Source organism: Lujinxingia vulgaris (assembly GCF_007997005.1).
Lineage (GTDB): Bacteria > Myxococcota_A > Bradymonadia > Bradymonadales > Bradymonadaceae > Lujinxingia.
Map to the genome: position 1 here is coordinate 1 of NZ_VOSL01000053.1, position 57,671 is coordinate 57,671.

27 protein-coding genes, 1 pseudogene and 1 CRISPR repeat array (1 of these 29 running past the window's edge) are annotated in these 57,671 nt (G+C 64.7%); of the genes and pseudogenes, 19 read left to right on the forward strand and 9 right to left on the reverse strand.

Features of this window, described 5'->3' with window-relative positions; all coding sequences use genetic code 11:
- The 4 genes and pseudogenes from FRC96_RS22135 to FRC96_RS12110 all read right to left on the reverse strand — a co-directional run.
- Positions 1–3,963 (reverse strand): annotated as a pseudogene (locus tag FRC96_RS22135) (carboxypeptidase regulatory-like domain-containing protein); the annotation flags it as partial.
- 281 nt (positions 3,964–4,244) lie between these two features.
- On the reverse strand, positions 4,245–5,984 hold the full coding sequence (locus tag FRC96_RS12100; protein ID WP_146974746.1) for a carboxypeptidase-like regulatory domain-containing protein: 1,740 nt from the start codon (positions 5,982–5,984) through the stop codon (positions 4,245–4,247).
- A gap of 206 nt (positions 5,985–6,190) precedes the next feature.
- Positions 6,191–6,676, reverse strand: coding sequence for a peptide-methionine (R)-S-oxide reductase MsrB (gene msrB / locus FRC96_RS12105; protein ID WP_434006978.1), 486 nt, complete (start codon positions 6,674–6,676; stop codon positions 6,191–6,193).
- Between the two features lie 390 nt (positions 6,677–7,066).
- Positions 7,067–8,494: a hypothetical protein gene (locus tag FRC96_RS12110; protein WP_146974747.1), complete on the reverse strand. Its 1,428-nt coding sequence runs from the start codon at positions 8,492–8,494 to the stop codon at positions 7,067–7,069.
- 423 nt (positions 8,495–8,917) lie between these two features.
- Here FRC96_RS12110 and FRC96_RS12115 point away from each other — a divergent pair, with 423 nt between their 5' ends.
- The 5 genes from FRC96_RS12115 (at position 8,918) to FRC96_RS12135 (ending at position 15,523) form a co-directional block, all read left to right on the forward strand.
- Complete coding sequence (locus FRC96_RS12115) at positions 8,918–10,129, forward strand: hypothetical protein (RefSeq protein ID WP_146974748.1); 1,212 nt, start codon at positions 8,918–8,920, stop codon at positions 10,127–10,129.
- A 6-nt stretch (positions 10,130–10,135) separates the two neighbouring features.
- Complete coding sequence (locus tag FRC96_RS12120; protein ID WP_146974749.1) at positions 10,136–11,722, forward strand: hypothetical protein; 1,587 nt, start codon at positions 10,136–10,138, stop codon at positions 11,720–11,722.
- A gap of 160 nt (positions 11,723–11,882) precedes the next feature.
- Positions 11,883–12,875 carry a homoserine kinase gene (locus FRC96_RS12125; protein ID WP_146974750.1) on the forward strand — a complete coding sequence of 331 codons (993 nt, stop codon included), beginning with the start codon at positions 11,883–11,885 and terminating at the stop codon, positions 12,873–12,875.
- 75 nt (positions 12,876–12,950) lie between these two features.
- Complete coding sequence (locus FRC96_RS12130; protein WP_146974751.1) at positions 12,951–14,780, forward strand: ABC transporter ATP-binding protein; 1,830 nt, start codon at positions 12,951–12,953, stop codon at positions 14,778–14,780.
- 164 nt (positions 14,781–14,944) lie between these two features.
- A complete protein-coding gene (locus FRC96_RS12135; protein ID WP_146974752.1) occupies positions 14,945–15,523 on the forward strand; it encodes a hypothetical protein in 579 nt (192 codons plus the stop codon).
- A 43-nt stretch (positions 15,524–15,566) separates the two neighbouring features.
- On the opposite strand, the gene FRC96_RS12140 is transcribed toward FRC96_RS12135, so the two are convergent.
- Positions 15,567–16,544, reverse strand: a complete 978-nt coding sequence (locus FRC96_RS12140; protein WP_146974753.1) for a hypothetical protein — start codon at positions 16,542–16,544, stop codon at positions 15,567–15,569.
- A gap of 352 nt (positions 16,545–16,896) precedes the next feature.
- Entirely contained in the window at positions 16,897–17,817 is a 921-nt protein-coding gene (locus tag FRC96_RS12145; protein ID WP_146974754.1) for a hypothetical protein, read from the reverse strand.
- A gap of 246 nt (positions 17,818–18,063) precedes the next feature.
- Here FRC96_RS12145 and FRC96_RS12150 point away from each other — a divergent pair, with 246 nt between their 5' ends.
- From FRC96_RS12150 to cas2, 9 genes are all read left to right on the forward strand, one after another.
- Entirely contained in the window at positions 18,064–19,845 is a 1,782-nt protein-coding gene (locus FRC96_RS12150; RefSeq protein WP_146974755.1) for a DNRLRE domain-containing protein, read from the forward strand.
- A 391-nt stretch (positions 19,846–20,236) separates the two neighbouring features.
- Positions 20,237–22,522, forward strand: a complete 2,286-nt coding sequence (locus FRC96_RS22140) for a hypothetical protein (RefSeq protein WP_230470186.1) — start codon at positions 20,237–20,239, stop codon at positions 22,520–22,522.
- 130 nt (positions 22,523–22,652) lie between these two features.
- Positions 22,653–24,272, forward strand: coding sequence for a serine hydrolase domain-containing protein (locus tag FRC96_RS12160; RefSeq protein WP_146974756.1), 1,620 nt, complete (start codon positions 22,653–22,655; stop codon positions 24,270–24,272).
- A 226-nt stretch (positions 24,273–24,498) separates the two neighbouring features.
- Complete coding sequence (gene cas3g / locus FRC96_RS12165) at positions 24,499–26,895, forward strand: type I-G CRISPR-associated helicase/endonuclease Cas3g (RefSeq protein WP_146974757.1); 2,397 nt, start codon at positions 24,499–24,501, stop codon at positions 26,893–26,895.
- Positions 26,892–29,051 (forward strand): type I-G CRISPR-associated protein Cas8g1/Csx17, encoded by a 2,160-nt coding sequence (gene cas8g1, locus FRC96_RS12170; protein WP_146974758.1) that lies wholly within the window; start codon positions 26,892–26,894, stop codon positions 29,049–29,051. The genes cas3g and cas8g1 overlap by 4 nt, the downstream gene beginning before the upstream one ends.
- A 73-nt stretch (positions 29,052–29,124) precedes the next feature.
- Positions 29,125–30,072: a type I-G CRISPR-associated RAMP protein Csb1/Cas7g gene (gene cas7g / locus FRC96_RS12175; protein ID WP_146974759.1), complete on the forward strand. Its 948-nt coding sequence runs from the start codon at positions 29,125–29,127 to the stop codon at positions 30,070–30,072.
- An 8-nt stretch (positions 30,073–30,080) separates the two neighbouring features.
- Positions 30,081–31,724, forward strand: a complete 1,644-nt coding sequence (gene csb2, locus FRC96_RS12180) for a type I-G CRISPR-associated protein Csb2 (RefSeq protein WP_230470187.1) — start codon at positions 30,081–30,083, stop codon at positions 31,722–31,724.
- A gap of 137 nt (positions 31,725–31,861) precedes the next feature.
- A complete protein-coding gene (gene cas4g/cas1g / locus FRC96_RS12185; protein ID WP_146974761.1) occupies positions 31,862–33,556 on the forward strand; it encodes a CRISPR-associated endonuclease Cas4g/Cas1g in 1,695 nt (564 codons plus the stop codon).
- Between the two features lie 48 nt (positions 33,557–33,604).
- Positions 33,605–33,907, forward strand: coding sequence for a CRISPR-associated endonuclease Cas2 (gene cas2, locus FRC96_RS12190; protein WP_146974762.1), 303 nt, complete (start codon positions 33,605–33,607; stop codon positions 33,905–33,907).
- 64 nt (positions 33,908–33,971) lie between these two features.
- Here the strand turns inward: cas2 and FRC96_RS12195 are convergent, their stop codons facing one another.
- Complete coding sequence (locus FRC96_RS12195; RefSeq protein WP_146974763.1) at positions 33,972–34,883, reverse strand: hypothetical protein; 912 nt, start codon at positions 34,881–34,883, stop codon at positions 33,972–33,974.
- A gap of 1,584 nt (positions 34,884–36,467) precedes the next feature.
- Positions 36,468–46,134: a CRISPR direct-repeat array (repeat unit 36 nt; unit sequence CCTTCCGCCTCCTTCGGGAGGCGGCCCCGTTGAAGC).
- 332 nt (positions 46,135–46,466) lie between these two features.
- On the opposite strand from FRC96_RS12195, the gene cmr1 reads away from it, so the two are divergent.
- Genes cmr1 through FRC96_RS12220 form a run of 5 tightly spaced genes read left to right on the forward strand, consistent with a single transcriptional unit; the run spans position 46,467 to position 52,662 of the window.
- Positions 46,467–47,498: a type III-B CRISPR module RAMP protein Cmr1 gene (gene cmr1, locus FRC96_RS12200; RefSeq protein WP_146974764.1), complete on the forward strand. Its 1,032-nt coding sequence runs from the start codon at positions 46,467–46,469 to the stop codon at positions 47,496–47,498.
- On the forward strand, positions 47,498–48,388 hold the full coding sequence (locus FRC96_RS12205) for an RAMP superfamily CRISPR-associated protein (RefSeq protein WP_146974765.1): 891 nt from the start codon (positions 47,498–47,500) through the stop codon (positions 48,386–48,388). Before cmr1 ends, FRC96_RS12205 begins: the two co-directional genes overlap by 1 nt.
- Positions 48,385–51,378 carry a CRISPR-associated protein Csx11 gene (locus tag FRC96_RS12210; RefSeq protein WP_146974766.1) on the forward strand — a complete coding sequence of 998 codons (2,994 nt, stop codon included), beginning with the start codon at positions 48,385–48,387 and terminating at the stop codon, positions 51,376–51,378. The genes FRC96_RS12205 and FRC96_RS12210 overlap by 4 nt, the downstream gene beginning before the upstream one ends.
- Positions 51,371–52,303 (forward strand): RAMP superfamily CRISPR-associated protein, encoded by a 933-nt coding sequence (locus FRC96_RS12215; protein ID WP_146974767.1) that lies wholly within the window; start codon positions 51,371–51,373, stop codon positions 52,301–52,303. The genes FRC96_RS12210 and FRC96_RS12215 overlap by 8 nt, the downstream gene beginning before the upstream one ends.
- On the forward strand, positions 52,303–52,662 hold the full coding sequence (locus FRC96_RS12220; RefSeq protein ID WP_146974768.1) for a hypothetical protein: 360 nt from the start codon (positions 52,303–52,305) through the stop codon (positions 52,660–52,662). Before FRC96_RS12215 ends, FRC96_RS12220 begins: the two co-directional genes overlap by 1 nt.
- A gap of 903 nt (positions 52,663–53,565) precedes the next feature.
- Here FRC96_RS12220 and FRC96_RS12225 read toward each other — a convergent pair.
- Positions 53,566–54,123, reverse strand: coding sequence for a hypothetical protein (locus tag FRC96_RS12225; RefSeq protein WP_146974769.1), 558 nt, complete (start codon positions 54,121–54,123; stop codon positions 53,566–53,568).
- Positions 54,124–54,341: 218 nt separating this feature from the next.
- Positions 54,342–57,671, reverse strand: partial view of a hypothetical protein gene (locus FRC96_RS12230; protein ID WP_146974770.1) — the 3' portion only. Its footprint extends 1,311 nt past the window's final position; the window shows 3,330 of its 4,641 coding nt (coding positions 1,312–4,641); the start codon falls outside the window, past its right edge — the gene reads right to left on this strand; it ends in the stop codon at positions 54,342–54,344.

A 57,671-nucleotide genomic window follows, 5' to 3' on the forward strand; every position in this document is an offset into this window, starting at 1 on the left:
GCCTCCGCCGCCGGAGTAGCCCCCGCCGCCGGCGCCGCCGCAACCGCCGGCACCGCCGCCTCCGCCGAAGCCGCCGAAGCCGTTTGTGGGCTGATAACAGCCGCGGCCGCCGATGGCGCCGCTCACAAAGCTTCCGCCGCCCTGGGTGCGGTTGGCGTCGAGCTCAAAGGGCAGGTAGGTCACGCCGGCCGAAGCGTTGACGCTGGACTCGCAGCCGCCGTAGTAGTTGCGGGTGCCGCTCTGACCGTGGGAGTAGAAGCCCCCGCCGGCGCCGCCGGGGTAGCTGTTGGTGGTGGCTGCTCCGCCGTTTCCGTCGGTGCCGCCGGCCGGTCCGCCGCCGTTGCCGGCGCTGCCCTCCGGGGTGGTCTGGCCGCCGATGCCCAGCGCGTTGCCCCCGGTATACACGCTACAACCTCCCGGGCTTCCGCCGCCGCCGGCGACGAGCAGCGGCTCGTCGTTGAGCACGACGAAGGTGCCGCCGCCTCCGCCCCATTCGTAACCCGAGGCGTTGATGCCGCCCATCTGGCCGACGGCAATAACGAGCTCCTCGCCGGCCTCCAGCTCGAACTCAGCCTGGATGCGGGCGCCGCGGCTCTGGTGGTCGTCGCGGGCGCCGCCGCTGGCCGCGCCCAGCGCTTCGATGCGGTAGATGCCGGAGGTGGGGACGCTCCAGCGCTGCATGCCGGCTGTGACCGAGACGCTGCGCGGGGCGTAGAGGTCGGCGTCGGCGTAGGTGGTGTCGCAGTCGGCCTGCTCGGGGCCGAAGCGACCGGAGGTGTCGCAGGTGTCGAAGACCAGCGGCAGGGGCTCGAAGATGGTGAGGTTCCAGGAGGCGCTGGTCGCGGCCAGGCTCAGCTGGCAGCTGACGCTGCCGACCGGGCCGCCGGGGTAATGAAGTTGAAGCGACTGCCCGGCTTCAACCGGAGCGCCGGAGGTGGCCGCGGCTCCGTCGATACGCAGCGCGCAGGGGCCGCTGACCGTGGCGAGGACCTGGCCCTCAAAGCCGGCGGCGACCACGGCGTCGGAGGTGATCTCGGCGTCCACCGGCGTGCCGCTGTCCGCGAAGCTGAAGGGGGCGGGCTGGCCGCCCTCGCGCACCTGGATGGCCACAGAGCCCGTGCTCAGCGCGCCCTGACCGTCGCTGACCTCATAGCTGATCGTGGCGGTGTAGGCTTCGCCGATGTTGAGCGCGCTTAAGGTGGCCGCGTCGCCGGAGGGGCTCAGTGAGGCGGCGGGGTGATCGACCGACCAGGCCACCGAGGTCGCGTCGCCGTCGGCGTCTTCGATGCTCAGCTGAACTTCGGCAAGCTCTCCGGGGAGGATGGAGGCCGGGGCGCGCACCTGCACGATCTGCGGGGCGCGGTTGGGGTAGGTCGAGACGCGCAGGCTCACCGAGGTGGTCGCGCCGTGAAGATCTTCGAGGCGCGCGGTGATGAGGCTGGAGGCGCCGCGCACCGACGAGGTTTGCACGCTACCCTGACCCGGCGCGGTGGTGCCGACCAGGAAGTTGGGATCGCTGCTCTCCCAGAGGACCATGAAGTCGTCGCCATCCGGGTCTTCGGCGTCAATGGTCAGCGCGATCGACTCACCGGCCTGCGCGATGATGCGGTCGGCGTAGAAGGCGTTGACCTGCGGGGCGCGGTTGGAGCGGGTGCCGATGGTGGCGCTGGCCGAGCTTTGTGCCTGCCCGTCGGAGACGGTGACGGTGAGCTGCTCAAAGACGTCGTACTGATCGGGGGTCTGCACGCGTACGGTGGCGGCGTCCTGACCTTCCACGATGGTCCAGCCTTCGGGGATGCTCCAGCTGTAGGTGAGCGCGTCGGCGTCGGCGTCGGTGGCGACCACCGAGGCCTCCACAACCTCGCCAGGGGCGACGAGCGAGGTGGCGACGACGAGCTCGGCGATGGCCGGGGCCTGGTTGCGAAGGGTGTGCACGCCGATAGCGTAGGAAGCCTCACCGCCGGCGCTGTCGCTGACGGTGACCACGACCTGGCCGGATTCGCCGGAGGTGGCCGGGGCCTGGAGGTGCGGCGCGTGGGCCGGGTGGCCGTCGCTCAGGAGCGTCCAGCCCGCGGGCACCGTCCAGGCGTAGCTCAGCTCCAGGCCGTGGGGGTGGGAGGCGTCGACCGAAAGTTCGATCTCCCCGCCGCGCACCACCTGGTCGGGTTGGGCCGAGGCCAGCGCGATGCTCGGGCCGGGGTTGGCCATGGTCGAGACGATGATCTCGGCGCGGGCGCTCTTGCCGGCCTCATTGCTCACGTCGACGCGGAAGGTCGCCGACTGCTGGTAGCCAGCCGGCGCGGTGATGGTGGGGCGGCGCAGGCTGGCGTCATCGATCTGCCAGCCCGCCGGGCCGCTCCAGGCGTAGCTTAAGTCGCCGCCTTCCGGGTCGCTGGCCAGCACGGCGAGTCGAGTGGTGGAGGCGGGGACGAGGCTGGCGAGGTCGGCGTTGATGGAGGTGATGATCGGAGCTCCCAGGGTGCGGGTCTGCACGGTGGTCTGGGCGCTGGTGCTGGCGCCGGCACCGTCGGTGACGGTGAGGGTGAGCGCGCCGCTGACGCCTTCGGTCTGCGGGGCACGCAGCAGAGGTTGGCCCACCGGACGGCTGGTCGTGATGACCTCCCAGCCCTGCGGGGCCTCCCAGGTGTAGGTGAGCGCGGCGGCGTCTTCGAAGCGGTGCGAGGCGCTGGCCTCAACCTCCAGAAGTTCGCCGGGCTCGGCCACCGGCGGGGTGACGATGAGCGAGGTGATGCGGGGGCCGAGGTTCTCCTCGGTGCTCACCACGATCTCGGCGCGGTCTTCGACGCCGTAGCGGTCGCTCACAATCAGCTCAATGCGCGCCGAGGCGCCGTAGGTCTGCGGGGCCACAACGTCGATGGAGGGACCGACGATGGTGTCGCTCGACCAGCCTTCGGGGAGCAGCCACTCGTAGAGGAGGTCTTGATCCCAGCCATCGGCGTCGACCGCGCTGGCGACGAGCTCCAGGGTGGCGCCGGGGGCGACGCGGGCCGGAAGCGCAACCAGGCTGCGCACGCGCGGGCCGTTGTTGGCGGCGGTGCTCAGGTTAAGCTCTTGCGTGGCCTCGGCGCCAAAAGGATCGCGGACCACCGCCACAATCGCCGCGCTGACCGAGGGCTGGTCCGGGGCGCTGACCTCGGCCACAAAAGGATCGTCTTCGTCGACGCTCAACGCCCAACCTTCCGGGGCGCTGAAGGTCACGGTGAGCGCGTCGCCGTCGGCGTCTTCGGCCGCCACGCGCACCACCGACACACCGCCGGGGGAGAGCGAGGCCGGATCGGCCGACATGCTCAAAATGCTCGGGGCGGCGTTGTTGCGTGTGCTCAAACTCAACGTCGCGCTCGACTCGCCACCACGCCCGTCGCTGACCACGACGCTCACCTCTCCGCTCACGCCGAAGCCCTCGGGGGCCACCACGTTGACCGAGGCGCCGGGGGAATCGCCGGCTTCTACCACAAAGCCCTCGCTGGCCTCCCAGGCGTAGCTGAGCGCGTCGCCGTTGGCGTCGATGGCGTCGACCTCCACCTCGACCGACTCACCCGGGAGGAGCACCTCGCGCTCCGCGCTGAGCGCACGGATCTCGGGGGCGGCGTTGACGCGCGAGAGGGTCAGGTTGAGCTCGACCTCTTCGTCTTCGAGGACCTCGACCTCACCCTGCTGCGGCTCATAGCCCTCCAGCGACGCCACGACCAGGCGGCTGCCGGTGGCCACGGTGAAGCTGAAGCGGCCGTCGGCTTCGGTGAGCACGTGCGCCGCGCCTACCTCCACGCGTACCCCGGAGGCGTCCGCGCTGTCTTCCAGCGTGACCTGCCCCACGATCGTGCCCACCGGAGGCGACTGCAGCTCGCCGGGGGTGTCATCCGGGGCTCCGCACCCCAGGCCAAGGCCGGTGACGAGCAGGCTCGCAACCGGCCACAGGGTCCAATGCAGGCGTACGACGTGCATGATGACGCTCCTTATCGCAGAAGGAACGCCGGGCCAGGAGGTGACCGGACGTTCGGGTGGGGTGGCAGAGGTGTTGAGGGATGGAACTTGTGCAACATAACTTTACATTTGTGATTTTGCAAATCTGGTCAAGAGGGCGGCGACCATCACACCTGAAATTCGATCGCGCCAGGGGGGCTGAGGTGATGGACATGAAAAAGCCCGCAGCGCATGGAGTGCGCTGCGGGCTTCGATCTCGTCACGCGCAGATGGCGTGGGAGAGGGGGGCGATGCAAAATTAGTTAGAGATTCGGGATGCGCACGCGCGCCTCCCCGCGGGTGGTTTTGCCCACGGAGTTGGTGACCTCCACGGTCAGCACCACAACGTCTCCGGGGTTGCCGCCGAGGATCTCGGTGGTGCGGGAGGTTGGCGAGAGGATGACGACGCTCTCGCTGGTGGTGGTCCAGACGTAGCTCAGGTCGCCACCCTCCGGGTCGCGGGCCGAGACGGAGACCAGCGCGCTGTCGCCAAACTCCGCAGGAGAGATGGCCGTGATGCTGTTGATGATGGGCGCAGCATAGGTGCGGGTCTGCACCACGAGCGCCGCTTCAGCGGTGACGCCGGCCGAGTCGCTGACGGTCAGGCGCACGGTGCCCACGGCGCCTTCCTGGTCCGGGGAGCGCAGCGCGGGCGCATTCACCGGGCGGTTTTCGGTGATGACGCTGAAGCCGCCGGTGGCCTCCCAGCTGTAGGTGAGCTCTTCCTCAAAGGGGTGCGAGGCGATGGCCTCCAGAAACACCAGCTCATCGGGGTTCGCTACCGGACGGGTGGTGATGAGGCTGGAGATGGTGGGGCCCTGGTTGGTCAGGGTGCTGACCACGAGCTCGGTCTGGTCGGTGGCGCCAAAGTCGTCGCTGACGATCAGCGTGATGCGCCCGGAGACGCCGTAGGCGTCGGGGGCGGTCAGGGTGGTCTGGGCGCCGACGACGCTGGAGACCTCCCAGCCTTCGGGAACCAGCCACTCGTAGAGCAGCGCGTCGCCCTCGGCGTCGACGGCCTCGGCCTGAAGATCGATCTCCGCGCCGGGAAGCACCTCGGCGGGAAGGGCGGTGGCCGATCGGATGCGCGGGGCCTGGTTCTGGGCGGTGCTCACGCTGAGCTGCGCGCTGGCCTGGGCGCCCTGCGCGTCGCTGACCACGACCGAGAAGCTGCCAACTTCGCCCGGAGCATCAGGGGCGGTGGCCACCACGCTGGCCTGGTCGGTGGCGTCGAGCTCCCAACCTTCGGGGGCGCTCCAGGCGTAGGTGAGCGCGCCGCCTTCGGCGTCGGTGGCGTCGACGCTCAAGCCCACCTGAGCGCCGCGCGCCACCACCGCGGCGTCAGCGACGATCGAGGTGATCTGCGGAGCGGCGTTGCCGACGGTGCTCACGCTCAGGCGCTCTTCGGCCTGACGATCGTCGCTGTCGGTGACGGTGACCACGACCTCGCCAGCGGCGCCGGCCTCCTCGGGGGCGGTCAGCGTGGCCGAGAAGGGGTCGTCGCTATCGGCCTCCACCTCAAAGCCGCCGGTGGCGCTCCAGCTGACCTCAAGCGTCCCACCTTCCGGGTCGATGGCCTCCACGCGCACGCCGGTCTGCTCACCGGGAGCAAGCGCGCTCACATCGGCGCTCAGGCTGACGATCTGCGGGCCGGCCGAGCGGGGCTCCAGCACCAGCTGCACGGCGTTGTCCTGCCCGGCGATCACGGTGATAAAGGCCTCGGCCGGGCGGTAGCCCTCCAGGCTCGCGCTCACCAGAACGGCGCCGGCGCTCACGTCTTCAAAACGAAACGAGCCGTCGTCGGCGGTGGTCGTCGAGCGGGCGCCCGTCTCCACGAGCACACCCTCGGCGTCTTCGCCGTCGCTTAAGGAGACCATCCCCACGATGGCGCCCTCTGTGGCTTGAGGCTCGTTGACCTCGGCGTCGGAACCGCAGGCGACAAGGCCCAGGGCGAAGACGCCCGCGGCCAGGGTGCGCAGACCAGTAGTCGCGTGATGAAACATGATGTACTCCACCGTTTTGTCAGGGGATTTCGGCAGGCGCGGGAGGAGCGCCCAGACGGGATCACCTTGGAGAAAGGGGTGGAGAATGTCAATTCAGCTGTAAAATTACGGGCTTGGCGTATTCAAACCCCGCTCCCCCGCGCCGACACCATCCCCGCGCCGCCGCGCGGTGACACGCGATCCGGGCCGCGGCGAGTTGCGGGGCGCTAGCGCGTCGCCGGTGCGTCTTCGGCGGGCATATCGTCGGAGGGAGGCGTCTCGACCGGCGCCTCATCGGCCGGCGTAAAGCCCATCGACACCGAGTTGATGCAGTAGCGCAGCCCGGTGGGCGCCGGCCCATCCGGAAAAATATGCCCCAGGTGCCCGCCGCAGCGGCTGCAATGCACCTCCACCCGGCGCATCCCGTGGCTGGTGTCCATCTTCGTGCCCACCGCCTCCTCCGAGATCGGCGCATAGAAGCTCGGCCAGCCCGTACGCGAGTCGTACTTATGCTCCGAGGAGAAGACCGCCTGGCCGCAGCCCGCACACACAAAGGTCCCTTCTTCTTTAACGTGCAGCAGCTCCCCGCTGCCGGCCCGCTCGGTGCCCTCCTCGCGCAGCACCCGGTACTGGGCCGGGGTCAGGCGCTCGCGCCACTCCTCCTCGCTGAGCTGCACCTCGGGCTCGGCCTCCCGGATCGGGATCTCCTCCAGCGTTGGCCGCTCAAAAGACTCCTCGGCCACCTGCGCGCTCTGCGCCTGACCGACCACATAACGCGGCCGCAGCTGCGTCTCCGTCGAGGAGTTCGCGCTGCAGCTCGAGCCGCTCAGAAGTCCAGGCGCCATCAGGCTGAGCGCCCCCACGAGCATCGGGCGTTTGAGAAAGCGAAGAGGGGAGGTCCGGTCGGTTCGAGACGTCACAGCGATCCTGGGGCAAAGTTCAACCAGCGCACGCACCCATCGTAACACAGGAGCACGCCGGGGTATTGCCACATCGTGTGAAGCGAGCGCTCAGGCCACCCTCGCTGTGGCCTGCCCGCGCGTCGGTCGCGGCCCCTCTTCAACAGGTCGGCAGAGCGCGCGGAGGGTCGTGGAACGCCCCCGTCAGCGGGTGGTGAAGTAGACGTCCTGCACCGCGTCGACATAGGCGCCGCCCAGAGCCTCCAGAAAGCCGCCAAGCCCGCCTTCGCCAAGATCGACGTTGACGTTCTCCTCGGCGCTCACGCCTTCGACCACCCCCTGGCGAAGTCCCACCTCCACCGCCTCCGGGTTGAGCTCCCAGGGGAAGTTCCCCTCCGTCGTCTCCGTGCCCTCATCGCCGCGCGAGAGCGACTCGGTGCGCACCATCCAGGGGATCTCGGCCGGCAGCGCTCGCCCGCCCTCAAAAAAGCTCGAGAGGTTGAGCATCACCGCCGGCTCGCTGTAGGGCAGGGCGGTCGGCCCGTAGAGCGCGTCGGCCAGCGCGCTGAAGAGCGCGTCGATGCGCTGGATATTCTCCACGGTGGGCTGCTCCCACTGCAGGGTCGTCTGCACCTCGCTGGTCAGACCCATACGCAGCGCGTCGCGGGCCCGGGAGAGGGCGTCTTTGAGCGCGGTGCGCGAGGCTTGCAAACGATCCGGCTGCGCCACCCGCCGAAAGAGCCGCGCGTCCAGGTAGCTCACCGTGTAGTCGGTCGGGGTGTAGCCGGCCACATAGCGCTCGTCGTCCAGGTTCACATCCTGGCGCCAGGCGCCAAAGGTCTCCTCCAGCGTCCAGCTATGCTCGTAGGCCGAGATCGCGTAGAGCGCCGCGCGCACCACCTGCAGCGCGGCCTGAATCGTCGCCAGCTCCGCGCGCCCCAGCGTCAGGCTCAGGGAGGGGTCATGAAAGACCTCCCCGGGCACATAAAAGCGCACGAAGTTCGGATCGTCGATCGCCACCTGCAGCTGCGCATCGAGCCCGCCCAGCGCGTTGGCGATGCTCACCAGGTGGCGCGCCAGGGTGTCGCCCGGCTCATGGAGTCCTTCGACAAAACGGGTGATCGACTCCAGCTCCTCAAGCTCCCAGGGGAGCTCGGGGGCCAGCAGGCTGCGGATCCCCTGGTATTGGCCGTCGTCGGCCCAGCGCGCCCCGCGGCTGGCCCAGTACAAAAGCCCCTCGTTGCCGTAGAGGACCTCAGCGGCATCGAGCGGCTCGGATGCCCCCAGCGACTCGGTGAGCAGCCTCCCGACCTCCGCCATCCCCGGAACCAGCAAGAGATCGCAGAGCGCTCGACCGGCCGCCGCGTCTCCGTCGGCCGGGTTGATCTCCAGGCGCTGCTGGTACATCGCCCGCGCCCCGGCCACGTCATGGGCGATCAGCGCCTGCTCGGCGTCGCCCAGCGAGGGCACCGGCTCGCCAGGGTTGGCGTCGTTATCAGCGTCAAACCTGGGGTCGGCTTCGGCGGACTCATCGAAACTTTCGCCGCAGCCGCTCGCGCCCAGGCTGAGCGCACCGAGTGAGAGCGCCCCCGCAAGCGCTGTGCGTCCAAGCCAGTTCGTTATCGATGTCATTGAGCTTTTCATCAGGGGGATCTCCACGCACAGAAGCGTAGTGCACCGGGCGGCTGCCCACAAGATCTCGGCGTTGCGCGCGAGCGCTGGCCAGATCCGGCCCGGGCTGACGCGGGCCTGCATGACCTTTGTGCAAGATCTCTGCCGACACCGCCTGCAGGCGCTCTTAATCCACGGACGTCCTCGTTTCAAGCGTCCGATCGCGCGCTCGCCATGCCCCGCAAACTCGCCATTCGGACCCGAGCCACCTCGATCTGGTCAAGCGCTGCTCCACCCCCGGAGCGCGCCCCCACCGCCCGGGGGCCCCGCAACGCCGCGTGGCGCGCACCTGCACCTACACCCTTTGGCCTTCGGCCCCTTGTGGCCTATACTGCCAGAAGGATCCCCATCTCGCGGATCCTCTCGTTTTGTTGAGGCTGTACCATGCGCGCTGCCCTCGTCTCACAACCTGCCCGGCACGTTTTGGCCCCTCGGTCCTCTCGGGGGCTTCGGGGCATCGCCACGCTCGTGCTGGGTCTTGTCGCCCTGACGCTCACAGCCTGCCCCACCTTCGAAGACGACTTAAGCGGCCACTACCGCCAGACGCTCATCACCGAGCTCGACGATGAGGCCCTGGCCGTCGACCTCTTTCGCTTTGGCGACGACGTGCGCGCGATCGTGCGCTTCTACGAGCTCGCCAGCGCCAGCGCCCGCGAAGACGCCTACGCCCCCGAGAACCAGTCCCGCTGCGCCTGGACCCAGCCCTCGCCATTTAACGAGGACGACCGCGCCTTCGATCTGCGCCTGCTCCCCACCGCGCGCCACCAGGGCTTAAGCTTAAGCGGGCGCTTCGACGCCCAGGATCGCCTCCAGCTTTTGGTCCAGCGCGACGACGAGGCCTCCCCCTCATCCCTCCTGATGGAAGCCTCCTCCTCGCTCCCCAACGCCGCCTGCCAGACCATCGACGATCTGATCCTGCGCGCACGCTTCGGCGCCACCACCAACGCCTTCTCGCCAGAAACCTACACCCTGCGTCACCCCGTCTTCAGCCTGCTCTGGGTCGGGGTGGAGGCCGTCAATACAAACGGCGCCATCGTCCTGGTCGCCATCAACCGCACCGAGCCCTCGGTGCGCCTGACCCCCGGCGCCCAGTTCCTCCCCGGCGACAACGCCATCACCGGCGATCTGCGCTTAAGCGTGCCGCCGCCCCCCGATCGCATCCTCGCCAGGAGCGGCACCACCCGCTTCGGCCTGGCTCACCCCGTGGTCATCGACGACGCCGAGAGCGAGGAGCGCTTCGCCTGGAACATCAACGAAGAGCCCCTTGTCGCCACCAGCCTGCAGAGCGGCGTCGTCGAAGACGCCCCCGAGGGCATTGAGACCAACGGCTGGGGTCAGGCCATCTTCTTTGTCGAGGGCTCCCTCGACCAGCTCGACGCCAACCTGCGCGCGCGCATCGAGGGCCTCGATGAGGCCAACCCCAACCAACACTTTTACATCGCGCAGGTCTTCTTCTATAACGATGAGGTCGTCGCCCTCAGACTCCCCCCCAGGCCCCGGCCGGGGATCGTGTCCAACGCCGTCGACCTCGTGCTCACCACCGATTACTTGCAGGCCGATGAGGTCCTGCTTCCCAGGCTTTTCCCGTACAACTGAGTCGCGATGCCCCCGTCGACCACGACCCCCACATCCCGGTCGCGGCGAACGCCCGCGGTGGCCCGGGCGCTGGCGTCGTGGGCCTTCTGCCTGTCTTTGGTCGCTCTGAGCGCCGAGGCTGCCGCCCAGAGCGCGCCCGAGCCCGACGATGCGCGCCCCCCGCGCCTGGCCATCGCCCCCGATGCCCGCGCCTTCGCCGCCTCCAGCCAGCTCGATGCGCTCGACGAAGCCCTGGCCACCGAGCTCCACCAGAGCCTGGAGCGCGGCGCCCGACGCTACTTTCTGCCCACCGATGACTTCGAGCTCGTCGCCTCCGACGCCCTCAAAGACGCCATCACCTCCGAGCCCCTCTACGAGGGCACCCTGGCCCTGGCGCGCCAGTGGGCCGAGATGGGCGAAGAGTCGTTTAAGCGGCTGCAGGCCGATGACGCCATCGCGCACCTGGAGCGCGCGCTCCAGAACTACCGCGCCATCGACCACGATCGCATCGCCCCCGAGGAGATCGCCCACACCCTGCTCTTTCTGGCCCTGAGCTACCTGGAAGAGGGCACCAACGTGGTGCGCCCCTTAGAGCTGATGCAGGAGATGATCCTGCTCGACCCCACCCGGCGCATCCTCCCGGGCTACTATCCGGACTTCATCGTCCAGTACTACCGCAGCGCCCGCGACACCCTCTTTCGCGAGCTCGCCAGTGGCGGCCCCTCCCTTGAGGAGGCCGCCCGCAGCGCCGAGCTCTTGCAGGCCGACTACCTCCTCTACACCTTCGCGCTGCCCACCTCGCCAGGCGACGCTTTCGCAGAACCCACCGCCGAGCCCACCGCCGGCGCCGCATCCACCTCCGAGCAGGACTTTACCGTCATCGCCTTTCTCTACGAGGCGCAGTCCGAGAGCTTTCTGCCGCCGGAGGCGATCCGCCTGGCCAGCCTGGAGCCGGCGCTCCTGCAAAACGCCGCCAACCGCCTGGCCAGCCGCCTGGCCGCCTGCGTGCTCCTGCCCGATGAGGAGCCCCTGACCAACCCCGACGATCTCCGGGCCAGCCGCGGCCAGGGCCGCCTGGGCCTGGAGCTGGGCATGGCCTACGCCTCGTTTTTGAGCGTCGCCCCCCCGCTGCAGAGCCCCTTTGGCAACATCGGCGTGGGCCTGGGCGTCAGCTACGCGCTCACCCGGGAGTTTCAGCTCGTCGCCGGCCTGCAGCTCCTCAACTCGCTGCGCGACTACAACGGGCTCTTGCGCGACGACTTCACCACCCTGCGCTCCTGGCTGGGCGGCCGCCTGGCCTGGGAGCTCGGCCCCCTGGAGCTGGGCATCGCCGCGAGCTTCGAGCTGGCCAGCCTCTCGGAGGTGCGCGTCTTCACCGACAAGAGCTGCATCCCCGCCCCCGATCTCCTCTGCCCCGGCGATCTCGGCACCCGCACCTACGACATGAACTCGCCACTGCTCGGCGCCCACCTCAACCCGCGCCTCTCCCTGCGCCTGACCCGCTCGCTCTGGCTGACGCTGAACACCTCCCTGGGCTATTACCTCAGCCCGGTCGAAGAGGACCTGCTCAACCTCCCCTTCAGCTCCGATCTGGGCATCCGCTACCGCTTTTAAAGGGGGCGGTGATGGGCGCCCGGCCATCCCGAACGTCCCGTAGATACGCCCCTTTATGTCTGTTGATGTCTGTTGATGTCGCCCGCACCTCCGGGGCCTCCTGACCGCTGATGGTTTGCCATCGTCACCACCATCGCTCCTGCCGTGAAAAGGATCTTCCATGCTCGACCAACGCCTCCAGCACGCCACCGCCGTCGCCCCGGCCACCATCGCCAACGTCGCGGTGGGCTTTGATATCCTCGGCTTCAGCTTAAGCGAAGTCGACGGCGCCATCGGCCTCTCCGACCGTGTGCGCGTCGAGCGCGTCGAAAAACCCGGCGTGCACCTGGTGGAGATCCGCGGCGACGACGCCCTGCTCAACGCGCTCCCCGACGACCCGAAGGCCAACACCGCCACCGCCGGCCTGGTGCAGATGGCCATCGACAAAAAGCTCGACTTCGGCCTGGAGGTCCGCGTCTTTAAAGGCGTCCCCACCTCCCGCGGCCTGGGCGGCGCGGCCACCAGCGCGGTGGCCGCCGTGGTGGCCGCAAGCGCCGTGCTCGATACCCCCCTCTCCCTCCCCGAGCGCTTTAAATACGCGCTCCTGGGCGAAACCCTGGCCGCCGGCCAGCCCCACGGCGACAACGTCGCCCCGGCCATGCTCGGCGGACTCATCCTCGTGCGCGCGATGGATCCTTTTGATGTCGTGCGCATCCCCGTCCCCCACGACTTTGGCGCCGTGGTCGTCGTGCCCGAGCTCGCCGTCGACGTGCGCCTCTCCCGCGCCCAGCTCAGCGAGACGCTGCCGCTCAAGGCCCATGTCGCCCAGTCCGCCAACCTCGCTGGCTTCATCACCGGCTGCTTCCGCGACGACCGCGAGCTCATCACCCGCTCGCTCCATGATCTGGTCGTCGAGCCCCAGCGCGCCCCCACCATCCCGGGCTTCGCCGCCGTCAAAGACGCCGCGCTCAAGGCCGGCGCCCTGGGCGTCTCCATCTCCGGGGCCGGGCCGACCCTCTTTGCGCTGCACGACTTCCGCGCCCGCAAAAGCCAGATCGCCGAGGCCATGCTCAACGCCTTTGAAGAGGCCGGCGTCAACGCCCGCGCCTTCCACTCCCCGGTCAACGGCCTGGGCGCCCACATCATCGAGCGCGGCCCCATCCTCGACAGATAACAGGTTGAAGATGCTCCACCCGCGCGTTTGAGCGTCCCGCGTTTCCGCTTTACCTCCCCGCAGCACCGAGATCCTATGAGCGCCCCCGACGTCAACCCCCAACGCCTCTCTTCCGAGTCGGAACACCCCTTCAAACGCCTGCTCCATTACGCCCGGCCGCACCGAAAACGCGTCTGGGCGGCGGCCACCTCCTCGGTGCTCAACAAGATCTTCGACCTGGCCCCGCCCGCACTCATCGGCGCGGCCATCGACGTGGTCGTCGAGCAGGAAGACTCCCTGGTCGCCTCGCTGGGCATCGTCGATGTCACCCACCAGCTCATCGCCCTCTCGGCGCTCACCGTCATCGTCTGGGGCCTGGAGAGCGCCTTCCAGTATTTGCAAGAATGGCTCTGGCGTAACCTCGCTCAGACCATCGAACACGACCTTCGCCAGGACGCCTACAACCACATCCAGAACCTGGAGATGGCCTACTTCCACGAGCAGTCCACCGGCGGGCTGATGGCCATCCTTAACGACGACATCAACCAGCTGGAGCGTTTTCTCGACACCGGCGCCGACGATATTCTGCAGGTCGCCACCACCGCCATCGTCATCGTCACGACCTTCTTTATCCTGGCGCCCCAGGTGGCCTGGATGGCCATGCTCCCGGTCCCCATCATCATCTGGGGATCGTTTAAGTTTCAGCGCATGCTGGCGCCCCGCTACGCGCGTGTGCGCGAGCAGGTCGCGAGCCTGAACGGCCAGCTCGCCAACAACCTCTCGGGCATCGCCACCATCAAGGCCTTTGCCACCGAAGGCTACGAGACCCGCCGCATCGCCCAGGAGAGCGATGACTACCGCCAGGCCAACCGCGCCGCCATCCGCTTAAGCGCCGCGTTCAGCCCGCTGATCCGCATGGCGATTGTATTGGGCTTTACCGCCACACTCCTCTACGGCGGGATGCTTGCCATTGAGGGCACCCTGGCCGTGGGCGTCTATTCGGTGCTCGTCTTTCTCACCCAGCGCCTGCTCTGGCCCCTGACTCGCCTGGGCAAAACCTTCGATCTCTACCAGCGCGCCATGGCGTCGACGCGCCGCGTCCTCAACCTCCTGGCCACCCCCATCTCCATCATCAGCGGCCAGACCCCCTTTGAGAAAGAGGGCGCCCGCGGAGAGCTCGTCTTCGAAGACGTCGAGTTCGCCTACCCCGATCGCGAGCCCATCCTCCAAAACTTCAACCTGCGCATCCCCGCCGGCGCCACCCTGGGCGTGGTCGGGGCCACCGGCGCCGGAAAATCCACCCTCATCAACCTCCTGATGCGCTTCTTTGAGCCCGCAAAGGGCACCGTGCGCATCGACGGCACCCCCCTCCATGAGCTGCGCACCGACGATCTGCGCCGCGCCATCGGCCTGGTCAGCCAGCAGACCTTTCTCTTTCATGGCACCGTGCGCGAGAACATCGCCTACGGCTCCTTCGATGCCGACGACGACGCCATCCTGCGCGCCAGCCGCCAGGCCGAAGCCCACCCCTTCATCGAAGAGCTGCCCCGCGGCTACGACACCATCGTGGGCGAACGCGGCGAAACCCTCTCCGGCGGCCAGAAGCAGCGCATCTCGATCGCCCGCGCCGTGCTGCGCGACCCCCGCGTGCTCATCCTCGATGAGGCCACCAGCGCCGTCGACAACGCCACCGAAGCCGCCATCCAGCGCTCGATGAACCGCCTGGCTCAAGACCGCACCATGATCATCATCGCCCACCGCCTCTCCACGGTCCGCGCCGCCGATCACATCATCGTCATGGATCAGGGCCGCATCATCGAGCAGGGCTCCCACGATGAGCTCGTCGCCCTCGGCGGCGACTACGCCGCCCTCTGGAACATCCAGACCGGCAACACCCACCAGGCCGCCCCCGACGTTGTTGAGTAGGTCGTGGTGGAGTAAGTCGCGGCTGAGTACGCCCTCGCCATGTAGGCAGGCCAGATAAGCCGCGCCCCGCAGCCGTGTTTACTTTCAGAGACGTGCCCGTCACATCACGACCGGCACCTGTTTGATAGCTCACGGCGTCCACACTCTCCCGGGGGGAACCCGCTATGGCCTGCTCTCACCTGCGCGCGCGCGCCATCCTCATCGCCCTCGTCTCCATCCTCTGCACCTCGCCAGCTCAGGCGTCTTCACCCGACGCCGCCCCCCCCGATCGTGATCGTCTTGAGATGCGCCCCCTGGCCCAGCAGACGCCCCCGCCGGGCACCGCCCCCCCGGGCACGCTTCCACCCGACTCCACCCAACCCGCGCCCACACCCACCCTGCCCGACGCCGGGGACACCCCCGCGCCTTACAGCTCCGATGCGGGTGATGCCGGAGACGCCGGAGACGCCGACATGCCCGGCCAGCGCACCCAACCGCACGTCCCCGGTCAGCCGCGCCCCGATCGCAGCGCCGACGCCGACGATGACGCCGCCGACTCCGGACTCTCCCTCGGTGAGCGCATCGGCGCCGCCCTCAACGACGCCGGCGTCCCCGACGCCGATAACCCCGATGCTCCCGATGCCCGCGTCGCCGGCTGCCAGAGCGAAGGCGCCCAGGGGAGCCCCTGGGCGATCTCGGTGGTGCTTTTAGGTTTTATGGTCCTGCACGCCGCCGGCCTGCTCGGCCGACGTCACGTGCGTTGAGCCTCGGCAGATGATCGCCCATCCCTGGCGAGGTGCGCCGGACTTAAGGCTCCAGCGTGGTGTCCCGATCGGGGTACGTCCCGTTGGTCCAGCACCCTCCCCAGGTGCAGGGGAGGCCGGCGTACACGCCTCCCCTGGCCCCATCCAGGGGCAGATCAATAACCGCCCCATACCACAGGCTCCCCTCCTGGTTGTTGCCAAAGGAAACCTCGTCAGTAAAGACCACGATCCCGTCGATCTCCACCGTTAAATAGGCGGGCACCCGGTGCCAGGCGTTGCCAAAATAGCTCGCATACACCCCCACGTGATAGCGCCCCGGCTCCGGGTTGGTGTGCACCAACACCTCATCGGTATAGGGCGACTGCGCGTCGCTCAACGAGAGCGTTGAGCCGCCCCAGGTCGTCCAGGCATTGTTCCAGTACACACAGCCCGGACCGCTGAACATCCCTGCGGATTGCGGGCAATAATAAATATCGAGATCCGGCTCCACGATAGAGCCCTCGTACGACCACCACAGCTCAACGCGCACCTCCGAGGGCAGGCTCGAGTCATTGCCCACATCGGGGTCATTGCCCACATCGGGGTCGCTGCCCACATCGGGGTCATTGCCCACATCGGGGTCATTGCCCACATCGGGATCGCTGCCCACATCGGGGTCGCTGCCCACATCGGGGTCATTGCCCACATCGGGGTCACTGCCGGTGTCGGGGTCACTGCCGGTGTCGGGGTCACTGCCGGTGTCGGGGTCATTGCCCACATCGGGGTCATTGCCCACATCGGGGTCGCTCCCCGTATCGGGGTCGCTGCCCGTATCGGGCCGCGGATTGGGATCATGGCCAGCGTCCGGCGTCCCGCTGTCTTCGTCATTGCCACCCACATCCGGGCCATCGCCCTGGCGAATGGGCTCCTCAATGCACTCGGGCGAAAACGCATTGCCAGCACAGGGATCGAGCTGCTCGACGCTCTCCGCACAGCCCACCATCCACAACACCCCCATCACCACGCACGCTTTTATTTTCACCTTTCGGCTCCGCATCTCTCTGTCATCGCTGCGGCTCTCACGTCGCCGCCCATCCATGCATTACAATACGTTAACCCTCGACGGAGACGCGCCGATTGTCAAATTCGCCCGCGCCAGAGGCAAACGCGGCGGCCTCCTCCCAACACTCGGGAGGGGCCGCCGTCTGATCACGCAGGGCAATCGCAAAGTGGGTTCCCACCACCCGCCACCGTAGGGGGACCCCTTGTGGGTCCCCGCCCTGGGAGTTCCGGAGGGGCACAAGACCCCTCCCTACGGATTGGGTGGGGGCTCCAAAAAAAACCTTGTGGGACGTTGCGATTGCCCTGCCTGATCACGCGATCTGTCTTTTCGTTTAGTCGAGATACACCATCGTGTCGTAGAGCCCGCCTCCCACACACGTGTTCTGCGCGCTGTTCACACAGTCCGGCCCCTCGCTGATGCCCGCGCCGCCTCCAGAGCGCAGCTCGGGCCAGTCCAGCACCGCCGCGTACCACATCGTCGCCGAGGTATCGAAGACCTGGGTGGCTCGGTAGACCTCCACATCACCGACCAACACCTTCACCGTTGCGTTGATCTCACCGACCCCCACGCCGGTGCCGTCGTCCCAATACGCCTGCACGCCCAGGTGGTAGCGCCCGTTCGCCGGCGTATCGTGCTCAATATCCTCGACCTGCCCGGCGTCATCGGCGTCATTCCAGAGCACCGCGATATTCGTCTCTCCCGGTCCCCACTCCTGAATGTCATGCTTCCAGTAGACGCAGCTGGCGTCCTCCAGAGAGTTCACGCCATCTTCGCAGTAGTAGAGATCCAGATCGGAGTAGACCACGTCCTCGGGCTGAGACTCCGTCCACTCCAGCAGAATCGTCACGGTCTCCGATGTCGGATCAGGAGCGACGTCGGGTTCCTCAGTGACATCGGGTTCTTCGTCCACGTCGGGCTCTTCGTCCACGTCGGGTTCTTCGGTGACATCGGGCTCAGCATCGGGCTCCTCGGTGACATCGGGCTCAGCATCGGGCTCCTCCGTCACATCGGGCTCCTCGGTGACATCGGGCTCCTCCGTCACATCGGGCTCCTCGGTGACATCGGGCTCTTCGGTGACGTCGTTGCCCGCATCAAGCTCGTCACCGGAGTCGTCACCGGTGTCCGTATCGCTGACGCACCGTTCATCGGTGTCATCGCCGGTGCAGACCGGCGCGGGATCGTCGGTGGCGCAGGCGGCCAGGCTCAGGGTGATCAGCAATGCAAATAGATTCAGGGGGGCGGACGATTTCACAGACAACTCCTACAGGGGGTAGCGCGCATGGTGCGGGTCATTCAGGGCAGGGCGGCGATTGGGGCAGCGAGCTCTGGCAGCGCAAGCGCGACCATAACATTGTGGCCGGGCCGCGCAAACAAAGGCCATCTTGCGTGATGGGAGGCCTTTGTATAGACCAGAGAGCAGTGCTGATACCAAATCCCGGCCCTCTGGCTCCCTGCAAAAGAGCCTGTGAGAGCACGGTCGACCCCTGGAGCTTCTCCTATGTTCACCTCTCTGCGCCGCCTCGGGCTTGCCTCGCTCTGCCTGCTCGCGCTCTCCGCCTGCAACCTCGACGACGCCGCCCCTGAAAGCCAGCTCGCTGCGGCCGGTGACGCCTGCACCTCCGACACGGTCTGCGCCTCGGGGCTCTGCCTCACAGGCGACGCGGTCTGCGCTGCGACCTGCGAAGACACCTGCCAGGGCGACGACCTCGTCTGTACCGAGGGCCACTGCCTGCCCGCCGACTATTGCGACGAGGGTGTGGGGCCGGGCTGCGCCCCGACCACCTGCGAGCCGGGCTGCCACGCCGACGCCACCTGCGACCTGGAAGCGGCCGGCGGCCCCGCCTGCGCCTGCAACGATGGCTTTGAGGGCGACGGTTTGAGCTGCACCATCATCGAGACAAACCCCTGCCTCGAGGACAACGGCGGCTGCGGCGACCCGGGCACCGTGCAATGCGACGCCGTCGACGATGAAGAGAGCGGAGAGCTCGTCGCCGAGTGCACCACCATCAACCCCTGCCTTGAGGACAACGGCGGCTGCGGCGACCCGGAGTTCTTTGCCTGCACCAACACCGAGGTCGGTGTGGGCGAATGCTCCGAGATCGACCTCTGCGCCACCGACAACGGGGGCTGCGGCGACCCGGCCCGTTACGAGTGCATCCCCCTGAGCGGCCAGGCACCCCTGTGCAAGTTCGTCGCCTCCTGCGACGTCGAGCACACCGCTCCGCTGCTCGAAGACACCTTCACCAGCCTCTCCGACCCCTCCACCGCCTTCGATGAGAAACCTTTTCTGGTGGTCAACCCGCCAGAAAAAGCTCGCAGCTACGAGCAGGTGTACGAGTACAGAGCTCGCGATCGCCATGAGAGCTACCTGAGCTTCGACATCCGCGATCTCCCCGAAGGCTTCCCCGTCGTCGGCGCTCGCCTCGACATGGTGGGCTTTGACGGAATGGCCTGGGGCGGCACGCGCAACACGTTCGTCAACCTGGTGAGCAACGACTGGCGCGCCGCCGAGCTCCGCTGGGAGAACGCCCCGGAGACCCTGGCCGAGCGCCTGGGCTACTGGTTCCTCTGGTACGGTGGAGAGGCCGTCGATCGCGCGGTCTCCGCTGAGAGCGCCGAGTTGGCCCAAAAGATTCAAGAACTCCGTGAGGAGGGAAGGGTCTCGCTCAAGCTCACCGCCCCCGACTACACCACCCTCTATTACTCCAGCGAGCACGAAGAGCGCGACAAGCACCCCCGGCTCACCCTGACGGTGCGCGAGTGCAACCAGCCGGTGCTCCTGCCTGACGCCAACGCCACCGTCAGCGGCCGCGAGCCCGGCGAAGCTCTGGGCGAAGGCGATGGCCTTGTGGCCGACCGCGACCGCTCCGAGTTCTACGTGCGTTTTGATATGTCGCAGATCCCGGTGGATGCGGAGATCGTCGGCGCTCAGCTTGACCTTGTGGCCATCGACGCCACCAACTTTGGCGGCGACGCCACCTTCACCCTCGACTACCTCACCACCGAGGTCTGGGGCGAAGCCTCCGTCACCTACGACAGCCGCCCCGACGCCGCGGGCGAAGAGCTCGCCACCTTCACGCTCGACACCTCCACCGATCGTGACCCGGCCCAGCGCGTCACGCTGGACACCTCCGCGCTCTTCGAGACCGTGGTGGAGCGCTTTGAAGCCGAGCAGTCCATCAGCCTGCGCGTCACCGCCTCCGGCGACGCCGCAACCTTCGCCGGCCGCAACCACCCCGAGAGCGCCTGGCGTCCGCGTCTGACGGTAATTTACGAATAATTCGATGAGGTTGCCGGGCGCTTTACGCCCGGCGACGTCACTCCATCGTCCTGATCGACCCGGCCCGTTCGCCCCATTGGCGAGCGGGCTTTTTTACGTCCGCACGCTTCGACGCCAACGCGCAGAGGACGCCTCGCCCGGGTCGCCGCGAGGGTCGTGCAGGCCGACGCGTTTCACAAAACAACATACAGGCAAAAGGCGGCTTGCCCTGGCGGGCCGGGTTAAGGCATGTAGTGGCCTACCTCGAAGGCGTGAGCCTTTATCTTTCCCTTTTACAATCTTGATTTAGTTTACGGCGTCGCGAACGGATGGTGACGTTGATGGCCGCTGCGCAACGCAGTGGCCGCGATTTTTATGTCAGCTCGTCGCGCACGACTTCAGGAGTCCCTTGATGCTTTCATGGATGGGCCGTGTTGGCCTTATGTTCTGTCTCGTCGGCCTTATTGCTGCCTGCAGCGCCGACGATGACGCTCGCCACCCCGACGATCACCAGGAGCCCACAGGCTGCACCCTTGATGAGGACTGCGACTCGGGCCTCTGCCTGGCCGACGCGCAGGCCTGCGCCGCCACCTGCGACGACTCCTGCCAGGGCGACCTCGTCTGCACCGAGGGCCTGTGCCTGCCCGACGACTACTGCGATGAGGAGGGCTTTGGACCGGGCTGCGCCCCCGCCACCTGCGAGCCCGGCTGCCACGCCGACGCCACCTGCGACCTGGAGGCCACCGGCGGCCCCTCCTGCGTCTGCAACCCCGGCTTTGAGGGCGACGGCCTCGACTGCACCATCGTCGAGACGAACCCCTGCCTCACCGACAACGGGGGCTGCGGCGACCCGGAGCTCGTGCAATGCGACGCCATCGAGGACGGCGAAAGCGACGAACTCGCTGCGCAGTGCACGACGATCAACCCCTGCCTTGATGATAACGGCGGCTGCGGCGACGCGGCGTTCTTCGCCTGCACCCACCTCGATGTGGGAGAGGCGGAATGCACCACGATCGACCCCTGCCTCACCGACAACGGGGGCTGCGGCGACGCCGAGTTTTTCCAATGCGACGCGCTGGAAGATGCGGAGAGCGGTGGTCTGCTGGCGGAATGCAGCGTGATCGACCCCTGCCTCGACGATAACGGGGGCTGCGGTGTGCCGGAGTACTTCCAATGCGACGCCATCGAGCACGCGGAGAGCGGCGGTCTCATCGCCGAGTGCAGCGCGATCGATCCCTGCCTCACCGACAACGGCGGCTGCGGTGTGCCGGAGTACTTCCAATGCGACGCCATCGAGGACGCCGAGGGCGGCCACCTCGTCGCCGAGTGCAGCGCGATCGACCCCTGCCTCGACGACAACGGGGGCTGCGGTGACCCGGCCCTCGTGCAATGCGACGCCATCGAAGACGCCGAGGGCGGCCACCTCGTCGCGCAGTGCACCACGATCAACCCTTGCCTTGACGATAACGGGGGCTGCGGCGACCCGGCTTTTTTCACCTGCACCCACACCGGGGTCGGGGTGGGCGAGTGTGCCGATGTGGATCTCTGCGCCGACGATAACGGGGGCTGCGGCGATCCCGCACTCTATGCGTGCGTTCCTCGCTCCGGTCAGCTGCCCCTCTGCCGCCTGGCCATCGCCTCGTGTGAGATCGACTATCAGGCACCGCTTACTCACGATGTCTTTCTCAGAATCAACCGTCCGGACGAGACCTTTGACCTTGAGTTCCTGGCGATCAACCCGACCGGCTCAAACAGGTTTTTCTACTTTGAACCCTATCCCTACCTTTTGAGCTCCCGCCATATAAGCTTTCTGCAATTTGACCTGAGCGAGCTTTCGCCGCGCGCCTTCATCCGTAACGCAGAGTTCTACTTCTACATCTTCGGCAACGTCGGCAACACCGGGTCGATTAACATACGTGTTCCCTCACCGGTGCATGATATGGGCTCACTCATCTGGCAGGATGTGCAAAATATGACCTTTGAAGATCTCGGCAGCATACCGGTGGGCAACTTCACCGACGGAGAGATTCTGGAGAGGACATTCTCAAATCAAGAACTCGCCGACGCATCGCACCAGGCCATCGCGCAGGGAGCGCTGAACCTGGTGATGACCCCCGACATGGTTTCCAATGCGTTGTTCTTCTCCAGCGAGCATCCCGAAGAAGCCTACCATCCGCGCCTGGAGCTGCAGGTCCAGGCATGTTGGGAGCAGGTCAACGCCGCTCAAGAGAGTGCCATGGTGAGCGGGCTTTTCTCCGACAGGGTCTTTGAGGAGTCGGTGGAACTCTCTGCCAATTCGCTGGCCGGCGACGAGTTCTACCTGCGCTTTGACGTCGGCGCGCTGCCCCCTGGCTCGCGAGTGGTCGATGTCCGCCTGACGCTGCACCCCCGAAGCGTGTGGGACGAGAGCACCCTGATGCTCGACGCGCTCACCGAGCCCTGGGAGCCCGGCGTCGTCACCTACATCACCCGCCCGGCGGCCACCGGCGTCGCCCTGGCCAACGCCACGCTGGCGGAGGGCTCCCGGGAGGTGGTCGAGCTGGAGAGCGATGCGCTCTTTGCCCACGTCCTGGAGCGCTATGAGGCCGGTCAGACCGTGGACCTGCGCGTCAGCGCCCTCCAGGGCGACACCATCTTCCACGGAAGCGAGGCCCTTAACACCGCGCTGCGTCCTCGCCTCACCGTGATCTACGAGTAACGCAACCCTCGCGTGTTCTGCCCCGCTCAAAAGACCCCGCTCGCCAGGCTGGCAAGCGGGGTTTTTTCATGCGCGCCAGAGTGCGCTACAACCTCCAGCACCCCCCGGCGCTCCCCATGCGCCTTGATTGGTGGTTCAGCTCGACGAGGTCGTCATCATGGTCTTCTGCCCGATCGTCCAACACGCTCGACAGCTCCTGCTCCTCCTGGCGACGATCGCGCTGGGCCTCCTGAGCGCCCCGATTATCGCCAGCGCGCAAAGCCCCGACACCGCCTCAAACGCCAACGACCTGCAACTCGCCATCGAAGCCTACGTCGACAAGGGCCACACCCGCGGCGCGGTGGCCTGGCGGCTCAACGCCGACGGCTCCGAAGAACAGGCCCGCGTGGGCATCGACCAGAGCACCTACGACGCACGCTTTGAGGCCGGCTCCATCACCAAAGTCTTTAGCTCCATCCTGCTGGCCGACGCCGTGCTGGCCGAGAAGGTCACCCTGGACACCTCCATCGCCGCGCTCGGAGCGCATCGCTGCGAGCTGGCTCCCGAGGTCGGCAGCATCACATTAAAGCAACTCGCCACCCACACCTCCGGGCTGCCCCGGCTGGCCCCGGGCCGCGGCCTGTTGCGCGGGATTCTGCAGCCCTCGGACCCCTATGCGGGCTCCACCCGCGACGAGCTCTTCGAGGCCATCTGCACCCTGGAAGCCGAGGACCTCCACGAGCGCGGCTCCGTGAACTACTCGAACTTCGGCGTCGCGCTCCTCGGCCGCCTCCTCGAGGAGGTTGACCTGAGCCCCCTCGACCCCACGCTCAGCCCCGACGCGTCGTATGAGGAGCGCCTCCAGGCCCGCGTGCTTGAGCCCTTGGGCCTCACCGAGAGCGACTTTGAAGCCGCGCACCCCCACACCGTGCCCGGCCACCGCACCAACCACACCCCTGCCGGCCCCTGGCACCTCGACGCCTACAACCCCGCCGGCGGCCTGCGCACCACGCTGCCCGATCTTATTGCCCTGGCCCGCAACGCCCTGGCCGCAGACTTCCCCCCGCTGGCGCTCACCCTTGAGCCCCACCACCTCGACGAGGAGGGCGACCCCGAGATCGGTCTGGGCTGGTTTTTCCAAACCCTCAAAGCCGACGACCCCGACGCCTCGTCAGAGACCCTCATCTGGCATAACGGCCGCACAGGCGGCTATTTTGCTTTCATCGCTCTGGCCCCCGAGAGCGGCCGCGCCGTGGTGCTGCTCACCGACACCTCCCACGGCACCGGCTTCGCCGTCGATCTTCTGAGCGAGCCCTCGCCCGAGCCGCCCCCCCTTGACCCCTCGATCTTCTTCATCATGGTCGGGCTGCTCTTCCCCTGGCTGGCCCCCCTGGCCCTACTACGCCTCCATCGCCGCCTCACCCTTACCCCCGAGGACGCCGAGGCAGACGAAACGCCCCCCGAGGCGTCGTTCCTCAAACGCCTCACCGCCTCCCTCAACCGCCAGCACCCGGCCGGCCGCCTCGACGCCATCAGCGCCGCGCTGGAGGCCACCTTTTTGTTCATCCTCACCCACCAGCTCGGCGCCTGGCAGGTGTTGCCGAAGGCGATCTGGTGGGCAGCCCTGGTGCTCACAGTGGGGCTGGGCGTGCGGGTGGTGCCCGCGGTAGTGCGCGCGCCCTGGTTTGGTCGGGAAGGCTGGAAGGGGAGGGCGGTGACGGTGCTCAACGGGGTGGTGGCGGTGGGGTTGGTGGTGTGGATGGTGGGGTAGGGGGGGAACGTTGGTCGGGCCAAAAGCGCAAAAAAAATAGTTTTGCCCGTGTTTCGCGATCGTCGTGCCCGATCTCTCTTTAAATACAAACATTTAACGGTGGCTTTGAGGGGGGGGTTGCGAGTTTCATTGATCGTTTAACATAAAAATACACCTTTGATTTTCTGCCCGATCTCCCTTTTACTCGTCCGCACTGACAACCGAGCGGTACGACGTGGAGGGAGAGATGGGCTATCGAGCGTTCTTTGAGCACGTAACAGGGCATGCGCCATACCCTTACCAGCAGGCATTGGGTGAGGGGGCATGGCCTGATCTGATCGACATTCCTACCGGCCTGGGCAAGACCGCCGCGGTGGGGCTTGCGTGGCTTTACCGCCGAAGCATCGGCGACCCACGCACCCCTCGGAGGTTGGTGTGGTGTTTGCCGATGCGTTCGCTGGTCGAGCAAACCCACGCAAACTTCAAGAGCTGGGTGGAGGCCGCGGCGTCTTCGTTTGAGACGCCGCCCACCGTCAACATGCTTATGGGCGGGGCGCAGGAGCTCGACTGGGCCACCCACCCCGAACGTGATGCGGTGATCATCGGCACCCAGGACATGCTCATCTCCCGTGCGCTGATGCGCGGCTACGGCATGAGCCGCTACGCCTGGCCGATGCACTTTGCCTGGCTGCATAACGACGCCCTCTGGATCTTCGACGAGACCCAGCTCATGGGCGTGAGCGTGCCCACCAGCGCTCAACTTGACGCCTTCCGAAAGGCTCTGGGCACGGCCTACCCCTCACATTCGGTGTGGATGAGCGCCACGCTCAGCGATGACCTGCTCAACACCGTCGACCACCCCGCTCCCGACGAGGGCTGGCGCACCCACCAGCTGGGCGCGCTCGATCACGAGCATGACGCCGTGCTCATGCGCACCGGCGCGACCAAGGCCCTTCATAAGGCATCGGTCACCCTCGACCGCGACGCCGCCAAAAAGGGCAAAGACCTTGACGCCCTGGCGGCATCCATCATCGACGAGCATATCGACGACTCGCTCACTCTTGTGGTCGTCAACCGCGTCAATCGCGCTCAGCAGCTTTTTGAGGAGCTTCAGAAAATCGCCGGTGAGGTGCCCGTCACCCTCTTGCACTCCCGTTTCCGGGGCGCCGATCGCCGTCGGCATGCCGAGGCACTGCATCAAGAAGGCGGCCGTATCATCGTCGCCACCCAGGTCATTGAGGCCGGCGTCGACATCTCCGCGCGCACCCTCTTTACCGAGCTTGCCCCCTGGCCCTCCTTTGTGCAGCGCGTCGGTCGCTGCAACCGCTACGGGGAGTTCGCCGACGCCCGCGTCTTCTGGATCGACCTTGAGGCCCAGAACGAGAAAGATGGCGACGTGCTCCTCCCTTACACCTTCGAGGAGCTTAACGAAGCCCGCGCTATCCTTCGTGACCTCGACGATGTGGGGCCTGCAAGTGTGAGCGCCATCGACTGGCAACCCGCGCAGACCATCTACCCCATCCTGCGCCGCCGCGATCTGCTCGAGCTCTTCGACACCACCGCCGACCTAAGCGGCAACGATCTCGATGTTTCTCGCTACATCCGCGACGGCGACGACACCGACGTGTCGTTCTTCTGGCGCGAGATTGCTGACGAGCGCCCCGCGGATGACCTTCAGGCGCCAAACGCCGATGAGCTCTGTCGCGTCTCGTTAGGCCAGGCCCGCGACTTCGCTGCCAACAAAAAGACCAGCGTCTGGGGTTTCGATACCGTCGACGGGTGCTGGCGAAAGCTCAACAAAAACAATCCGCCGCGCTCTGGCGATGTCGTGCTCGTCGACGCCGCCAGTGGTGGCTACACCCCCGAGCTGGGTTTTGTCGGGCCTCCCAAACGCAAGTTTGAACCGGTGCCCGATTTCAGTCTCAACGCCGCCGCGAGTTCTCTGGAAGACATCGCCGAAGATCCCCGCACCTACGTTGGCGGCTGGCTTACCCTGGCCCAACACAGCGCTGATGTGGTCGATGCGACCAAAGACCTGGCCGACACCCTCCAACTCCCCGAACAGTGGCAAGGTTGGCTGAAGGAAGCCGCACGCTGGCACGACGTGGGTAAAGCCCACCCGGTGTTCCAGCAGATGCTTTTAACGCCCCGGAAGGGCAGCGACGAGCCCCCGGCTAACCCCAATACCCTCTGGGCCAAGTCCGACCATCGCCGGGGCAAAGCCTCTCGACCCTACTTCCGCCACGAGCTGGCCTCGGCCCTGGCGTATCTGGCCGGTGCCCCTCCCGGCCGCGACACCAACGCCGTGGCGTACCTGATCGCTGCCCACCACGGCAAAGTCCGCCTGAGCATCCGCTCTCTGCCCGCCGAAGTTCCGCCCGAAGACGGGCGCCTCTTCGCTCGTGGCGTCCACCAGGGCGACGCGCTCCCCGCCATCACTTTCGCCGACGGCAGCACGCTTGAGGCCACCACCCTCGACTTGAGCCCCATGCGCCTGGGCCCCAACTCCTGGCTGGAGCGTTGCCTGGATTTGCGCGACGCCCCCGAGCTCGGACCCTTCCGCCTCGCACTCCTCGAATCCCTGCTTCGCCTGGCCGACCACCGCGCCAGCGCACTCGCTGACCACGATCAGGAGGCCCGATGAACCCCACCACCACCATCGCCCTGACCGGCTGCAAACCTTCCCCGCTGGCCCACTACCTCAAAGCTCTGGCCATTCTTCGGCTGGTGGCCGAACAGGCCGACCCCGGCGCCCGCGGGTATTGGAAAGACGACCAGTTTCATCTGGTCAGCCGCCTGTCAAAACCCGAGCTCGTCGCGTTTTTCCTCAATGACTATCAACCATCACCAATAATCGCGCCGTGGAATAATGGCGGCGGGTTTAATCCAGATGGCCAACGCACGGCCCATGAGACGTTGCAGTCCATCGTGCAAGGACAGTCTCCTCGTCATGCAAAGCTACGGAATGCCATTCATGTTGGCATGGAACAACGGGATCGACTCGGCATCACAGGCGACGGTGCAGCCTTCGCTCAAAGTGATGACCGAAAGGCTCCTTTGCTTCAGGCGTGTCGCGCACATCTGGATGATGACGCCCTTGAATGGTTCGATGCTGCCATCGTGCTTTTGGATGATGGGCCTAATTATCCACCGATCCTCGGGACAGGGGGCAACGAAGGAAAGCTCGACCTGACGAGCAACTACATGCAACAGCTCAACGAGGTGCTGAACCCGGATTCGGGGTTGCCAACCCCTACCGCTGAATCAGCTCTGATCGGGGCGTTTTTTGATCAAACGATTGATGTCCTGACAAAAAATGCCATCGGCCAGTTTTTGCCCGGGTCGGCAGGGGGCGCAAACAGCGCTGCGGGATTTGACGGCAAGGCCGTCATCAACCCGTGGGATTTCGTTCTCATGATGGAGGGCGCGTTGCTCTTTGCGTCAGCCTCGTCTCGCCGGCTGGAAAACGTAGGCGGTGGCGCGATGAGCGCACCCTTTACCGTGCGCGCCTCTTCCGTGGGATATGGAAGCTCGAGTTTAGGCGATCTGACAAAGTCTCGCGGCGAGGTCTGGTTACCTCTGTGGTCCGAACCGGCTTCCTATGCCGAACTCAGGTCACTCTTTTCAGAAGGACGCGCGACGGTGAATAAACGCGCAGCCAAGAGTGGTGTCGATTTTGCCCGAGCGGTCGCGTCTCTAGGTGTGGATCGCGGTATCGTCGCGTTCGAGCGGACCGCTTTTCACGAACGTAACGGCCAGGCCTTTTTTGCTATCCCCCTGGGTCGTGTGCCCGTTGCTCGTAACACTCGCGTCGACCTGCTAAACGCGATCGACTACTGGCTCGATCACTTCTTCTACAAGGCTGGCGCAAAGACGGCGCCTGCACGAGTGGTCTCGGCCGCGCGTCGTCTGGAGCAGGCGATCTTCGCGCTGACACAGCAGAACACTGCTCAGGGCGGCGCACCCTTACTCGGGCTTCTTCTCGCGCTGGGCAACGCGCAGCGCGCGTTGGCTGGCAGTTATGCCTGGAGCAAGGACCCAAAGAATGCACTTCGTCCGCTAATCCTCGATGACCCACGGTGGGTGCTCGATGCCTACGATCAGAGCGCTGAGTTTCGCCTGGCTGCGGCGCTAGTCAGCCTGAAAGGCCGCTTTGGTAAGCCCGGCTCGGCCTCATCCCGGCAACTTCGCCTGCGTGAGCATCTGGAGCCGGTGACACCGCTCAAAACAGGCTGGCGCTGGGCCGAGAATCCCTCGCGCGATGTGGTCTGGAATGTCGCCCGTCCCCTGGAGAGCATGCAGGCCATCTTGAAACGTCGCCTCATCCTCGCCAGCCAGACCGGCTGCACCCACTGGCCGGACCTCGGGGAACGCAGCGCACGTCTCGAAGACGTCACCGCCTTCATCGAGGGGCGCATCGACGAACAAAAATTCGGGGAGCTGGTGATCGCGCTGAGCCTGATGAGCGGCATCCCGACCCTTCCTGCATCTGAGCATGACGCCTGGGGGCCGGACGCCATCTACGGTCTCTTAAAACTCTGCTTTGCGGGCTGGGAGGTGCGCGAGACGAAGGTGCCTATCAACAGCGCCATCATCCATCGTGCGCTGGCCGGCTCCTCCTTTGCGCTGGCCACGGCCAGCCGTCGCCTTCGCGCCAGCGGCCTGGCGCCGGGCGTCGACGTGGTGCACGCCAGCTCAGCGCAACTTCAGCGGGCCAGCGCGGCGCTGCTCTTCCCGCTGGCGTCTCGCGACATTGATCGCCTGGCCCGCGCGCTGCTGCGCCCTGAAGAAAGCACCTGAATTGTTCAGTCTTTCAAATCACGACCTTTTAACCCCTGTTGATTCACCTCACACCAACAAAAAGGAGCACACCATGTTCTTCGACCAGCTCGCCAACTCCCCCCGTCTTTTGATCGAAGCCGACCTCAAGCCCATTCAGGGCCATCGCTTCCAGCCAACCGGCTTCCCGGATCTGGGCGCTGCTACCTACCAGGCCCCCGACGGCACCCAGATGCTTCTGGTGGAGTCGGCCCAGAGCGTGGCTAACCGCCTGGAGACCACTGCCTGGGATGAAGGGGCCAATGATCTGGTTGAGCCCCTCAAAGGGCTGCCCTACGTCAAGTCTGTCATTAAGGACGGCGTCGAAACCAATTCGATTCTGGAGGCACATCGTCTAAATTCGCCCTACATCGTCAAAAGCGACGGTTTTAAAACCATCAAAGATGAGATTGGCTTTAACGGCCAACATCCTTTCGATCGGCGCCGACTGATTGCGGTGCTGGCGAAGTACGACTTCAACAGTTTGTTGCATGGTATTTTCCTTGAGAAGGTCGGCGGTACGGTTCGGCTCCCTCGTGTCGTCAGCGGGTTCATTGAAGCGCGCAACGTTGGCGTGGCGGCCTACGGTGGCGTGAAGGTCGACCGGGTGCAACCTGGCACCAAGGGAGATGAAAAAACCACCCCTTACGGCAAAGCTAAAGAAGGGTTTGGTAACGTCCCTTACCACCGCGAAGACTACACTGGGGAGGTCACGGCCTACTTCAACCTCGATCTGGCGCAGATCCGTGGTTACGGGCTTGGCCAGGCTGGTGAGGAGCTCCTGATTGGACTGGCGCTCTACAAGATCCAGCGTTTCTTGCGTGAGGGGCTTCGTCTTCGTACCGCCTGCGACTTTGACGTCCAAACTCTGCGTGTGACGCGGCCCGAAGGCTACAACCTGCCGGAGATCGCTCAGCTGGAAGAGGCGATGCCGAAGCTGATCGAGGCCGCCTCCGATCTCTTTGCCGACGAGCCCGTTACTGTCGTTCACTTCAAGAAGTGAGAATGCCCATGACCAGCCAACTTACACTGGCGTTGCGCTACACTGCAGGGCATGTGCACGCCACCCCCTGGGACCGTCAGGTCAATGAGGGGGTGGTGGAGTGGCCGCCATCGCCCTGGCGTCTGTTGCGCGCGCTGATCAGCGTGCGGCACTTCAGCGCCCGCGACGAGGTCTCTGAAAAGGAGCTCGGCGAGCTTGTGGATGCCTTGAGCCATACAGCCCCCCTCTGGCAGCTGCCGGAGGTGGTGCAGGCGCATACGCGTCATTACATGCGTATCGACGAAAAGCGGCCTTATGAGAACTCTACGACCAAGGTCTTTGACAACTTTCTCGTTGTTGACCGCGACGCGATCGTGATCGCCCATTGGCCCGATGTTGATCTCTCGCCAGGCGCGCTGGACGCGCTCGATACGTTGCTGCCTCGCATCGCCTATCTCGGTCGTGCGGAGTCCTGGGTAAACATTGAGCGTCTCTCCACGTTGCCCGAAAACTTCGCGCCTAACGCCGGGCCTGCCGGCGCGTTTGAAGCGTCGGTGGGCAGCGAGTCGTCGCGTCAGCTGATGCCGCTCACTCCTGACGAGCTCAGCTACTGGCGCGAGGGCTACCGCGAGGCGATGCTTCAACGTCAGCTTGACGAGGATCGTCAAAAAGCCATCGCGAAGGGCAAAGACCCCGAGAAGGTCAAGCTCTCCAAAAAGAAACGTCAGAATATTGAGGACGCGCTCCCTACCTCGGTGGTCGGTGTGCTCAGCGCCGAGACCGATGTGTTGCAGAAGGCGGGCTGGAGTCAGCCCCCGGGCTCGCGTTGGGTGGATATCGTGCGACCACCCATCAAGAGCTGGCTGCCGCCGAAGGTGCCAGCGCCAAAAGTGATGGGTGCGCCGACGGTGGCGCGTTACGCCGTGGTCAGCCAGGTGCCGCCTCGCCTGACCACCGCGCTTTATCAGTGCGAAAAACTGCATAAGGCGCTGGCCAGCCGCACCGACGACAACATCACGCTCACCGGTGTCGATGCGCTGGGGCGACCGCTTAAGGGGCATCAACACGCCTTTGTGTTCGCGGAAGCCAACGACCCGGTCACCGACCGTATTACGCACCTCAATGTCTGGGCGCCTGCTGGCTTCAATGAGCAGGCCCAACGCCGGGTGCTGGACAGCGTACAGCGCCTCTGGGGCAAGGATGGCCACGATCTGCAGCTGATCTTGCTGGGCGTGGGTACGCCGGAGGACTTTGGTGGATTCAACGCCCGCGCCGGTCAGGCTCCTATCTATGGGGAGTCAAAGGTCTGGCGTTCGCTTACGCCTTTTGTGGGCACGCGCCATCCCAAACGCCGCAAATCCGGTGAGCCGAAGGTGGATGCGCGCGGGCTAACGATCGGCGGTGATGCGCATGACTTGCTGCGCCTGCTCAAGCTCCAGGGCTTTCCCGAGGTTAAGAGCATTGCGCCACTGGACGCGCTGAACATCGCCGGGCGTAAGGTGCGCTGGCTGGAGTTCGCGACCCGACGCTCGCGTGGCGGCGGTAAGCGTGGTCCGAACCACGGCGCTGGCTTTGCGATCGAGTTTGCCGAGCCGGTGCGCGGTCCGATCGCAGTGGGTTACGGCGCCCACTTCGGGCTGGGGCTATTCAGCCCGGTGGAGGTGACCGGCTAAGTTCAACGATGTGGGGGGATGGTCTTTGACAGTGCGTACGTAGGGAACAGACACGTGACAACCGGTCTGATTCACTACGTACACAATAGCAATCGGGGCGGGGGCCCGGGTTCGGCGTCAGACAGGAGAGGTATGCGATGAGAAGTTCCTTCGACGATCCTTTGCAGCTCCGGGCGGTTAACGCTCATGTCTTTTGCCCGCGACTTTTCTGGCTGGAGTACGTGGCCGGAGAGTTCGTGGATAATGCCCACACTCTGGAGGGCAGCCATGTGCATCGCCGGGTTGATCAACCCGGAGGGTCCATGCCCGCACCCCAGGCTTCGGATGAGGCTTCGAAGAATAAGGGTGATGACCCGTGGCACACCCGCTCGCTCTGGCTCAGCGACGATACGTTGGGGCTCACCGGCAAGCTCGATCTGGTGGATCTTGTCGAGGAGGGCCGGGTGATGCCGGTCGATACCAAGAAGGGTAAGCCCACCCGGGACGGTGCGCTTTGGGAAGCCGATCGCGCTCAGCTCACCTTGCAGGCGCTCTTGCTCAAGGCGCAGGGCTATCAGGTGGCGTCGATCGCGGCCTGGTACCACGGAAGCCGCCAGCGGGTGGTCGAAGCGTTAACGCCAGAGATGGAGACCTGGGCGCTGGGGCACGCGATGTCTGCGCGTCATACGCGTTCGCTCGATAAGCCTCCGGCGCCCCTGGTGGATGCCCCCCAATGCCGCGGGTGCTCGCTCAACGGGGTGTGTCTGCCCGATGAGGTCAACGCGCTTACTGGTGGCGGCGAACATGAGGAGGGAGAGATCCGTCGCGTGTTGGTACCGGACCATGACGCGGTGCCCGTATACGTCACCGAGGGTGGGACGAGGGTCGGTCTTAAACAAAATATGTTGAAAATCACGCCGCGTCGGGGCTCGGAGATGAAACCTGCGGAGGTGGGGCTTGGCGCGATGAGTCAGCTCAACCTGATGGGAGGTGTGCAGATCACCACCCAGGCGATGCAGGCGCTCCTTCGCAGGGATGTGCCCGTGAGTTTCTTCTCGTATGGCGGCTTTTATTACGGACGCACGCAGAGCGCGACGAGCCGCAACGTGAGGGTGCGCATCGCGCAGTTCAAGCATGCGGACTCCGAGGTGGCGCTCAGCATCGCCCGGGCGTTGATCGCCGATAAACTCTACAACGCCCGGGTCTTTTTGAGGCGCCATCTGCCCGAAGGGCCGGAGTCGAAACGCGCGCTGCGCAAGCTCACGCGCATTCGCAAGAAGGCGGAGAAGGCCGAGAGTGTCGAGCAGTTGCTGGGTTATGAAGGGGAGGGCGCGCGTCAGTACTGGGCCCACTTCGACGCCTTAATGCAGGGTGCCGATGAGGCCTGGGCGATGCAGGGGCGTAATCGCAGACCTCCGCGCGATCCTGTGAATGCGATGCTTTCTTTTGGCTATGCGTTGCTCGTGAAAGATGCGCAGCTGGCCGTGGAGGCCGCCGGGCTGGATGCTTATCTGGGCGTTTATCACACCGCGCACCACGGTCGTCCTTCGATGGCGCTGGATCTGATGGAGCCTTTTCGGCGGCTGATCGTGGATTCGGCGGTGTATCTGATGGTGCGCCGCGGTGAGGTGAGCCCTGAGAACTTCGTGCGCAGTGGGCAGGCCGTGGCGATGAAGACCGGTGCACGCAAAGCGCTGATCGCCGCCTATGAGCGGCGGATGGCCGAGAGCGTGATTCACCCTCTTTTCGGCTACGCGATCTCCTACCGACGCATCATCGCCGTTCAGGCCAGGCTGCTCGCACGGGTGCTCACCGGAGAGATTGCAGCGATGCCGAATTTTCGCACGCGTTGAGTTCCATGTTTGGTGACGCACCGTGTGTGCAACGAGAGAGGAGAAGCCATGACCTCGACAAAAGTACGTCTCTTCATCATCACCTACGACATCACGGACGATAAAAGGCTGCGCAAGGTCTTTGAGTATCTCAAGCAATGGGGCCAGCACGTGCAGTATTCGGTCTTTGCCTGCGCGCTGGGACCGACGAGCCTGGCGACGGTGAAGACGGAGCTCGACGCCCTGATTCATCATGACGACGACCAGGTGCTCTTTTTCGATCTGGGAGCGGAGGCCAGCCGGGCCCAGCGGGCGATCGATTATCTGGGCGTGCCTTTTGGACCCAAACAACGCAAAGCGATTGTGCTCTAAAACCAAAAGAGCCGGCTCCTGGTGAGGAGCCGGCTCTTCCATATAAATCGCGTGCGTGGGCGTATCAGTTCATATCACGCAGATCGTGGGTGCCGGGCCGGGCTGGCTCGACCGCTGGTTTTTCGTCGGTGAGTGGCGCAGGCACCGGGGCCGGCTCGTCGCCTTGAGTCGGATCAAGAAGTTTGACGTCCGCCTTCGGGCCTCCTTCCAGATGTTTATCACCGACGTCGGGCTCGGTGGTCTCTTCCGAGCTCGTGCGCGTTTTACGGGGCTGCGCCTGAGCCTGCGCATGGTTCAGGTTGGCCAGCAGCCGGCGCTTATCGTTCTCACTCAGGCTGGAGAGCTCCACGACGTTGACCAACGAGGTGGTGACTTTGATCCATTGGAAACGCGCCTGACGAAGATCGCTGGCGCTGATCCGGGTGGTATCATCTTCGCCCTGGAGCTCGGCACGACGTGCGGTCAACACGTTCATGCGCTGCCCGATCGCCACGTATTCGTCGACCAGCGCGTTGAGATCTTCGCCATCGAAGAGTACCCGGCCCAACGTGTCGCGCAGCGGGGCGTCAAGACGATCTTCGACGCGCAGCGCGTGGCCCGCCTGATCGCGGTAGGCGCTGTTGATCACGCTGAGACCATCGGGAAGCACCACGGCGCGAGCGGTCTCAATGGGGCGTTGTTCACGAGGCGTCTGGCAGAGATGCGCCGCGAAGGTGAACCCCGCGTCCAGCGCGCGGCAGATCGCGTTGTGACGCTCGCTGCACTCTTTGAGCTCATCGCCAATCTCCTTGAGCTCACGGGCGCACTCTCCCTCCTGACGGGTCAGAAAGATCAGGTCGCGGTTGGCGGCTTCGATCGGGGCGATAAAAGGCGCCACCATCGGATCGCTCTCGAAGATTTTGCGTTTCTCCGGGCTGTTCAAGAGATCCTCAAACACGGCGATCATCGACGGGCTGTTCAGGTTGGCAAGCGACATAAAAATCTCCTCAGGTGTCGTGTCTTACCAGGCTCCACGCGAACCTGTGATGGCAAGACGAGAGTTTGGGTAACTTCGCACACAGAAAACACCGGACCACCCGACGCTTTCGTCTGTGCGAAGCGACTGCTCTCGGTCCCCCGATACGACATGAGGCTACGCGTTGGGTTCACGCCAGATGAGGATCTCCATCACATCCAAAAGATCCGACCGACAACGCGTGTATAACGGCGACATCCCCCCAGGTATAGTGGGGGCACCACCCTGCTTTCGCAGCACTCTAAGAACCGAATGATTAAAACGTGCCAGAACTCCGATCCACGGTCAACGCGATGAGAGCTGCCAGCTGAGATGACCGCCTCAGGCGTCATCTTTCCCATTCGGCTCTGAGCGTTGAGTGGTTGGAGGAGGATAAAAGGTGCCTGAATGCGTGCGATGCATGTGCGGGAGGAGAACCACCCTATGCACGATACCCTCAGACAACTCTCTAAGGTGGCTGAACGTGGCCCGGGCCACCTTGAGAGACCTCGGCAGGTCGTACGTTTCGTCCGAGGGTATCATCCGTGACCTCTGGGAGGTGTTTGAAGAAGGAGCGGGGTATGTGTGTGGACCTCCGGGAGGTGTCAAAAGTAGTCCGGGGCATCAAGAAGGACCTCTGTGAGGTGTTAAAAGAAGGCGCGGGGTACGTGTGAGGACCTCTGAGAGGTGTCAAAAGTAGTCCGGGTCATCGAGAAGGACCTCTGAGAGGTGTTAGAAGAAGTGGCGAGGTATGTGTGTGGATCTCCGTGAGGTCTCAAAAGTAGTCCAGCGTATTGAAAAGGACCTCTGGGAGGTGTTTGAAGAAGGCGTCGGGTATGTGTGAGGACCTCTGAGAGGTGTCAAAATTAGTCTGGAGCATCGAGAAGGACCTCTGTGAGGTGTTAAAAGAAGGCGCGGGGTATGTGTGAGGACCTCTGTGAGGTGTCAAAAGTAGTCCGGGTCATCGCCAGGGACCTCTGGGAGGTGTTTGAAGAAGGGGCGGGGTATGTGTGTGGACCTCTGTGAGGTCGAAGTATTAGTCCGGGGTATCGAGAAGGACCTCTGTGAGGTGTTTGAAGAAGACCGAGCCTACTTTGTGCAGCCGCGAACGTTATTTGGCCCGAAGCGTTGCCAATGATACTGACTCTCTCGGGTGCGTCGACGTCGACATATCCATAGATCCTGACGGTTTGGTGAGATCAGTCTTTGCCAACCTACCCGCAGACATCGCCGCGCCGGAATAGTACGACGACATCGCTCCCGCCGATCGTGCCGCGAGGTGATTCGGTCTGGACCGTGGCGACCTGCTCTGGCATGACTTCAGTGCCAGATCGTGCTTATGCAAGAGGGCGTAAGTAACCCCATACTGTTGCGAGCGTCGATGTGGTGAGAAGATCCCCGGTGATGCTCGTTTTTCGGGGGTAAGTGCTTGTTTTTTAGACGTCTTTTGATACACTGAAAGGCATGGAAACACTCCCTTCCCATAGCACGAACCCCCTGGATTTGAGCGATGCTCGCAAACGCATCTGTCTCGTCCAGTGCTGGCGCGGTGATCGGACAGACGCCCCTTCCGCCTCCTTCGGGAGGCGGCCCCGTTGAAGCTCGTCCGCTCGAAGCAGGCCGGGGTGCCCTGTGCCGACCCTTCCGCCTCCTTCGGGAGGCGGCCCCGTTGAAGCTCACTCCAAGAAAGTGTTGTCCTCGAGCTGTTTAAACCTTCCGCCTCCTTCGGGAGGCGGCCCCGTTGAAGCGCACGCTGGTGACCGCTCCCGTGACGCCGAACGACGTGCCTTCCGCCTCCTTCGGGAGGCGGCCCCGTTGAAGCTAGAGAATGAGATTGAGCCACCCGATGGCCCATTCTCGCCTTCCGCCTCCTTCGGGAGGCGGCCCCGTTGAAGCGATTCTTGCTCGATCACCAACCTTCCCTTTGAAGATGCCTTCCGCCTCCTTCGGGAGGCGGCCCCGTTGAAGCATATTAGCATCACCCCCAATTAGACCCATTTCTACCAGCCTTCCGCCTCCTTCGGGAGGCGGCCCCGTTGAAGCGTCGACGGGCATCACCACGATCTCCAGCGCGTCTTTGTCCCTTCCGCCTCCTTCGGGAGGCGGCCCCGTTGAAGCGCTTCCCGGCTCTCGCCGGCGGTGGTCAGGTTTTTTCAGCCTTCCGCCTCCTTCGGGAGGCGGCCCCGTTGAAGCAGAGGATTTAGATATTTTAGAGGAATTCGATTGCGCGCATCCCTTCCGCCTCCTTCGGGAGGCGGCCCCGTTGAAGCTCGGCCAACCAGGCCGCCGAGGCGCTGGGGCTTTTGGCTCCTTCCGCCTCCTTCGGGAGGCGGCCCCGTTGAAGCGACCCCGAGGCTTCCAAGATCACAGTGGTGATGGGCCTTCCGCCTCCTTCGGGAGGCGGCCCCGTTGAAGCACCCGATCGCGCGCTTTCGAGGTAGAAGTTTTTGCGCCTTCCGCCTCCTTCGGGAGGCGGCCCCGTTGAAGCCACGCGCAGACCGAGCGCGCGGGCGTAGACGCGTTCGGCCCTTCCGCCTCCTTCGGGAGGCGGCCCCGTTGAAGCCTCAGCCATGTCGCCATAGACCTGCTTGCCGTGGCTGACCTTCCGCCTCCTTCGGGAGGCGGCCCCGTTGAAGCGCGGGTGGCAAGCTGAGTTCATGGGATCGGGTATCATTCCTTCCGCCTCCTTCGGGAGGCGGCCCCGTTGAAGCACCCCTTAACGCTTTACCCCCTACCCCTGGAACCACGATCCTTCCGCCTCCTTCGGGAGGCGGCCCCGTTGAAGCACAGCCATCCTCCGCACGGCGGGGGAGCGGGACCGGCCCTTCCGCCTCCTTCGGGAGGCGGCCCCGTTGAAGCAGCAGTGCAACCGCACCCAGCTCGACCCTTTCGCACGCCCCTTCCGCCTCCTTCGGGAGGCGGCCCCGTTGAAGCGTAAACGCCATCACCGACACGCGGGCCTCGGAGTGGACCTTCCGCCTCCTTCGGGAGGCGGCCCCGTTGAAGCTTGTGTGATTTCCGACCACTCTTATACACCAAGTCCCCCTTCCGCCTCCTTCGGGAGGCGGCCCCGTTGAAGCTGTTCGCATCGGGAGCAGAAGAGGCGCAGTTTCTGGCCCTTCCGCCTCCTTCGGGAGGCGGCCCCGTTGAAGCTTACGCGGCAGCTTATCCTCCTGCTCCCATCTCGCCACCCTTCCGCCTCCTTCGGGAGGCGGCCCCGTTGAAGCCTGAGCGCTCCGGTCTGGCCAGAACGACGGTCAACCGCCTTCCGCCTCCTTCGGGAGGCGGCCCCGTTGAAGCGATTGGGAGCGGGCTTTTATGGCCGACACCCGCCTGCCTTCCGCCTCCTTCGGGAGGCGGCCCCGTTGAAGCGGAGATCCTGCCCGAACTGAGCGCCCTCGCCGGTAGCCCTCCTTCCGCCTCCTTCGGGAGGCGGCCCCGTTGAAGCCCTGACAATTTCGCTAGCATCTCTGCGGAATCGTTTTCGACCTTCCGCCTCCTTCGGGAGGCGGCCCCGTTGAAGCTGGCCGTACACGATCGCCTGCGCCCAGGGGTCGCGAATGCCTTCCGCCTCCTTCGGGAGGCGGCCCCGTTGAAGCACGTCCGCGAAAGCCGCGCCCGGACTGTATCGAGTCCCTTCCGCCTCCTTCGGGAGGCGGCCCCGTTGAAGCATCCCGATCGTCGCCGGGGTTGGTGGGGTATGGCTCCTTCCGCCTCCTTCGGGAGGCGGCCCCGTTGAAGCCTGGAGTTATCCCGATAACCCTATATGTTGATCATCCTTCCGCCTCCTTCGGGAGGCGGCCCCGTTGAAGCCGATGGTGCCGATCTCCTTGTGGACGCATCCTGCGGTGCCTTCCGCCTCCTTCGGGAGGCGGCCCCGTTGAAGCAACGGGCTTTCGTGAGAGAAGAATTTGTGATTGATTTTCTCTACCTTCCGCCTCCTTCGGGAGGCGGCCCCGTTGAAGCAGGTTGCTCTTGTTGGGGCGATGGTCGCCCGCAGCAACACCGCCTTCCGCCTCCTTCGGGAGGCGGCCCCGTTGAAGCGCGTGAGGACCAGGCTCTCTCCGATGTACGCTTCTGCCTTCCGCCTCCTTCGGGAGGCGGCCCCGTTGAAGCGAGGAGTTCGGAGATCCGCGTCACTTCATCCCGATCGTCGCCCTTCCGCCTCCTTCGGGAGGCGGCCCCGTTGAAGCCTCCACGCGTAGAGCACCGGCGAGCGCGACCCGAGCCACCTTCCGCCTCCTTCGGGAGGCGGCCCCGTTGAAGCAAGCGCCACGTTCCATGAGGGCTCGCACGGTGCATGAACGAGCCTTCCGCCTCCTTCGGGAGGCGGCCCCGTTGAAGCAGCAGCTGGCGAACGTCCGCGAGGGCTGGGTGCCTGAGCCTTCCGCCTCCTTCGGGAGGCGGCCCCGTTGAAGCTTGTTGGCCTCCAGCATCTCGCGGATCGCCTTGAGGCTCCTTCCGCCTCCTTCGGGAGGCGGCCCCGTTGAAGCAGGGGCGCGCGACCATCCAGGCTTATGCCGATGTGGCCCTTCCGCCTCCTTCGGGAGGCGGCCCCGTTGAAGCTATCTGTCAGGTCACTCATCAAAGGCCATCATCGTAGTCCTTCCGCCTCCTTCGGGAGGCGGCCCCGTTGAAGCCTCGTGCACACCGGGGATATTGCCGAGACGCCCCGCGACCTCCTTCCGCCTCCTTCGGGAGGCGGCCCCGTTGAAGCGGGCACGACCACACCGCCGGCGCGTGGTCGGACGTGCCTTCCGCCTCCTTCGGGAGGCGGCCCCGTTGAAGCTCACTGAGCGCCTGAAAGCACCCGTCGACGCGCTCGGCCTTCCGCCTCCTTCGGGAGGCGGCCCCGTTGAAGCCTGGCAGGATGGCCCCGAGAAGAACGCCGAGGAGGCCCGCCCTTCCGCCTCCTTCGGGAGGCGGCCCCGTTGAAGCTGACCCTCGCCCTCACCATCGCAGGCGTCCTATGTCTGCCTTCCGCCTCCTTCGGGAGGCGGCCCCGTTGAAGCCCGGCCGACTCCGCGAGGCGGAGCCCGGCGTAAACACGCCTTCCGCCTCCTTCGGGAGGCGGCCCCGTTGAAGCTTTTTGCAACCTGGGCAGCTTCCTACAAATTTTTTATCCTTCCGCCTCCTTCGGGAGGCGGCCCCGTTGAAGCCAAGACCCGAGCGACAAGGTTCTGCGCAGCCTGCCCGCCTTCCGCCTCCTTCGGGAGGCGGCCCCGTTGAAGCTGAGCGAGGCCGGGCGTCAGGGCGACATTGAGGCGGGCACCTTCCGCCTCCTTCGGGAGGCGGCCCCGTTGAAGCAGCGACCAACTCAAGCTTGAGTGATGGCGTAAAATACCCTTCCGCCTCCTTCGGGAGGCGGCCCCGTTGAAGCCCGAGCTCCGAGGCGACTTCGAGGAGTTCAAGGCCGACCTTCCGCCTCCTTCGGGAGGCGGCCCCGTTGAAGCTGCTCGATGGTGTTGACCCACACAGTGTGTGGGTCTCCTTCCGCCTCCTTCGGGAGGCGGCCCCGTTGAAGCAGCACGGAAATCGCCACCATCAGCAGACTGGACGGCCCTTCCGCCTCCTTCGGGAGGCGGCCCCGTTGAAGCAAAGATGTGCTTATGCCGTTTCCGTTGTTAACTATATGCCTTCCGCCTCCTTCGGGAGGCGGCCCCGTTGAAGCCAGGGAATGGCCGCCGATGGGGCGAAGATTGCGCTGTCCTTCCGCCTCCTTCGGGAGGCGGCCCCGTTGAAGCTCCGCACTCTGGGCGATGCGCTCGCGAATCTTGTCGGCGCCCTTCCGCCTCCTTCGGGAGGCGGCCCCGTTGAAGCGCGATCACTCTTCTTCTAGGGGCTCAATTGAGAAGCCCCTTCCGCCTCCTTCGGGAGGCGGCCCCGTTGAAGCCCTCGCAGCAGTGGTCGGAGCTCGTCGCCGTCGTTTCCCCTTCCGCCTCCTTCGGGAGGCGGCCCCGTTGAAGCAAGCTCTGCAACTTCGGTGACCATCTTTTGCATTTCCTGCCTTCCGCCTCCTTCGGGAGGCGGCCCCGTTGAAGCCTGATTACGCCATACTCTTCACTGCTTGGTCTAGTGCTCCTTCCGCCTCCTTCGGGAGGCGGCCCCGTTGAAGCGAGTTCGATCTCGGTGAACAGCGTCCCTCCTCTTGTCCCTTCCGCCTCCTTCGGGAGGCGGCCCCGTTGAAGCCTGACAGACATGTCATAAGTGCCATCCGCTAACTGCACCCTTCCGCCTCCTTCGGGAGGCGGCCCCGTTGAAGCGTCGACCACCGTGGGCAGGCGGTATCGCTTAATCGTCCCTTCCGCCTCCTTCGGGAGGCGGCCCCGTTGAAGCAACTCGAACCCCTCGTAGGTGGCCCCGAAACTCTCGCCACCTTCCGCCTCCTTCGGGAGGCGGCCCCGTTGAAGCATCGCCGCGACCTGCTCTTTGGTCAGGCTGGTCGTCTCGGCCCTTCCGCCTCCTTCGGGAGGCGGCCCCGTTGAAGCGAGAGCAGCAGCTTGCCTCCCTTCGCAAAGTTGGGGGCCCTTCCGCCTCCTTCGGGAGGCGGCCCCGTTGAAGCGACCTCTCCATCCTCATCTTCGCGTGCCCACACTTCTCCTCCTTCCGCCTCCTTCGGGAGGCGGCCCCGTTGAAGCTCGTATATCTCGGCGACACGATCGTAGGGCATGCCCACCTTCCGCCTCCTTCGGGAGGCGGCCCCGTTGAAGCGCGTTGGCGTCAGACGCTTTGCCGCCTTTCTCAACCTCGTCCTTCCGCCTCCTTCGGGAGGCGGCCCCGTTGAAGCCGGGGCGTCCTTCTTCTTCGGCGCGGGCTCGGGCGCCCTTCCGCCTCCTTCGGGAGGCGGCCCCGTTGAAGCTGAGTTTGAGAAAGTCCGACCGGACCACTGAGGCCGCCGCCTTCCGCCTCCTTCGGGAGGCGGCCCCGTTGAAGCTTCTAAGATTTTCGTTCTGTGTACCCACATCTACACTCCTTCCGCCTCCTTCGGGAGGCGGCCCCGTTGAAGCAAGGGGCTTGGCCTGAGTCTGCATCTTCGCAGCCGTCCTTCCGCCTCCTTCGGGAGGCGGCCCCGTTGAAGCGGCCAGCGCAAGCAGGAGATCAACATCACCTACGATTTTCCTTCCGCCTCCTTCGGGAGGCGGCCCCGTTGAAGCACCGGTCGCTATCTCCACCTGCCCGTCGATCTCCGCTTCCTTCCGCCTCCTTCGGGAGGCGGCCCCGTTGAAGCGCCATTATCGCCTCAGATATGCGGAGTGGCCGACCTTGAGCCTTCCGCCTCCTTCGGGAGGCGGCCCCGTTGAAGCCTGAGCTCGTGCCCGAGGGCGACGGTCACACCTACCTGTCCTTCCGCCTCCTTCGGGAGGCGGCCCCGTTGAAGCAGCGCGTCGTGCGCCCGTCTCTCCGAGCCGGGGTAGCGCCCTTCCGCCTCCTTCGGGAGGCGGCCCCGTTGAAGCGCCTTCACGGCCGGTGTCGAGTTGATCAGCGTCGTCACGCCCTTCCGCCTCTTTTGGGAGGCGGCCCCGTTGAAGCTGTTGATCTGAAACCTCTCAATTGGGTCCAACGATACCTTCCGCCTCCTTCGGGAGGCGGCCCCGTTGAAGCGTCGCGTGGTGCAACCGTTGGTTGGGCAACATCTGGCCCTTCCGCCTCCTTCGGGAGGCGGCCCCGTTGAAGCGGCGCAGGCGTTTCGCGTTACGCTCATCATAGCGGCCCCTTCCGCCTCCTTCGGGAGGCGGCCCCGTTGAAGCTCCCCCGAGGAACGCCTCGTGATGGTTTCGACCCACGAGCCTTCCGCCTCCTTCGGGAGGCGGCCCCGTTGAAGCGGGCATAACATGGACTCGTCGGCGACGGACATCGTCAACCTTCCGCCTCCTTCGGGAGGCGGCCCCGTTGAAGCTCCCCCGAGGCTGTATTCACACCCGGCAGCTTAAGAGTTCCTTCCGCCTCCTTCGGGAGGCGGCCCCGTTGAAGCAGCGCCAACCAGGCAGCCGAGGCGCTGGGCCTTCTCGCACAGCCTTCCGCCTCCTTCGGGAGGCGGCCCCGTTGAAGCGCTGTTGGCAAACATGTCGCGCGGCCTCTCCACGCCGCCTTCCGCCTCCTTCGGGAGGCGGCCCCGTTGAAGCGGTTGGGTTGCTCTCTTACACTAAGTAATAGCAGGTGCTCCTTCCGCCTCCTTCGGGAGGCGGCCCCGTTGAAGCCCATTAGTTCACCTCCGCTTCTAAAATTTCTTCGACTGCCTTCCGCCTCCTTCGGGAGGCGGCCCCGTTGAAGCCGTTAGGAGGGGGGATCTCCATACCTACATAGTCTGCCTTCCGCCTCCTTCGGGAGGCGGCCCCGTTGAAGCGGCGTGCGTCTTGTAGAGCGCGACCGCCGACTGCACCCCTTCCGCCTCCTTCGGGAGGCGGCCCCGTTGAAGCCTGAGTCAGAGATGACGCCTTGGGAAATAGTCTCCAGCCTTCCGCCTCCTTCGGGAGGCGGCCCCGTTGAAGCGCCGTTGCAGTCGGGACAGGTGCCCAGCATCAGCTCCCCCCTTCCGCCTCCTTCGGGAGGCGGCCCCGTTGAAGCTTCATCGCCCGATACGTCGGGTCGATGTCGCTTGCCCCTTCCGCCTCCTTCGGGAGGCGGCCCCGTTGAAGCCCCCGTCAGCGCCGCCTTGAGCGACTGCTGGCTGCACCCTTCCGCCTCCTTCGGGAGGCGGCCCCGTTGAAGCCTAAAGGGAGTTAGCGATCAAACTGACGACTATTTGCCTTCCGCCTCCTTCGGGAGGCGGCCCCGTTGAAGCCATCCTCACCGCGTCGAAAGAATGAAGCGTGTTCTTCCTTCCGCCTCCTTCGGGAGGCGGCCCCGTTGAAGCACTTACACGACCTTAGAGGAACTCGCCGCTAACGCCGTTCCTTCCGCCTCCTTCGGGAGGCGGCCCCGTTGAAGCACGTCGCCTCCTCTTCGTCTCAGTTGCCGCGAAATAGATCGCCCTTCCGCCTCCTTCGGGAGGCGGCCCCGTTGAAGCGGGGAGCGGAAGTACGGAACCCGGCTCCACTCATTCAATCCCTTCCGCCTCCTTCGGGAGGCGGCCCCGTTGAAGCTGCACCGTCATCGCGGGGAGCTGGATCGTGCGCTTGCCTTCCGCCTCCTTCGGGAGGCGGCCCCGTTGAAGCGCCCCCATGATCCTAACAGACCATGGGGGCTTTCTTCCTTCCGCCTCCTTCGGGAGGCGGCCCCGTTGAAGCTCAATGGCAGCCTTGATCTTGCGATACTCTTGCGGATCGACCTTCCGCCTCCTTCGGGAGGCGGCCCCGTTGAAGCGCGCTGTTTATGGCATGGAATTCAGAATGCCGTGTGAGCCTTCCGCCTCCTTCGGGAGGCGGCCCCGTTGAAGCACGTGGTGTTTTCCGCGCTTGCCGACGGGCTGGAGAACCTTCCGCCTCCTTCGGGAGGCGGCCCCGTTGAAGCACCACCGTATCTATCAGAACGGTGCAGTGACGGGAACCCTTCCGCCTCCTTCGGGAGGCGGCCCCGTTGAAGCGTGTCTAAAGTTACGGGCAGACCTTCGGGGGGCTCCACCCCTTCCGCCTCCTTCGGGAGGCGGCCCCGTTGAAGCGACTACTTGACCCTCCGCGGGTCCGACCCCGTGGAGTACCTTCCGCCTCCTTCGGGAGGCGGCCCCGTTGAAGCAAGAGTCGATCTTCGTCGCGTTCGACGTCGCCCGGTGGGCCTTCCGCCTCCTTCGGGAGGCGGCCCCGTTGAAGCCACTGGTCGCGAGACCCTCGCAAGAGCAAGGCATGGCGCCTTCCGCCTCCTTCGGGAGGCGGCCCCGTTGAAGCTCATCATTCCCGAAAGTGTTCCGGCTGCAACCCGGGCTACCTTCCGCCTCCTTCGGGAGGCGGCCCCGTTGAAGCGAGGCGCTGGCGGAGCATGAAGCGGAGTTCGTCGTTGACCCTTCCGCCTCCTTCGGGAGGCGGCCCCGTTGAAGCTCGCGTGGTGCAACCGCTGGCTGGGCAACATCTGGCGGGCCTTCCGCCTCCTTCGGGAGGCGGCCCCGTTGAAGCATGCGCTGCTTGCTCATGGTGCAGACGCCAACCTTCCTTCCGCCTCCTTCGGGAGGCGGCCCCGTTGAAGCTTCTGAACTTCCCATTATTTTTGCATTACGAATATCGACCCTTCCGCCTCCTTCGGGAGGCGGCCCCGTTGAAGCTCGTGATCTGATATTGCCCCTGCGCCGTGGCCTTGCGCCTTCCGCCTCCTTCGGGAGGCGGCCCCGTTGAAGCTGCACCGGCGTGGAGCGCAAGCCCGCCGCGCTGTTCGCGCCCTTCCGCCTCCTTCGGGAGGCGGCCCCGTTGAAGCCCCTCAGCCAGGAGCGTTTCGAGCTCAGGTCGAATCACCCTTCCGCCTCCTTCGGGAGGCGGCCCCGTTGAAGCTAATCATGCCAGTACAGGTTGAGGCACCAATCTGAGCCTTCCGCCTCCTTCGGGAGGCGGCCCCGTTGAAGCGAAAGCAGCTCGCCGCTAAGGGCCTTAGCATTGGTGATGCCTTCCGCCTCCTTCGGGAGGCGGCCCCGTTGAAGCCCGTCGACGGTCACGTCGTACTCGGCGTTGAGCGTGGTCCTTCCGCCTCCTTCGGGAGGCGGCCCCGTTGAAGCCGGAGGTACAGTTTTTCGTCTTCTTCCGCGAGTTCGGGGTCCTTCCGCCTCCTTCGGGAGGCGGCCCCGTTGAAGCCTGCTAATCCGCAACCCAGAGAACGGTGCGGTGCTCTCCGCCTTCCGCCTCCTTCGGGAGGCGGCCCCGTTGAAGCACGGCAAATTGATCGAGCGATCCGGGATTGTGATCGACCTTCCGCCTCCTTCGGGAGGCGGCCCCGTTGAAGCGGATACTACCTCCTCTTCCCCCAAGCGAAGCTTAAGAACCTTCCGCCTCCTTCGGGAGGCGGCCCCGTTGAAGCACGACTCATCAGATCCGACATTCTGTACCTCATTAAACCTTCCGCCTCCTTCGGGAGGCGGCCCCGTTGAAGCTCGTTGGACGGGAATAGCCCTCCAACAAACAACACTCCCTCCTTCCGCCTCCTTCGGGAGGCGGCCCCGTTGAAGCCCCGCGTCGATGCGGAACGCGCCGTCGCTGGTCAGCTCCTTCCGCCTCCTTCGGGAGGCGGCCCCGTTGAAGCCCGCAAAAAAAACCGGAGGTGCGCACGGTGTGCGATTAAGCCTTCCGCCTCCATCAAAAGGCGGCCCCGTTGAAGCTAGCCTGGGCAGGCTGACGTAGTTTTTCTGGCAATTGAACGGGTTATGACTCTCCGTCGTTAAGACACTTCAACTTTTGAATCAAAAAGCGTATCGATAGCCTCAAAGAGTTGTGATAAACAGACGCCAATATCATCCTGGTGCCCTATCAGGGGGAGCGTTGTGCCGTACCGTATTCAACACCTTCTTAGGCGAATTTATGAGTTCAAAGGCGTGCTCAGGTCGGGTGTGGGTCGGGCGCTCGTCGATCGCTGGAACGTCGTGGTGGGATGGGGCGTCCAGATGCCAGTAGTGACTCGCATCTATGGAATAAATCTAAGAAAGGGGCTCGGATGACTCAGCGCACGTACACCGTCAAAGCGCTCTCCAACCTCTGGACGGGCACGGCTCGCGTCAAAAAGAAGTACAACAAGAGGACACGGCGCAACGAACTGGTTGATGTTGTCGATTCGAGCCGACTCATCACCACCGGGCTCCTCGGCTCGATCCGTTGGTGGTACGAGGTCGTTGCACGCGGTCTCGGCGGCAAGCCCTGCGACCCGTCGAACACGAAGTGCATCGACCGCAAGCATTGCGTGGTCTGCGAGTTCTTCGGCTGTACAGGCTGGGCTCGGAAGTTCCGCTTCGACGTGCTCGACTTTGAAACTGACGCTGAGGGCCAGCCCCAACAGATCAAAGACGCTGAGGGCCAGCTCCAACAGATCAAAAAAGACAAGTCCTTCACGCTGCGCTTCACGCCCCTGCGAGCGGTCCGCGACGAGGAGTGGGCGCTACTCGACCTGACGTTGCGGCTCATCGCCGAGCACGGTGCCATCGGTGGGAAGACGGTCTTCAAGCCGACGGAGGAGAACGAGCGCAAGAACGAGGTCCACCACCAGGATTTCGGAATTATTGCGCTCGAGGCGTCCTATGGAGTCGCTTCGGCAAACAAGGCAACACTCGAAGCCTACGCACGCGACTCCTGCTGGCGGAACGCTTCGCAAAGCGGCGTTACGTGGGCGAGCCTCGAGAACTTCTGGTCGGTGTCGGGACAGTATCTCGCGCGCCAGGATGTCCACCGCAGCACTTTCAACAAGGTGATCGGGCGAAGCGAGCCGAAAAGCCAGAAGGGCAATGGCGATTCGTGGTTGGCGGGCCGTCGTGCAGGACGTGGAAAGCCTGGAGAGAGCAAAAAGGTCTTCAGCTTCCGAGAGCCGCCGCGGACCTTCGGTTTCGTCAACCCGAAGGGTGGCAATGACGCCATCACGCTCGACACGATCAAGCTGCGTCTGGAGAAAGCATGGGGAAAAGGAAGCGTCGACGACGAAAAGCTCCTGACCGGGCCGGAGATCCTCGGCGAACTGCTGAAAGTGGAGGAGACGTGATGGTCTACGATTATTACGCGAGCTTACACGGCCCACAAATCAATCCATCGGCGAAGACCGCACCGGACCTCGTCTCTGGTATGGCCGACGAGTGCCTTGTCTGGCCGACCAAAGGTGACAAAAGTCGCGAGGAATTCCGGCGCACGTACCAGCAGCAAGCCAAAAACATCTCAGCCTCGTTCCCCGACGACCTGAAGCTCGACCCGGACAGTACTCTTACCGTGCCAGGCTGGTTCGCTCTCACGGTCCAATTCACCTTGCAGACGCCCTGGTACTCCAGGGACGACCGTCCCTTCCACGTTCTCGACAACCCGCTTCGCAAGGACCGTGTCTTCGGTGTCCCCTTCATGAGCGCGGCGAGTTGGAAGGGGCTTTTGCGGTGGGCGTGTCGTATGGAGGCCGGGCTCCTCGAACACCTCGAAAAGCACGACAACCTGTTTCGAGGCTGGCAAGACCCGGACTGGATCGTACACCTCTTCGGCAACGAGAAGGGAGAGGACGAAGACTTCGAGCGCGGGGCTCTGGCCTTTCGTCCCACCTGGTTCGACAAGGTCGGGTTCGAGGTAATCAACCCCCACGATCGGAAGCGACGCGCGGGGAAAAATCCAATCGTTTATGAGGTCGTTCCCCCAGGCACCGGCGGCATGCTCCGCCTCGTTTACTTGCCGCATCCTGGTGAAGCCGCGCCGACCGACACGTTCAAGAAGCTCTTCGACGCCATTGAGAAGCTGCTGACGGTCTACGGGATCTCGGCCAAACGCACCGCCGGTTGGGGACTCACCAACGAGTTGAAATGGGAGCTCGCGGGTCTGGGTGGAACAAAACAAGAGACCACGGCTGCCGATGCCTGCCGACAGGTCGATGACGTTCGTTTTGCGGGGGCACCATGAGCACGACCGATCCGCTCCAAACGCTGCGCGATCATCGCGCCGTGCTGCTGGCGTGTGAGGCGCTCGGCTGGTTCCATATGGCCGGCAAGGCGCACCCGGACTTCTTGCGAGGTCACGGCGGCCAGAGCAACGCCTACAAATATAAGGAGTGGTTCTCGGCGCTGAATCCAGATATCGACGCGCAGCTCAGTTGGCTCTCGTCCACTGTCTTCGCAAATGGTTGGCCTTCCTCACTAACATCGTTCTGGAGCGACTTCGACGAAGGTAGGTCCAAAAAGAATATTGTCGGGCTTCTCCAGGCTGCTCACGCGATGGCGTCGGGTATTGAAAAAAACCACCCGAAGAATGCAAGTGGCTATCTCGGACAGGACGTCACTCATATGTGGCGCACCTCACCCTTTGGGCACCCCGAGCGCAACCTGTTAGCTCAGCCTCCCGCAATTCTGCAGCCGAGAGGTCTTCAAACCATTGTAGATGAGATTGCGCGCATACTGGACAAGCTCTCTCAGCTGCATAGCTCCTCATGCGTCGATGTTGCGCCATGGGCTCAATGGCGCGAAGACGCGATCGGCGCCGGAAGCGTCACGCGACAAGCATTCCTCGACACGCTCGCCGAGACTCGCGTTCCCAACAACGACGTGACGCTCTGGGACCAATCTTTCGTAGCGGCGGCGTTATTCAAGAGCGCCGTTGCCGGCGTGATGCTTGCCAGCAACATGAACTGGCAAGATTTAAAAAAAACCACGCGCTGGCGCGTGCTCACGGTGGGCGTAGGCACCAAATATTATGAAGACCGCGCAGTACGCATTGGAGATTGGGCAGGTGCTCACGCGCAGATTGAGCGCTTCTTCGATGACGTCTGCCGCCTCATCGAGGTGGACCTGGCGCTCGGGGGGCTCGTCTACCGCGACGGTCAGACCCTTGCGTTCACGTTCCCGGGCGAACGTATGGATGGTGGTGCAGGGAGCGTCAGCGATTCAGAGGCCGACGATATCAAGAAAGCTCTGGACGAGGAGATCGATCAGCTTGGCCAGTACCTCGACACCCCGCCCATCGTTATGATGTCAGAGTCGACGCGATCGTTTATCGCCATGACGACTCAGCTACAAGAGGCTCGCCACGCCACCCGCGTCCCGTTGCATCGCTCGTGGAGTGTCCCATCAGCGTTACGTACGGATCGTAAAGGTTTTGAGCGCGAGATCAAAAACGGCCACACCTGCCCGGTATGTCTTGTGCGACGCAACGGGGATTGGAGCGACAAGCAAAAGACATGCACGTTGTGTGACAAACGGCGGCGAGGTCGGTTGCGCGCCTGGCTAAATGACGATGTCCAGCAAGACACGATCTGGATCTCGGAGGTCGCCGACCATAATGATCGCATGGCGCTTCTGACGCTAAATCTCGGTATCGACGGTTGGCTCGACGGTAGCGAGATCGATGGGATGCGCGCGCAATCGATAGCGGATTGGCGTAACAACAAACCGGTGTTGAAAAACAGGGCAAACCCTATCGAGCCACAATATCCAATGAGGTCGATGGTGGCGGAGCTTACGGCCAGGGTTTCCGTCTTCGATAAGGAAGAACCTTTAATGAGGGGACTTCAAGACGGATTCCAGCACGACTCCAGCTGGGAAGACTTCTTCGGGAAAGTCGTCGAAGACCGCTCTAGTGCTCCAAAATGGTTGAGTTTGTCTGACCGCGACAAGGCGGCTTGGCTCGCTCACCAGCTCTTTCGCAAGAACGCATCGCCGGGTCGCGTTCACCGCTTCTGGAAGAGCGCCGAGGCCTTCTTTCAACAACTCTTAGGCATGATACGCGAGCGCGCGAGCGCGCATGAAAACCGCTGGCGCGTACGTCGCCTCGTGGTGAAGGCCACCCGGGCGGACGGTGGATCATGGAATGATCGGGAAACCTATCATGCCACTTGGCGTGAGGCGCCTCTCGGTCTTGTGTATCGGCAATCCACCAATGATTTCGTGACCATCACCAATCTTGCGCGTTGTTTCGACGCAGCGGAGAGCTGTCGTGTCCTCGACGGTCAACAGATCGAGGTGACGAGCGACACCTCGAAATCGCCCGTCTCGATGATCATCACGGCAGTCGAGGAGAAGATTGGCCATTTGGGCATCTACCAGCCAATCATCCCGCTTGAGTTGGGCCCCCGGCGCTTTCGCGTGCTGCTCCCGCTCGAGGTTGCCGATGAGGTAGCGCGCGCTGCCGCGACCCTGTGGGAGGAGCAGTTCGCGCGGGTCTGGTCGCGTTTGCCACTTCGGGTAGGGCTGGTCGCGTTCCCCCGGATGACGCCCTTCCAGGCTGTCATTGAGGCAGCCCGTAATATCGAGGATGATTTGAAGCAAAGTGAAGAGACATGGCGAGTCGCTGATGTGCGGCGTCGCGATGGTGTCGCTTGCGTGCGCTGGGTCCGGCTCGACGGTGAGTCGGAGCTGACGTGCACGCCTACGCGGCTGCCTGACGGGCGGGACGACGCGCACTATCCCTACCTCAGCATAGAGGGTGGGGGCCTGCGTGCCCCCCGCGACTTCCAGCACCCTGACGGGCGAGTGTACCGACACGTGAGCGATCTCCGCCCAGGGGATGGCGTCCGAGTCCGGCCCTCCCGCCTGTCGAACGTCTTTCTCGACAGCACGGCGCGTCGCTTTGCGCCCGCTGAGGTATGTTACCTCTCCGAAGTCCATGAGCGCGCTGCTGTCTGGGAGCTGGTGCGCGATGTTGCGCCCAGCATGAGCGCGCTGCGCGCTGCGCTGCGCGCGATCGAAGACGCGCGTGACCGCTGGCTCTCGGAATCATCCACGCGCGACGCGCAGGAGACCTGGCTCGTCTTCGTCCGCGCCGTGCTTCACGATCAACTCGGGGCGAGGGGCGCCGCTTTGGATTCCCTCGTCGATGCTGCCCGCACGGGCGTCTTGCTGCGCGCTCTGCGCTGGCAGCTTCAAGTCCTCAAACAGAACCTGGAGGCCAACGATGACTAAGCATAAGAGTTTCGAGGCCCACCGGGTCTATGGGTTTGCCGTCGATCCGATCCACGTCGGCACGGGCGGCGCCCGCCTCGGACGAGTCGACAACACGATCGTGCGCGACCCGGTGACACGCGTCCCGAAGATCCCCGGATCGAGCCTCGCTGGCGTGTACCGGACCTACGTCGCGATGCAGACGGACGGCAAGTACCCTGACTGTGCGGGCCAGGGAGGCCACTGCGGCCAGCCTGACTGCCCGGTATGCATGTGTTTTGGGTTTGCGAAGAGCACTGGCGGCGGTTTCGCGGGGTTGGCGGGGTTCAGCGATGCGCATGTGGTGTTTTTCCCCGTGCCCACGCGAAAGGGCCCGCGCTGGATCGCGTCTCCGTCGAGTCTCGACAAACCCGAGATGGCCGGTGTCGGGGATGACAAGGCACACACGGCAGACGACGCAGGTGCCCCCTTGAACCTCGGATGGCTTCTGCTGCCCGGCGCCTCGATGCCCGAAGCGGCAAAGCAAGCCATCAACGCGCTCACCTGCGTACCGCAACATATTCGCAATAGTGTGGTCATTGTCACCGACAAGCTCTTCAGCCACATCGTCAACAGCAACCTGGAGGTCAGGACGTCGGTCTCGATCGATCCGGCGACGGGTGCTGCCGAGGATGGCGCGCTCTTCACCTACGAAGCGATTCCTCGTGGCACCGTGCTTGCGTGGGACATCACCTGCCGGAATCCGGGGCACTTTAAGGTTGGCGGAAAGGAGGTGAGCGCCGCCACCGACATGACCCAGGTCTTTAAGGAGACCGCCAAGGCCCATGAGCTTCTTAAACACCTCGGCATCGGCGGGATGGGAACACGGGGCATGGGGCGGCTGAGGGTGCCCTCACGAGCAGATGAGAGCGACTCCCCGGACGCGAGCACTGAAGGAGGCAAGTGATGGAGATCCTCGATATGAAGTGCGCCGAGTTGGGTCAGAAGCTCGTGGCGAACAAGGCCGTCAAAGAAACATTGCTGACCGATGTGATCGGGGTGCTGGAGGAGCAGGGGCTCTACGCCGCCTTCCTCTTCTTAAAATCGAAGAAGAACAAAGACGGAGCAAACGAAGTCTATAGTAAATCTTTCGAGTTCCTGCGAACGACGCCCACGGCGTCGCCCCTGGTCGCGTCGAAAGACGGCGGCAGCGATGCCCTCGGCCCAATCAAGGAGCTCTCGAAGGACCTCGACAACTTGTTGCTGGCCCGCGAGCTGGTACGTCAGGCCCTCGTCTACGCACGTTATCACGCCAAAGCGAGGTGACGATGACCTGGACGCTTCACCGCTGGACGTGGGTCCTCGAAGGGCCACTCTTTGTCGGACATGTTCCCGCTGGTTCCCTCAACCGTTGCCGGCTCTACATCCCTGCGCGAGCGGTCTGGGGTGCCATGACAGCCGAAACCGCGCGCCTCGCGGCGGAGGAGGCTCCAGAGTACAAAGATATCGGCGATGTTCTGCAAAGCGACGCGCGCTTCACCTACCTCTACCCCGCCCAACACACGGAGCGGAGCTGGGTTGCCTGGCTCCCGCGCTTCGACGAGGATGGTCTTTGTTGGCAGCGAGAGGATGGACGTGGCGAGCCTGTTGCGGACCGTGCCTTTCGTCGTCGCCTGCTTTCGACGCGTCCCGGCACGGCGATCGACCCGACCTCTGACTCCGCGGCCGAGGGTTCACTTCGTGAGACGGAGTGCGTCTGTGCTCGATGGCGTGGGGAAAGCGCCCCCTCCGATCGCGTCGCCTACGTCGGTTACGTTTTTACACGCGCTGAGCAAGCACGGCAGTACATTGAACAACCCAAACAACTCTTCGTTGGAGGCGACACGCGATATGGGCTCGGCGCACTCGCCAACGACTCGCATGAACAGGCCTCAACGTTGTTCGGCGGCGCTGTCGATCTATCGGGTGACTCGCCTTCCGTCTTAACCAAACGGGTTTTGGCGCATGCCAGCAGCGAGAGCTCCGGTGTGCGTGGAGCGAGAGAAATATTGATCGGTCGCGCATATCAAGCGCATCATGCATTTGGCGCAGCGAGTTGGGTTCCAGGCACCGTTACTGCGCAGACGGTCACCTGGGGGATCACAGCGGAGGGAATGTGGTCGGCCATGTGTGAGTCTGACCCGGAAACTTAACGCCGTGGCAACTGCCTAATTGTTTCCCCCACCCCCCTCACTCCGAACCCCAAAACGACACCGCCCCCTCCGGAATCCCATACAGCTCGATCGCCTCAAACTGCTCGGAACATCCATCCACGATCGGGCCTCCAAGAAGCGGCTCCAGCGCGACCAGCGAACGGTGCAGCCGCTCGCGGTTTTTGCGCGTGGCCTCCTCCCCGTAGACCAGCTCATGACCCTCATGGAGCTCGACCTTCGTGATGAACGCGTTGGGATAAACGCTAAAGTTGACCCAGGGGATTTTGTCGAAGGTGGGGTTATCGAAGAATGAGATGCTGGCGATTTCGCGCAGCTGAAGGGGCCCGAGCGAGCTTGAGACCTCGCCATCAAAGAGCGCATGGGGCCAGTCGGGCTCCACCGAGCTCAACGCCATCCAGGGAAAGGCGCGCAGAATACGTGCGATGATCGCCTCATGGTCTCCTGCAAGCTCCGACGCCAGGGTGATGCCCCACTCTCCGGCGCGCCTTTTGGTGTGATCGGAGTCGCACCACATCTGCGCCAGCCGCAGCGCGTCTCTGAGGGTGAGGGGATCGGGATAACCGGGGCGATACATACCTGACCTCGCTACGCGTTCTATGAGGCGAACATCGCAAAGGGGTGAGACGACCGACCCACCTTTACGCCTTGATGCCCCCGGCATCCAACCTCACCCCCCTCCCTGAACAAAAAAACGGCGCCCACAGGGGGCGCCGCGACACGAGACGAGGCACGCTGTCCCCCCATGCCGTAGGGTGAGGCCTTGTGCCTCACCCGCACGTGTGTGCCCGGCCTCTAGCAATTGCTGCAGAACCCGAAACTACAGCAATTGGACTGACAGACCCGCGAGTCCGCACAGAGAGAGCCGTTGGGCACCTTATTCTCGCAGTCCCCAAACACGTTGCAGAACTGGTTTGAGGAGCAGTGGCCATCAAAGGTGCACTGGGCGCAAAAACCCGCCGAGCAGATGCCCGTGGAGCAGTTGGCGTCGCGCAGGCAGGGGGCGTTGTTGCCCACGTCGTTGACGCAGTTATTAAAGGCGTCGCAGTGCTGGCTTGCGGGGCATTGGGAGTCGTTCTCGCATTGCGCGCAGAAGCCGGCCAGGCAGAGGTCGGTGGTGCAGGCCGAGTCGCGCAGGCAGGCCGATCCGTTGGGCACATCGTTGACGCAGTTATTAAACGCATCGCAGTGCTGGCTTGCCGGGCACTCGGAGTCGTTTCGGCACTGGGCACAGAAGCCATCGAGGCAGAGGTCGGTGGTGCACGCCGAGTCTTTCAGGCAGGGGGCGCCGTTGCCGACGTCGGGAGCGCAGTTGTTCAACGCGTCGCAATGCTCGTTGGCGGAGCAGTTGGCGTCGCTGGCGCATTCGCCGCAGACAAAGGCGGTGCACTGGCCGCTGGTGCACTCAAAGCCCTGGGCACACACAGACCCGTTGGCCTTACGCGCGATACAGGCGCTCGCGCCGGGGGCGGGGTCGAGCGAACAGAACTCGTTGGAGGCCGGGCAGTCGCTCTGCTCGTTGCACTCCACACAAAAACCCAGGTAGCAGCTGTCGGAGGCGCACTCCATGTTCTGAGCGCAGGCCTGGCCGTTGGATTTAAGCGGGATACACGCGCTGGCCCCGGGCAGGGGATCGAGGGAGCAGAACGTGTTGGCATCCGGGCAGTCGCTCTGCTCATTGCAGCCGGCACAGAAGCCCAGGTAGCAGCTGTCGGAGGCGCACTCCAGGTCCTGGGCGCAGGCCTGGCCATTGGGTTTACGGTCGATGCACGCGCTCTGGCCCGGCAGCGGGTCCAGCGAGCAGAACTGGTTGGGGTCGGCGCAGTCGGACTGCGCATCGCAGGCGACGCAGAAGCCCGCAAAGCAGTTACCGGACTCGCACTCAAAGGTCTGCGCGCAGGTCTCCCCGTTGGGTTTGGGGGGGATACACGCGCTCTCTCCCGGCAGGGGGTTGAGCGAGCAGAAGGTGCCATCGCCGCAGTCGGACTGCTCGTCGCACTCGGTGCAGTAGCCCAGGTAGCAGGTGTTGCTGACGCACTCCTGTGCGTTGATGCAGCCCTCACCGATGGCCTTCTTCGGGGAGCAGGTGCCGTCGAAGGCGCAGAACTGATCCTCCTGGCAGTCGGAGTCTTGCTCGCAGCCCGTGCAGGTAAAGAGCGAGCAGACCCCGCTGGCGCACTCCTCGGGCTCGGTGCACAGGCCGCCGCCGGGAAGATCCGCAAAGCAGGCGTTGAACCAGCCGTTGCAGTACTGATCGTCGCGGCAGTCGGCGTTGTCGGTGCAGCTCACGCAGACCCCGAAGAGGTTGCAGACCCCGGCGTCGCAGTCGCTGTCCTGGCGGCAGGTGTCCGGCTGCACCTCGGGGCAGGCCGAGACGATGTCGTTGTCGACACGCGCCCAGTCCAGGGGTTCGGGATCGGCGTTGTAATAGTTGACAAAGATCACATTGGGCCGGCGCCCCTCTTCCTCCTGGCAGGCGAAGAGGTGGTTCTGCACGTAGCGGTTCCAGCAGGCCGCGCCCACAAAGGTCGACGAGCCCTGGCCGGCGTTATGCACCACGCCATAAATCGGCGGGGAGACGATCGCCTCGGAGGGGCCGATGTTGGTGCTGGTCACGCAGTTGAAGGTGTTGGTGGTGTGCGTCTCCTGCCCGCTGAAGACGATGGTCGGGGGCGGAGTGCGGGGGATGCCGTCGACCACCTCGTAGCGACGCGAGTCGCCCAGAAAGATGTTGAAGGGGGGGACGAAGTCGCGGTCATAGATGACCAGACGCTGGTTGGAGGCGATAAGCTGGGCGCGCGCGGCGGCGAAAGGCTCCAGCGTGGAGAACCCGGCGGTGGTGAGGGCGCGGCGGTAGAGAAGTTCGCTTAAGCCGGCCTGGTCGATGACCTCGCGCAGATCGCCACGCTCCAGATACGAGCGCACATAGAGCTGCACGATGCGCGCGGGGTGGCTCAAAAGGTAGTCGCGCACCTCCGCCAGGCGGTCGCGAAGCGGTGTGCTGGCCAGGCCGCAGGTGTCGTCGTCTTTGCAGACGCAGATGGGCCCGGAGCTTGCGCCCGGGGAGCAGTAGTCGACGATGAAGTGAAGCCACTCCACGCCGTCTTCGAGCTGGCGGCGGATGGTCTCGGTCTGGCGGGCGTCGAGCTCGGGGATGCCGTAGGCGATGCTCATCGCGGAGTTCCAGGTGCCCAGCACGGCCTCGTTGTTGAGGGGCTCGTCGCAGGAGAGGTAGGAGGTGGGGGAGGTGCCGCAGCCCTCCCGGACGCAGTCCTCAAAGCAGTGGTTGGCGTTGTTGCGGTACTCGGCGTCGATATCGCAGAAGCCGTCACCGCAGCTTCCGGCCGAGCACAGGCCCAGCGCGCTGACGCACGAGGCGCCATCGAGCTCGCACTTTGGGTCCCCGTTGACGACCACGCAGCCCCCCTCGTCGGGGCGGCACTCAAACGCGGCGCAGCTGCGCATCGACTCCGGGTTGCAGACGTTGTCGACGGGCTCGCAGACCCCCTCGGTGCTGCAGACGCCGGCGCCGCAGGCCATCTCACAGCTTACGCCCGGGGTGATGCGCTCGGTGCAGCCGCCTTCGCCGTCGCAGGCGGGCACGGTGCAGGGGTTGCCGTCGTCCTCGGCGCAGAGCTGGCCGTCGGGGCCGGCGCACTCCCCGACACACTGGCCCCATGGCGAGCAGGTGTCGTTGATGGTGCTCGGATCGCCGTCGTCGCAGCTCGCGCCCACGTCGATCTCACAGCCTCCGATGCCCTCACGGCAGGCGCCGCCGGTGTGGCAGGGGCCATCGCAGGTCACGGTGCCGTCGCGCTGGCAGCTCCCCTCCTGGCAGGAGTAGGAGGTGACGCAGACGTTGATCTCCGATGACTGGCAGGTGTCGCCGTCGAGCGGGGCCGGGTCGTTGTTGCAGTACCCTTCGACGCACTGGTCGAGGGTGCAGGCGTTGCGGTCGTTGCAGTCCGCATCGATCTCGCAGGGGGAGCAGGCCCCCCCGTCGCAGACGTTGGCGCAGTCGTTGGTGATGTCGGCGTCGCACTGGCCGCAGGCGTCTTCATAGGCCGGGCCGTCCAGCTCGCCATTGCAGTCGCGGGGGCAGCCGGGGCCTTCGTCGGTGCAGGT

Bases quoted from the DNA above. Each gene is read 5' to 3' on its own strand.
- FRC96_RS12100 (WP_146974746.1), bottom strand. From the start codon at position 5,984: ATGTTTCATCACGCGACTACTGGTCTGCGCACCCTGGCCGCGGGCGTC.
- FRC96_RS12110 (WP_146974747.1), bottom strand. From the start codon at position 8,494: ATGACATCGATAACGAACTGGCTTGGACGCACAGCGCTTGCGGGGGCG.
- FRC96_RS12115 (WP_146974748.1), top strand. From the start codon at position 8,918: ATGCGCGCTGCCCTCGTCTCACAACCTGCCCGGCACGTTTTGGCCCCT.
- FRC96_RS12120 (WP_146974749.1), top strand. From the start codon at position 10,136: ATGCCCCCGTCGACCACGACCCCCACATCCCGGTCGCGGCGAACGCCC.
- FRC96_RS12125 (WP_146974750.1), top strand. From the start codon at position 11,883: ATGCTCGACCAACGCCTCCAGCACGCCACCGCCGTCGCCCCGGCCACC.
- FRC96_RS12130 (WP_146974751.1), top strand. From the start codon at position 12,951: ATGAGCGCCCCCGACGTCAACCCCCAACGCCTCTCTTCCGAGTCGGAA.
- FRC96_RS12135 (WP_146974752.1), top strand. From the start codon at position 14,945: ATGGCCTGCTCTCACCTGCGCGCGCGCGCCATCCTCATCGCCCTCGTC.
- FRC96_RS12150 (WP_146974755.1), top strand. From the start codon at position 18,064: ATGTTCACCTCTCTGCGCCGCCTCGGGCTTGCCTCGCTCTGCCTGCTC.
- FRC96_RS22140 (WP_230470186.1), top strand. From the start codon at position 20,237: ATGCTTTCATGGATGGGCCGTGTTGGCCTTATGTTCTGTCTCGTCGGC.
- cas3g (WP_146974757.1), top strand. From the start codon at position 24,499: ATGGGCTATCGAGCGTTCTTTGAGCACGTAACAGGGCATGCGCCATAC.
- cas8g1 (WP_146974758.1), top strand. From the start codon at position 26,892: ATGAACCCCACCACCACCATCGCCCTGACCGGCTGCAAACCTTCCCCG.
- cas7g (WP_146974759.1), top strand. From the start codon at position 29,125: ATGTTCTTCGACCAGCTCGCCAACTCCCCCCGTCTTTTGATCGAAGCC.
- csb2 (WP_230470187.1), top strand. From the start codon at position 30,081: ATGACCAGCCAACTTACACTGGCGTTGCGCTACACTGCAGGGCATGTG.
- cas4g/cas1g (WP_146974761.1), top strand. From the start codon at position 31,862: ATGAGAAGTTCCTTCGACGATCCTTTGCAGCTCCGGGCGGTTAACGCT.
- cas2 (WP_146974762.1), top strand. From the start codon at position 33,605: ATGACCTCGACAAAAGTACGTCTCTTCATCATCACCTACGACATCACG.
- FRC96_RS12195 (WP_146974763.1), bottom strand. From the start codon at position 34,883: ATGTCGCTTGCCAACCTGAACAGCCCGTCGATGATCGCCGTGTTTGAG.
- cmr1 (WP_146974764.1), top strand. From the start codon at position 46,467: ATGACTCAGCGCACGTACACCGTCAAAGCGCTCTCCAACCTCTGGACG.
- FRC96_RS12205 (WP_146974765.1), top strand. From the start codon at position 47,498: ATGGTCTACGATTATTACGCGAGCTTACACGGCCCACAAATCAATCCA.
- FRC96_RS12210 (WP_146974766.1), top strand. From the start codon at position 48,385: ATGAGCACGACCGATCCGCTCCAAACGCTGCGCGATCATCGCGCCGTG.
- FRC96_RS12215 (WP_146974767.1), top strand. From the start codon at position 51,371: ATGACTAAGCATAAGAGTTTCGAGGCCCACCGGGTCTATGGGTTTGCC.
- FRC96_RS12220 (WP_146974768.1), top strand. From the start codon at position 52,303: ATGGAGATCCTCGATATGAAGTGCGCCGAGTTGGGTCAGAAGCTCGTG.
- FRC96_RS12225 (WP_146974769.1), bottom strand. From the start codon at position 54,123: ATGTATCGCCCCGGTTATCCCGATCCCCTCACCCTCAGAGACGCGCTG.